At 38.7% G+C, this 57,671-nt stretch carries 44 protein-coding genes (2 of these 44 cut by a window edge); 12 read left to right on the top strand and 32 right to left on the bottom strand.

Annotation, left to right across the window (positions count from 1 at the left end; translation table 11 throughout):
* From HQN86_RS10620 to HQN86_RS10660, 9 genes are all read left to right on the top strand, one after another.
* A protein-coding gene (locus HQN86_RS10620; RefSeq protein ID WP_172660951.1) for an alpha-isopropylmalate synthase regulatory domain-containing protein crosses the window boundary here: on the top strand, window positions 1–744 show its 3' end. 774 nt of this gene lie to the left of the window's left edge; only the last 744 of its 1,518 coding nucleotides appear in the window; its start codon lies beyond the left edge, outside the window; the stop codon is at window positions 742–744.
* Window positions 745–814: 70 nt separating this feature from the next.
* Window positions 815–1,873: a 3-isopropylmalate dehydrogenase gene (gene leuB, locus HQN86_RS10625; protein ID WP_172660952.1), complete on the top strand. Its 1,059-nt coding sequence runs from the start codon at window positions 815–817 to the stop codon at window positions 1,871–1,873.
* A 159-nt stretch (window positions 1,874–2,032) separates the two neighbouring features.
* Window positions 2,033–3,280 carry a threonine ammonia-lyase IlvA gene (ilvA, locus tag HQN86_RS10630; RefSeq protein WP_172660953.1) on the top strand — a complete coding sequence of 416 codons (1,248 nt, stop codon included), beginning with the start codon at window positions 2,033–2,035 and terminating at the stop codon, window positions 3,278–3,280.
* 104 nt (window positions 3,281–3,384) lie between these two features.
* Window positions 3,385–3,852 (top strand): hypothetical protein, encoded by a 468-nt coding sequence (locus HQN86_RS10635; RefSeq protein ID WP_172660954.1) that lies wholly within the window; start codon window positions 3,385–3,387, stop codon window positions 3,850–3,852.
* The gene (locus HQN86_RS10640; RefSeq protein WP_172660955.1) at window positions 3,853–4,986 is read left to right on the top strand and encodes a hypothetical protein; all 1,134 of its coding nucleotides are present in this window, start codon (window positions 3,853–3,855) and stop codon (window positions 4,984–4,986) included. It begins immediately after the preceding gene.
* Window positions 4,987–5,053: 67 nt separating this feature from the next.
* A complete protein-coding gene (locus HQN86_RS10645) occupies window positions 5,054–5,470 on the top strand; it encodes a hypothetical protein (RefSeq protein ID WP_172660956.1) in 417 nt (138 codons plus the stop codon).
* Window positions 5,471–5,903: 433 nt separating this feature from the next.
* Window positions 5,904–7,247 carry a hypothetical protein gene (locus HQN86_RS10650; protein WP_172660957.1) on the top strand — a complete coding sequence of 448 codons (1,344 nt, stop codon included), beginning with the start codon at window positions 5,904–5,906 and terminating at the stop codon, window positions 7,245–7,247.
* 159 nt (window positions 7,248–7,406) lie between these two features.
* Window positions 7,407–7,775 carry a hypothetical protein gene (locus HQN86_RS10655; protein WP_172660958.1) on the top strand — a complete coding sequence of 123 codons (369 nt, stop codon included), beginning with the start codon at window positions 7,407–7,409 and terminating at the stop codon, window positions 7,773–7,775.
* 69 nt (window positions 7,776–7,844) lie between these two features.
* Window positions 7,845–8,984 carry a 6-bladed beta-propeller gene (locus HQN86_RS10660; RefSeq protein ID WP_172660959.1) on the top strand — a complete coding sequence of 380 codons (1,140 nt, stop codon included), beginning with the start codon at window positions 7,845–7,847 and terminating at the stop codon, window positions 8,982–8,984.
* Between the two features lie 27 nt (window positions 8,985–9,011).
* Here HQN86_RS10660 and HQN86_RS10665 read toward each other — a convergent pair whose 3' ends face one another.
* Both HQN86_RS10665 and HQN86_RS10670 read right to left on the bottom strand, forming a co-directional pair.
* Window positions 9,012–9,650, bottom strand: coding sequence for a DUF6266 family protein (locus HQN86_RS10665; RefSeq protein WP_317171695.1), 639 nt, complete (start codon window positions 9,648–9,650; stop codon window positions 9,012–9,014).
* 144 nt (window positions 9,651–9,794) lie between these two features.
* Window positions 9,795–10,949, bottom strand: a complete 1,155-nt coding sequence (locus HQN86_RS10670) for an S-methyl thiohydantoin desulfurase domain-containing protein (protein WP_172660961.1) — start codon at window positions 10,947–10,949, stop codon at window positions 9,795–9,797.
* A 78-nt stretch (window positions 10,950–11,027) separates the two neighbouring features.
* Here HQN86_RS10670 and HQN86_RS10675 point away from each other — a divergent pair, with 78 nt between their 5' ends.
* A complete protein-coding gene (locus HQN86_RS10675; RefSeq protein ID WP_172660962.1) occupies window positions 11,028–11,687 on the top strand; it encodes a hypothetical protein in 660 nt (219 codons plus the stop codon).
* Between the two features lie 5 nt (window positions 11,688–11,692).
* On the opposite strand, the gene HQN86_RS10680 is transcribed toward HQN86_RS10675, so the two are convergent.
* From HQN86_RS10680 to hemA, 17 genes are all read right to left on the bottom strand, one after another.
* Complete coding sequence (locus HQN86_RS10680) at window positions 11,693–14,584, bottom strand: hypothetical protein (protein WP_172660963.1); 2,892 nt, start codon at window positions 14,582–14,584, stop codon at window positions 11,693–11,695.
* A 20-nt stretch (window positions 14,585–14,604) separates the two neighbouring features.
* Window positions 14,605–14,874 carry a hypothetical protein gene (locus tag HQN86_RS10685; RefSeq protein WP_172660964.1) on the bottom strand — a complete coding sequence of 90 codons (270 nt, stop codon included), beginning with the start codon at window positions 14,872–14,874 and terminating at the stop codon, window positions 14,605–14,607.
* A 17-nt stretch (window positions 14,875–14,891) separates the two neighbouring features.
* The gene (locus tag HQN86_RS10690; RefSeq protein WP_172660965.1) at window positions 14,892–15,422 is read right to left on the bottom strand and encodes a hypothetical protein; all 531 of its coding nucleotides are present in this window, start codon (window positions 15,420–15,422) and stop codon (window positions 14,892–14,894) included.
* Between the two features lie 263 nt (window positions 15,423–15,685).
* Window positions 15,686–18,526, bottom strand: a complete 2,841-nt coding sequence (locus HQN86_RS10695; protein ID WP_172660966.1) for a response regulator — start codon at window positions 18,524–18,526, stop codon at window positions 15,686–15,688.
* 80 nt (window positions 18,527–18,606) lie between these two features.
* On the bottom strand, window positions 18,607–19,605 hold the full coding sequence (locus HQN86_RS10700) for an ABC transporter ATP-binding protein (protein ID WP_172660967.1): 999 nt from the start codon (window positions 19,603–19,605) through the stop codon (window positions 18,607–18,609).
* Window positions 19,606–19,698: 93 nt separating this feature from the next.
* Window positions 19,699–20,508, bottom strand: coding sequence for an outer membrane beta-barrel protein (locus HQN86_RS10705; RefSeq protein WP_172660968.1), 810 nt, complete (start codon window positions 20,506–20,508; stop codon window positions 19,699–19,701).
* Between the two features lie 30 nt (window positions 20,509–20,538).
* Window positions 20,539–21,246: a hypothetical protein gene (locus HQN86_RS10710; RefSeq protein ID WP_172660969.1), complete on the bottom strand. Its 708-nt coding sequence runs from the start codon at window positions 21,244–21,246 to the stop codon at window positions 20,539–20,541.
* Entirely contained in the window at window positions 21,236–21,802 is a 567-nt protein-coding gene (locus HQN86_RS10715) for an RNA polymerase sigma factor (protein WP_048903905.1), read from the bottom strand. Before HQN86_RS10715 ends, HQN86_RS10710 begins: the two co-directional genes overlap by 11 nt.
* A gap of 75 nt (window positions 21,803–21,877) precedes the next feature.
* A complete protein-coding gene (hemJ, locus tag HQN86_RS10720; RefSeq protein ID WP_172660970.1) occupies window positions 21,878–22,426 on the bottom strand; it encodes a protoporphyrinogen oxidase HemJ in 549 nt (182 codons plus the stop codon).
* A gap of 7 nt (window positions 22,427–22,433) precedes the next feature.
* Complete coding sequence (gene hemE, locus HQN86_RS10725; RefSeq protein ID WP_172660971.1) at window positions 22,434–23,456, bottom strand: uroporphyrinogen decarboxylase; 1,023 nt, start codon at window positions 23,454–23,456, stop codon at window positions 22,434–22,436.
* A 15-nt stretch (window positions 23,457–23,471) separates the two neighbouring features.
* A complete protein-coding gene (locus HQN86_RS10730) occupies window positions 23,472–23,987 on the bottom strand; it encodes a hypothetical protein (RefSeq protein WP_172660972.1) in 516 nt (171 codons plus the stop codon).
* Window positions 23,987–24,691 (bottom strand): response regulator transcription factor, encoded by a 705-nt coding sequence (locus tag HQN86_RS10735; protein ID WP_048903901.1) that lies wholly within the window; start codon window positions 24,689–24,691, stop codon window positions 23,987–23,989. The genes HQN86_RS10730 and HQN86_RS10735 overlap by 1 nt, the downstream gene beginning before the upstream one ends.
* Window positions 24,692–24,693: 2 nt before the next feature.
* The gene (locus HQN86_RS10740; protein ID WP_048903900.1) at window positions 24,694–25,560 is read right to left on the bottom strand and encodes a sensor histidine kinase; all 867 of its coding nucleotides are present in this window, start codon (window positions 25,558–25,560) and stop codon (window positions 24,694–24,696) included.
* 37 nt (window positions 25,561–25,597) lie between these two features.
* Complete coding sequence (gene hemL, locus HQN86_RS10745) at window positions 25,598–26,971, bottom strand: glutamate-1-semialdehyde 2,1-aminomutase (protein ID WP_172660973.1); 1,374 nt, start codon at window positions 26,969–26,971, stop codon at window positions 25,598–25,600.
* A 1-nt stretch (window position 26,972) separates the two neighbouring features.
* Window positions 26,973–27,941: a porphobilinogen synthase gene (gene hemB / locus HQN86_RS10750; RefSeq protein ID WP_172660974.1), complete on the bottom strand. Its 969-nt coding sequence runs from the start codon at window positions 27,939–27,941 to the stop codon at window positions 26,973–26,975.
* 22 nt (window positions 27,942–27,963) lie between these two features.
* The gene (hemC, locus tag HQN86_RS10755; protein WP_172660975.1) at window positions 27,964–29,544 is read right to left on the bottom strand and encodes a hydroxymethylbilane synthase; all 1,581 of its coding nucleotides are present in this window, start codon (window positions 29,542–29,544) and stop codon (window positions 27,964–27,966) included.
* Between the two features lie 24 nt (window positions 29,545–29,568).
* Complete coding sequence (gene hemA, locus HQN86_RS10760; protein WP_172660976.1) at window positions 29,569–30,795, bottom strand: glutamyl-tRNA reductase; 1,227 nt, start codon at window positions 30,793–30,795, stop codon at window positions 29,569–29,571.
* A gap of 160 nt (window positions 30,796–30,955) precedes the next feature.
* Between hemA and HQN86_RS10765 the strand changes: the two genes are divergently transcribed.
* Complete coding sequence (locus tag HQN86_RS10765) at window positions 30,956–31,789, top strand: alpha/beta hydrolase family protein (RefSeq protein ID WP_246269541.1); 834 nt, start codon at window positions 30,956–30,958, stop codon at window positions 31,787–31,789.
* 58 nt (window positions 31,790–31,847) lie between these two features.
* Here the strand turns inward: HQN86_RS10765 and HQN86_RS10770 are convergent, their stop codons facing one another.
* From HQN86_RS10770 to HQN86_RS10830, 13 genes are all read right to left on the bottom strand, one after another.
* Window positions 31,848–32,363 carry a DUF2911 domain-containing protein gene (locus HQN86_RS10770; protein WP_172660977.1) on the bottom strand — a complete coding sequence of 172 codons (516 nt, stop codon included), beginning with the start codon at window positions 32,361–32,363 and terminating at the stop codon, window positions 31,848–31,850.
* 166 nt (window positions 32,364–32,529) lie between these two features.
* Entirely contained in the window at window positions 32,530–33,441 is a 912-nt protein-coding gene (locus HQN86_RS10775; protein ID WP_172660978.1) for a hypothetical protein, read from the bottom strand.
* A gap of 28 nt (window positions 33,442–33,469) precedes the next feature.
* Window positions 33,470–35,062 (bottom strand): RagB/SusD family nutrient uptake outer membrane protein, encoded by a 1,593-nt coding sequence (locus HQN86_RS10780; RefSeq protein WP_172660979.1) that lies wholly within the window; start codon window positions 35,060–35,062, stop codon window positions 33,470–33,472.
* An 18-nt stretch (window positions 35,063–35,080) separates the two neighbouring features.
* The gene (locus tag HQN86_RS10785; protein WP_172660980.1) at window positions 35,081–38,182 is read right to left on the bottom strand and encodes a SusC/RagA family TonB-linked outer membrane protein; all 3,102 of its coding nucleotides are present in this window, start codon (window positions 38,180–38,182) and stop codon (window positions 35,081–35,083) included.
* Between the two features lie 56 nt (window positions 38,183–38,238).
* Window positions 38,239–41,046: a glycoside hydrolase family 31 protein gene (locus HQN86_RS10790; protein ID WP_246269543.1), complete on the bottom strand. Its 2,808-nt coding sequence runs from the start codon at window positions 41,044–41,046 to the stop codon at window positions 38,239–38,241.
* A 166-nt stretch (window positions 41,047–41,212) separates the two neighbouring features.
* A complete protein-coding gene (locus HQN86_RS10795) occupies window positions 41,213–45,346 on the bottom strand; it encodes a hybrid sensor histidine kinase/response regulator transcription factor (protein ID WP_172660982.1) in 4,134 nt (1,377 codons plus the stop codon).
* Window positions 45,346–46,803: a gluconokinase gene (locus HQN86_RS10800; protein ID WP_172660983.1), complete on the bottom strand. Its 1,458-nt coding sequence runs from the start codon at window positions 46,801–46,803 to the stop codon at window positions 45,346–45,348. Before HQN86_RS10800 ends, HQN86_RS10795 begins: the two co-directional genes overlap by 1 nt.
* Window positions 46,804–46,843: 40 nt before the next feature.
* Complete coding sequence (locus tag HQN86_RS10805; protein ID WP_172660984.1) at window positions 46,844–48,208, bottom strand: putative oxidoreductase C-terminal domain-containing protein; 1,365 nt, start codon at window positions 48,206–48,208, stop codon at window positions 46,844–46,846.
* 3 nt (window positions 48,209–48,211) lie between these two features.
* Window positions 48,212–49,648: a Gfo/Idh/MocA family protein gene (locus HQN86_RS10810; protein ID WP_246269546.1), complete on the bottom strand. Its 1,437-nt coding sequence runs from the start codon at window positions 49,646–49,648 to the stop codon at window positions 48,212–48,214.
* Window positions 49,649–49,678: 30 nt separating this feature from the next.
* Window positions 49,679–50,545, bottom strand: a complete 867-nt coding sequence (locus HQN86_RS10815; RefSeq protein ID WP_172660985.1) for a ThuA domain-containing protein — start codon at window positions 50,543–50,545, stop codon at window positions 49,679–49,681.
* Window positions 50,545–51,813 carry a DUF6807 domain-containing protein gene (locus HQN86_RS10820; protein WP_216854375.1) on the bottom strand — a complete coding sequence of 423 codons (1,269 nt, stop codon included), beginning with the start codon at window positions 51,811–51,813 and terminating at the stop codon, window positions 50,545–50,547. Before HQN86_RS10820 ends, HQN86_RS10815 begins: the two co-directional genes overlap by 1 nt.
* 58 nt (window positions 51,814–51,871) lie before the next feature.
* A complete protein-coding gene (locus HQN86_RS10825; RefSeq protein ID WP_172660986.1) occupies window positions 51,872–53,686 on the bottom strand; it encodes a RagB/SusD family nutrient uptake outer membrane protein in 1,815 nt (604 codons plus the stop codon).
* Window positions 53,687–53,706: 20 nt separating this feature from the next.
* Entirely contained in the window at window positions 53,707–56,895 is a 3,189-nt protein-coding gene (locus HQN86_RS10830; protein ID WP_172660987.1) for a SusC/RagA family TonB-linked outer membrane protein, read from the bottom strand.
* 446 nt (window positions 56,896–57,341) lie between these two features.
* Between HQN86_RS10830 and HQN86_RS10835 the strand changes: the two genes are divergently transcribed.
* Window positions 57,342–57,671, top strand: partial view of a LacI family DNA-binding transcriptional regulator gene (locus HQN86_RS10835; protein WP_172660988.1) — the 5' portion only. The gene runs 699 nt beyond the window's last position; only the first 330 of its 1,029 coding nucleotides appear in the window; it begins with the start codon at window positions 57,342–57,344; the stop codon falls past the right edge of the window.

The raw sequence follows: 57,671 nt of genomic DNA on the forward strand, positions 1-57,671 counted from the left end.
GAAGTACAACTTAGAGAATCTTCGATTTATAAAGTTAGCAAGCTGGTTGAAACATTTTCGGGTGTTAGGATCCCTTCAAACAAACCGATTGTTGGCGATAATGTATTTACCCAAACAGCCGGAATTCATGCTGATGGGGACAATAAAAATAACCTGTACTTTAACGATCTCCTACCTGAACGTTTCGGCAGAAAACGCAGTTATGCATTAGGAAAAACTTCCGGCAAAGCCAATATTGAAAAAAACCTGCAAGAATTAGGCTTAAAACTAAACGATGCCGACCTGAAGAAAGTTACTCAAAGAGTTATTGAATTAGGCGACAAAAAAGAAACCGTAACCAAAGAAGATCTTCCTTACATCATTTCGGACGTGTTGGACAGCAGCCTTTATGAAGAAAAGGTTATTGTAGAATCGTATGTATTGATGAATGCAATGGGCTTACGTCCATCTGCTACTATCTCTGTAGTAATTGAAGGGGAAAAGTTCGAAGAGAATGCGCAAGGCGATGGTCAGTTTGATGCGTTTATGAATGCATTAACAAGGGTTTATGCAAAAAAAGAAAGGAGCTTACCAAAGCTGATTGATTATGCTGTAAGGATAGCGCCCGGAAGTAATTCTGACGCTTTATGTGAAACAATTATTACCTGGGAAACCGAACAGAAAGTATTTATAACCAGAGGCCTTGATTCAGATCAGACAGTGTGTGCGATTAAAGCTACCCAGAAAATGTTGAACATTATTTAAAGGTAAATTAGCATCACAAATAAAAACTGGTTATAATTAAAGAAATATTAAAAAACACAACTAAAAATATATGAAACTTAATATCGCTCTTTTAGCGGGAGACGGAATTGGACCTGAGGTTATTGATCAGGCAGTTAAAGTATCAAATGCTGTAGCACAAAAATTTAATCACGAAATTGTATGGACTTCTGCCCTAACCGGCGCTGCTGCAATTGATGCTGTTGGCGAACCTTATCCAGATGCAACACACGATATCTGCATGGCAGCTGATGCTGTTTTGTTTGGTGCTATTGGTCATCCACGTTACGACAACGATCCGAAAGCTACCGTTCGTCCGGAACAAGGACTTCTAAAAATGCGTAAAAAACTGGGCTTATTTGCAAATGTACGCCCAACATTTACTTTCCCATCTTTAATCGATAACTCTCCATTAAAAAGAGAGCGTATAGAAGGTACAGATCTTATTATCCTTCGTGAGTTAACAGGTGGTATTTATTTTGGCGAAAGAGGTAGAAAAGACGATGGCAACACAGCTTTCGATACTTGTACCTATACCAGAGTAGAGGTTCAGCGCCTTGCTAAATTAGGCTTTGAAATGGCGATGGCCCGTGGTAAAAGACTTTGCTGCGTAGATAAAGCAAACGTATTGGAAACATCACGTTTGTGGAGAGAAACCGTACAGGACATGGAAAAAGATTTCCCTGAGGTTACAGTAAGCTACGAATTTGTTGATGCAGTTGCGATGCGTTTGGTGCAATGGCCAAATTCATATGATGTATTGATCACAGAAAACCTATTTGGTGATATTTTAACTGACGAAGCATCTGTAATTTCTGGCTCTATGGGCCTTATGCCATCTGCTTCAATTGGTGTTCATACGTCTTTATTTGAGCCAATTCACGGTTCTTACCCTCAGGCTGCCGGTAAAGACATTGCCAATCCTTTGGCAACCGTATTGTCTGCCGCAATGATGTTTGAAGATGCTTTCGGATTAAAAGAAGAAGCAGAATTGATCAGATCAGTAGTAAACAAATCTCTTGCAGAAGGAATTGTAACTGAAGACCTATCTGGAAAAAATAAAGCATACAAAACCAGCGAAGTTGGTGATTGGTTGGCTAAAAATATATAACAGCTAACCACTTTTTCCTTATCAATTAATTAAAACACTCGTCATCCTGAATTTATTTCAGGGTCCCGCAAATCGCATTCGCAACTTCTAAAGGGGGATCCTGAAATAAATTCAGGATGACGAGCGTTAAATGCTATAGCCCCTTATATATTTCAGAACATGACAGAGAATCCTGTTAAATTAGACTCAAAGGCTGCGTCACAGCGGTTAGCAGATGTTGTAAAACATACCCCACTCATTTACAATTCAAAGTTATCTGAAAAATACGACTGCGAAATATATCTGAAACGTGAGGACCTCCAAATCGTGCGATCGTACAAATTACGCGGTGCTTACAATATGATCAGTCAGCTAACGCCAGAAGAATTGAGCAGAGGGGTTGTTTGCGCAAGTGCTGGTAATCATGCTCAGGGGGTTGCTTTCTCTTGCGATAAGCTGGGTACAAAAGGTGTAATTTTTATGCCTGAAATTACGCCTAGACAAAAAGTAAAACAAACAGAAATGTTTGGGAACGGCAGCGTAGAGCTTGTTTTAGTTGGAGATACTTTTGATGATTGTCTTATGGAGGCGCTGGCCTATACTAAGGAGCACAACATGACTTTTATTCCACCGTTTGATAATTACAGCATTATTGAAGGTCAGGGTACTGTTGGTGTAGAGATATTCGAAGATCTGCCGGGCGTTGAGGTGGTAATTATGCCAATCGGCGGTGGTGGTCTTGCTGCAGGTGTAGGAAGCTATTTAAAAAACGAAAATCCAAATATACAGTTGATAGGTGTTGAGCCTGAAGGCGCCCCGTCTATGTTAAAAGCATTTGAGCATGGTGGCCCCATAACATTACCTGAAATAAACCGTTTTGTTGATGGAGCGTCGGTAAAGCGTGTAGGTAACTTAACTTACGACCTTTGCACAAAGGTGCTAGACAATATGTTACTGGTTGCAGAAGGAAAGATTTGCACCACCATATTAAAACTTTATAATGAGGATGCTATTGTTGTAGAACCAGCAGGAGCATTATCTGTTGCTATTCTGGATGCTTGCAAGGATAAAATAAAAGGAAAAACTGTAGTTTGCGTGGTGAGCGGTGGCAATAACGACATCGAGCGCATGCAGGAAATTAAAGAGAAATCTTTACTTTATGAAGGGCTTAAACATTACTTCATTGTCCGTTTTCCGCAAAGGCCAGGAGCACTTAAGCTTTTTGTGAACAATGTGCTTGGTCCGCATGATGACATTACCCGCTTTGAATTCATTAAAAAAACCAATAAGGAAAATGGCCCTGCTTTGGTTGGTATTGAGCTTACAGATCGCACAGATTATGATGCTTTGGTGCAAAGAATGAAGGAATTTAAGTTTGAAATTATAGAGCTTAACAACGACAAAACACTATTTGAATATTTGGTTTAATCTGATTGCCTTCAGCTAGGAAGTTTTTTTAGTATTTCACACAGCTTAACAATATCTTGTAGAGGTCAAATCAAAAGCATATTTTTGCTCAAAATATCTAATTAATGAAAAAAAATAACGCTCCTACCTCATTATCATTAATGAGGCTTTTCGTTACGTCTATTTTCGCCTTAACAATTTATAGTTCTTGCGAAAAAGGTGAAACACAGTTGGAAAACTCAAAAGAAAACCCGGCGATAACTGAGATTAAAGGTAATTGGTCATTATCTAAGACGAAAACAATTGTCACTAACCAGAATGGTTTGATTCTCTCTCAGGATAGCCTAAATACGACCAAAGGCTATAATGATTACCTTAGTTTTAACACAAATGGATTTAAATTAGGTGATATTACTGTCGGATATGATATAATTAGAGAAAACCAACAAAGCTTTATAACATACCGTCTTTACGAGGTACCTTATAAGCTCAAGTTATCAAAAATTGACGAAAAACTTATTTCGTTGGAAGGTATCGATTCTACATCTGTAAACAAAGTAACTACCGTACTGTATTTCAAAAAAGATAATTAAATGAATGCTCTTAATAAATTAATACTAATCTGCTTTTTCTTAATTGCGGCTAGTAATCTTCATGGTCAAACAACTACCATAGATTTTTCAACCACTCCATATAAAAATAATGGCAATGGGGGTTGGGACCCAAACTATTTTGCTAATGGAGGCTGCCCTCTTTATTATAGATTCGGACCTAACCCACTTCCTTTAAATGGTCACAATATAAGAACAGTAGGATATATGTGGCTTAATCAGGTAGCTATTTCAACTCCTGCGGCCTTAAATATATATGCCACAGGTGGCAGTAATTCCAATATATCAATTGAATACCCATTCAAGGCTAATAAAACCTATGATATTGAAATAAATGGTCTATTGGATCATCAAAGTAGTGTAGGCGCAGGCTATCCACCAGAAAAGTATGTAAATGCAGTTTTTTGGCTAAAATTAGATAATAATCCTGCAATTAGTAGCAATGCTCCAAGTAAATGTGAGCCATCACTTACTCCAGTTGAAAAGATTGTAGATAGATACTCCAAATTAATAGCAGATGGAGATAGAGCTATTAGTTATAGAAAATATAAAGTTAGGTTTGCTACTCTCGAGGCCAAAAATGCTCTAAAAATAACTTACGATCCCTCTCCTGCTGATCCAAATATAGCATTTGATGAAATTTTTAGACTTCAGAATGTCAAAATCACAGAAATGCCATTTGAAGAGTTATACAACGAAATCAAACCTTTTTATAGAAATACTAAACCAGAAACATTGGGACAAAATACTAGGAATAATCCCCTTTACAAAATACCTTATACACCCCCACCTCTTCCACCGAATCCAGAACGTCATCATGTTCATTTTACTGTCGACCCAAGCAAATGGACATCAAATAATAACGGTTTAAGTTATTCCGTATCTGCGAGTGATCTAATCCCTAATTTAAATATCATTAGATTTAATGATCTGGTTATAGAGGGTGATTATCGCAATATCCCGCGCCCAACTCGAACCTTAATTGGGATCCCAGCCTTTTATCAAAATAATAATATAACTTATTCATATGCAAATGGTGACATTATAATAAACTCTACTAACAGTGTTCACACGGCTCCATCAGTTAATATTGATTTCTATGTTACTTATTTTTAGTTAGCTACTTATCTTTTTATTTTATGGCAATAAATTTGCTTGACTAATCTCAAAACACACAAATCACATGAAAAAGCTATTATTTTTAATCCTATGTACCACCACGCTAGGCTTGGTGTCGTGCAAAAAAGACACCATTATAAATGAAACGCCGAACAGGACTTTCATTTATACGATCCAGCCAAATGATTGGAAGTTGAGTAGTGACGGGTTCAACTATACTGCGACCTTAAATGTGGATGAGATTGACAATATTACACTGGACGATGAAGGCGTTTTAGTATACTTAACCCACCCTATAAACTCGAAAGGGTATATACAAGTTCCTTTTACATATGACGTAAATGCTTATAGTTATGAACTTTATAATGGAGGTATTAGAATAGATATACAGAGCTCAGATGATCAGAACACTAATCCCATTAAACCAACGTCAGCAATGACTGCAAAAATTGTTGTTATCCCTTCTAATTTCCAACCGTAAACACAGTCGGAATAGCTTCAGGATAAAGATTAAAAATCAATTATATTCTAAAAACCAGCACTTGATAAGCGCTGGTTTTTTCGTATCAAAAAAGTTACCATTCACATATACTAGCGCCTTAATTAAGTTCAAACTATATTATCTATATTAGAGATAACAACCAAATAATAAACGACTTCTAGAACTTTAGAAGATATTTAATGGCCTAAATCATCCCGATATGCCTAAATATTACTTTAAAAGACTTGAGTACCTGAACGCGCTCATACCAAACAGAATCATTGGTCCATTTAGGGGATCAACTGAAAATTCTAATGCCATTAGGCGACACCCGCCTACGCCCCAAGAAATTTTAAGAACTCATCCCATGCCGTAATATTTTAACGACTCTCACCGTCATGGAATTCATTTAATCTAGCCATCCCCTATTAAAATGAACACAAACGTTAACGCTTCCACCACTACAAGTAAGATTGCGATGCTAAAAGGTTTTATTGACAATAATAAAACCCTGACAACAATCTTATTCTTAATTTCTATAAGCTTATTGCTTTATTTCCCTGTGCTTTCGCATAAATTCCAAATGCGTTGGGATGATCAATGGGTAGTGGTTAATGCCTACACAGAAGATGGCTTAACACGAAGCAATTTATGGGCAATACTGACCGAGTTTTACAATGGTCAATACGCTCCGGCAAATCAGCTGTCTTACACATTACTTTATTCTGCATTTGGATATAATCCCTTCTGGTTCCATCTCCTAGGAGTTATTATACATATAAGTAATGTAATTCTGGTTTATCTTTTTATCAAAAAGCTTCTAAACCTTTCCAAAGGCTTTAAAACAGAATCTGTAACCCGGATCGCATTTCTTACGGCCATAATCATGGCAGTACATCCATTTCTTGTGGAATCTGTCGCCTGGTTATCCGCCTCTAAAATTCTCATTTATAGTTTCTTCTATTTAATTGCTATTCACATTTACCTAAGCTACCTCCTTTCTAAAAAGATAGGCCATTATTTATTGGTCATTTTATTTTTCATTTTGTCATTTGCCGGAAAGGAACAGGCAGTTACTCTTCCGGTTTGTCTTTTATTAATAGATTATGCGGTAAAAAGAGATTTCAGAAGCAAATGGCTATGGTTTGAGAAGCTACCTTTATTTATTATTGCTTTCATTTTTGGATATATTACCTTACTTTCCCAAAGTGCAGACAAGGCCGGTTTGCTCTCCGAGGCGCCACGCTACCCATTTTACCAGAACATCATATTTGCCAGCTATTCTGTTACCGAATACCTTGTAAAATGTCTAATCCCCGTTAAATTAAGCTACTTATATGTGTTTCCAAATGCCATAGGCAGAGAAGTTCCCATGCGTTTCTGGATGTACCCGGCAATGCTATTAATTATATGTGTTTCGTTTTGGGGCTTCTGGAAAAAGCATTGGGTCTTTTTTGGAATCAGTTTTTTCATTGTCCATCTCGGGGTTTGTCTGCATGTCATCCCGATTTCCAGATTCGCGATAGTTGCCGACAGGTACGTATACATAGCCTCAATAGGGATCTTTTTCCTTATGGCCTACTTCGTGGATAAGGCCCTAAGCAATTTAAAATACAAAAACTTAACAATTATGCTCACTTTCTTGTATGTACTCTCCATAGGCATTTATGCCCATCAACATAGTAAGATCTGGCATGACAGTGACAAGCTAAAACAAGAGCTGAAAGAGTTGCTTAAAAAAAGAAATGACTTCCAGAAACACAAGGCTAACAAATGAAACTAACTTTTATTAACATAGATTTCGTCATCCTTATTCCACCTTTAATCAGGGTCGAATTATTTCTGTTGCAACATTGGTGACCCCGTTGCGGGGTCTTATAAATGCAATCGAATCATTAAAAATTAACCTAATTATAATTTGTTAAAATTAAAAAACATGAAAAAAACACTTAAAATAGTAGGAGTTCTGGCTGTTGTGATCACATTGGTTTGTAATCTCCAATATGCATTCTTTGATTATGACGTAACAAACAACTCAGGAGCAGCGAATGCTGCATGGACCGATGCGAACGGTACTATGTATTGCGGAACCACAGGCAATACAAGTTACAGAACGGGTACATGGGTTTGGCAAAATGACAATTACTACAAAGTTGTTGAAGGCTGGTATGGTTACGACTATGGTTATTATGAATTTTTCCCAAACAATTCGGGAACTCAATGCGGTATAGGATACAATCCTTACAGACCTCATAATAACTATCATGATGTTACCAATATCGTACCTAGCTGGCCTGAATACTAAATTTAAAATCCGCCACCTTAAACAGGTGGCGGATTATTCAATATTTACTCAAAATCAAATATCTCATCAATGAAGTACTATCTACTTTTCCCTTTATTAATTCTACTTATTTCATGCTCACAGGAGAAAAAGAAAGAGAAATTCGATTTCCCTGTAACGAAGATTAAGATCAACCCTGCAGAGAACAAAAAAGCCTTCATTGAGGATATTGCTGATAGTGTTTATTATGTAACCCTAGAAGCCGAAAAGGACTTTTCTATTAAACATATTTCAAACTTTTTTGTAACAGATAGTCTTATCATTATCGCCGACCGATCGCAAAGTACTATTTTTCTTTTCGATCAAAATGGTAAGCCTAAAATCAAGATAAATCACCTGGGTGATAAACCTGACGAATATGCGAATTTAACAGACATATTTTATGATGAATACAGCCATCGGATAGAACTTTTAGATCTGAGCTTAAACAAAATTTTTAGGTATGATCTTGATGGAAAACCGGCAGGTGTTCTGGATATTGTAGGCTCCAGGTACTTCGGTTTAACATTTGCAAAAACCAAAGATGTCTATGTAAGTGAGATTCTTAACAATAATAAGGATTTAAGAAGGCTTAGGCTTTATAAGGAAGGAGATGGAATGCTTACCTACCATTCTCAGGAACTTTTCTTCCCTCGCCTAATTAAAGAGCTGGATCTGGGTTTTCCCCATCAGTTTGATATCTACAAGGATTCCGTTTACTATTACCCGCTACTTGACGATAAAATCTATACCGTTGGCATTGATCAGGTAAAACCCGTATATCAAATCGAGGTTCCCGAAGAAAATAAAATAGGATTCGATATTAATTCTGCTAAACCGGCAAAAGATCATTTTGACTACTGGAAAAAAATGGAATCAGCTAAAATAATGTACGACAATAACTCGCTTTTTGTTACCGATAAATGGGTCTCTTTCAGATATAATTTTGGCTCAAGAACTGATCCTAGAAATGCCTTTTTTTCGAAGAAGGCAGGTAAAACACTTCAATTTGTTGAATTAAATAGTAAAAAGGATCCCAACTTCCGTTCAGGTAATAAAATTGCAGGCAAACTTGGTGACTACTTTATAACAATGGTGCCTTTTGAAAATGCAACAAAATCTCAGACAAAATCAGGTGAAGATAAGGACATTGTCTTTAAACTGATGTATTTTAGATTGAAGGAGTTATAACATCAAAATGTATTACTGAATCGCACACTAAAGAACGGTAACCTTTCCAAGATATTGACTGTTACTTCTATTTTTCCGATCTTCTGATACAAAAGCCAGGTAAACATGAACCTCCCGGCCGGAAAAATTCTTTGTCAGTGTAAATTTCCCTTTCTTAAATAACCTCTTAGTGGCCGAAGTATCAAATTCAGCCACTCCATTTTCTATGTCGTACACTAAAAACATTGCCCTGTCATCATAAACATACCTGCCTCCATCCCAGCTAAAAGTTAAAGTATTAGTGCTTTCTGAAACTGCGCCTGCTGTTATAGCCGGATCAAGTTTACCAAAACTTACTAAAGCTAATGCGGGCTCAATCACAAAGCTTGGGTATTCACCCCTAACTGCATTTTTAGATATGTAAGACTTGGCCGCAACAAAACCTTCAAATTTAGGGGCATAATCCTTAAAGCCAACCCTTAAAAAATCGGTAAGCGGCTGCAACCAAAACTGAACATCTGCAAACTTCTTTCTACTTGCCAATTCGGCTGGGGATGGGGGTCTTTCTGTTCTTTTTTTGCCTACATCCCGCATTACATACTGGCCCCTCAGTTCGTAACCTACAACAATTCCAACTTTTCCGTTAAAAGGACCTAAAATTCCATTTCTATACGTTCCCCTGTCAATAGTTTTATTTTAGTTAAATATTAAATATACAAAACTTCAGTATAAAGTAAAGATTTACAAAGGATTACAAAAGAATCAAATAAGGAAACCTCCCTATCAACCCCCTATTTGATCCTTATTAGATCCGTATATTTTTTATATAATTTATTTTACTAAAATTGGATTGGGAATTAATCTGGTCAGTAAATCTGCTAGTCCCTCTTCTGCTGGTAGCTGATAATTTAAACTGCCAAAATAAGCGAATTCTTGTAGTTGCTCTTTAAAAAGAAGTAAACGGTCTGGTTCTTTTAAAACCTCCGGGGCATCAATAGCCAGTACAAACACTTCATCTCCTTGTTTGATTTCGGCATTAGTTATTGCAGAGCCATCTGTTTTGAGATATGTTATGCTTATGGGGGCAGTTAATAATGCTCCTTGCTGATTAGAATTGTATAATATAAGATTTTCATTTTGTGCCAGTACACTGATTGTTCCTCCTGTTAGCACATCGGCGATTGCAGCAAGCGAATAGTCAAAGGCCCCTTCTTGTTTATTTTGTATACTTTGCACCTTGCCATGTCCTACTAGACAAGCTTTCTTTTCATTTACAAAATGAGAACATGCAGAATCAATCTGAAGCCCTTTCATTAGGCAATCCATCAGTTCTCCACAAGCCATAGCATAACTTAATGAATTCTTGATACTATGATTTAATAATTGATCTATTCTTGATGGCCATAGGGCTAAACTTCCGGAATTTCCAAATAGTGCAGATCCGGTTACAGGGCGAAGCATACTATCCATGTCAGCTACCTGATCAATTTGGAGCAAAAGAAAATCTCCCTTGTCATTTGCTATTACGGCGGGTGAGGGCGGTAATTTACCAAATGTTGCAAGAGATAAAACAGGGACTGCACGACCGGCGCCATCAATATCCAAAACTGGTACGCCGTAACGTGCGGCTACCACAAACGGCACTATACTATTCTCCGGGCCGGTTTCGATTGGCACAACAAAAGTTAGGTTAGTTCCTATGGTGCGTTGCAATTGCAGTGACAACTCGTTAAAAGCTGTAGCAATTGCCTCATGTTGTTTCTCCTCCTGAGCGGCATTGGCTCCTATGTCGGCAATTATACAGCCCATGGCAGAGGAATCAAAAAGATGGTCTTGAGCACTCAATAGCTGTACTACTCCCGAAGGTGCTGTTTCCACAATATAACTGGCTAAAGCGTAAGCCGCAGCCTTGTTCCCTCCACCTCCGCTGCCTAATAATGCTGCTCCTTCAATCAGGTAATAAAGTTTCTCAATGCCTATTTCCATAAAATGAATTTTTAACAAATTATATATTTTTTTTTACTACATGTGATGCTTTTTTTACACATTTGAATAAAGCTAATCATGGATTTATTTGTAGACAACAATTGGTACCTGCATTTCCAGGAAATAAAGGACGACTTTCAAACAGGTGACATATTACTAGTTCATGGACGTTATGACTTCAGCTTTGTTATTGAGGCTGTTCAATGGTCTCCATTTTCTCACGTTGGAATGATTGTAAGAGCCGAAGACATTGGACTTGCAGGCAAAGCTCCTGATCTGCTCCTTTGGGAAGCAAATTCGCTAACTAATTTACCAGATGTCATTACCGGACAGGCAAAACCAGGACCTATGCTAGTTGATTTAGAACAGCGTCTTAGTGCAACTGCCAAAGACTTTGAAGATGTGAAATTTGCATTTAAACCGTTATACCTCCCAAAAGAAACAGCAATCGGAACTATTTTACAGCAGTTAATGCCAATTGTGAGTCAAGCTGGTTTTCCATCTGATGAAGAAATGGCTAATCGCTTTGTTGAAGGCCGTTATTACAATAAAACGGCCCCAACGGATGCTTTTTTCTGCAGCGAACTCCTGGCCCATACATTCATGGAAATGGGCTTACTCGGAACCAAATATCCAATGAATGCTTATGCACCTAAAGACTTTTCCGATGACGGAATAGTACGTTTACACAAACGTGCTTATTTTGGCAACGAACGTTTCTTTAACATGCAATTATAAATGTTCTATATAGCGCCCGACAGGTAATTTGAAGGATAATAGCCAAAACCAATTTTATTGTGATCATTCAAATTCTTCAACGTTGTTTTTGGATTAATAACTGCATAAATCGAGGTGTACCCATCCACCAGTAAGCTTTCTAAAAAAGATGTTTTTACTGTAAAAATACATTGTCCTGCTCCGCGGGCGGGCAAACCATTTATGGTTTGAATATCCCCAATCTGAGTACCGTTCTTATGCGGATCTTTATTATACAAAGCCAGCTCGATTTTTGTGGTAGGTTTTAACGTGTCATTATGTACAGTAACTAATATAGTTGTTGAATCATTATCACTTTGAACAAATTCAATATCACGGGTAAAGAGTTTATACCCATCCGTTATCCAGGGCAAATGAAAACATGGATTAGATTCATTATATTTTTGTGTAAACCATGTGCTGCCCTTAGGTATAAAAACGGCATAATCAACCTTTAAATAATTCCCTGTTTTACACCAGTATACATAAGGTTTAACCGTATAATACATAGTTTCATTTAAGCCTGCAGGAGTAATAGACATATCAATATTTGTTGATTCTGTAAAATTGATAGCGTAATTAGAAGACTCACTATTACTATAAGTGTTGTCATAATTGTGATTGATACCTAAACTGAATCCACACAAAAAATCTGAAGACACATTTGCGGATTGCTGATTACTGATGTGAGTTGATTGATTTACTGATTTTTGTTCTGATTGGTTATTCGAATTAGACCAATTCGCACTTATAGAAGTAGGTTGACTGTCCACAGAGATAACTGCATTACAAAAGCTACCTTTCATAGCATCATAATCTTTAGGGTCTGCAGAAGGATAAGATAGAATATTACCTATTAAATGTGCCGGCTTATATAATGATGACAGGTCTTTTCCTGATAATGTTTTAATATTGCCACTTGATTGGGGGAAAACAACTAATATATGGCCTTTATGTACCCCATCTTTATAAACCGGATATTCCCATGTATTGAATATATTTACATTCAGGAGTATAACATCCTCTTTATCTGAGCTTACATTAAGAGAGGTGGTTATATCAGCAATTTTATCTGTCGATTTACTAAAATCCTTGCCATGAGTTTTATTAATCGAACTGGTAAAGGAGAATAAACTTGATATTCCTAAAGAACTGCCAAGACTGTCAGATGTACTATAAGAACGGTGAGTACTAAGCCCCATTGAGGTTGAATTCCCTTTGGTATCGCTAAATGAAACTTGACCGACACAATTAAATTCTTCGGTGTTTTGAAACTCTGAGGGTATGGGTGGGAAATTAATGATAGCAATAATCGAATTTACATCTTCAATTGTACTTTGTTTCGGGCTCCCTACACATATATTGGTTCCATTAAAATCGCCATGTGTGAGTTTAATTTTTAAATTTCCTAAATTTTTATTGCTGTCGTAAGCAATATTACCAGAAAACAATCCGGGTATTGCTGCTGGTTTTTCTTTATATCTGATGGCAAAATTAAGTTCCGGATCTACTTTTATTACACCCAAACTTACCCTTGCATAACCATTTTGTGGCATTAAAGATTTTTCGGCCCCCAATGCGGCAATAACAATACCTGCACCAATGTAATTATTATCGAGTCCCGGTGAACAATGATTTTCTAAATCTGCAATTGCCAACTCAAAATCAAAAGAAATAAAGTTGAATGAATTATCACCATACATTCGGCCTGTTGAAGCAGGACTTAACTTTAACGTATTCTCGAACCTATATACTTGCAAAACAAGATGCCCCTCTATCAATTCATTAGCAACCCTCCCAACTACCAGTTCTTCTACACCATCATCATTTATATCGCCTACTGCTGTTCTGATAAGGCCACCTTTTACTGCCAAATCTTTAGCTGCATCTACCATTTTTAAATCAAATTGGTTATTAGTTTTTTCAGTATTTGATTTATGACATTCCCACATCTGCAGCTGGGCTTTATCTGTTTCTTTTATTGCCCAACTCAAAGCCAACCCATCTCTAACAGTATTAGCAAGAAAAGCTCCTGATTTAACATTTAGTGTATAAGGAGAATAACCTTCATCTGTGGCTCCCACTATTGCTGAGCTTATAAGCTTACTCTTCTGATTAGCAATACAATATACGCTTACAAAAAGATTATTACCGTTACTGTCTTTTTTACCTTCATAAAAAATTGCTATTTCGTTATTTCTTTGCCCGGTAAAAGCACCAATCGCAATATCTGCTTTTTTACTTTCACTGGTCTCCGGTCCTTCAAATAAGAATGGCTCTCTTTTCGTATCATCAGCAATATTGTCGCAGGTCCATATTTTTACCTTGCTACTTTTATCAACCCATGCTATTATAGGTTTTTTTATTTCGCCTTCATCTGTATAACTACCCCATATAGTAGTCTGATCTCCTATTTCAGCTTCAATTATAAATCTGGACAACACGGCGTAGTTCGAAGTTTTCGCTCCTTCCTCATATTTTATGACTTCCAACCACAACTCATTCTTATCATTTAAATACGCTACTATAATTTCATCCTTTTTATTACCATCAATATCGGCACTAATTGTAACCATTTGCTTAAAATTACTTACTCCCTCAATTGATAATGAAGTTTCATCAGAGATGGCCACTCCTGATCCGTTAGTTTTATCTGTATAAGGCTGTGCAGTAAACGACATCAGTTCCAGGTTGTTATTTACTCCCTGGAATGATGCCATTATGCTGTCTAATTTCACCACGGTATAATTGCCATTTAAAGGATCTGAAATTTGGTCCGACCCACTGTTGGCTATTTTTCCTGGCGGGCGATCAATATACCTGTGTTTACTTATTAAGCCTGGTTTGTGTCTGAGCACAAAGTTATTTACTTTTTCCATTTCGATTGAAATTAGAGGGACTATACCCACGATATGTTTATCGTTTCCGGCCCCTGGTTAATTATATGTACACTGGTGGTTCCATGTGGAATTGGCTGCCCCCCATTTCCAAAAATTTTATGGTTATTGGTTATCTGAAAGGTAACACTGCCGCCGCCACCGCCTGGTTTCATGAAAGAGACATGTACTTGAGTGCTTCTATTTTCCGTATGTGTTCCAGGAGCTACGGTTATTGTATGAGGTCCGTCAATCGTATGATTGTTATGAGCTGATAATGTTATTAGTGGCATAATTTTAAGGTTTAATTTTATTTAATATTATTGTTAACTCTATTTATAAAACTTTGAAATACCTGCGATGATTGATTATCATCTACCAAAGCTGTACCTACATTAATTGCTTCCTGATCGTCCTTACAAAAAGCCCTTATTTGTACTAGTTTCAGTTCGTATATCTGATATTTGCCATCATCTCCATCTTCGATATTATCACTAATTGAATGTGAATCATGGTCTATTAGTTTCCACTTATCCATGCCCGAATGCCAGAATATATAATATGGTAAAGACGATGGATGAATATCTGAGTTAGACCAACCGAGTTGAAAGTTGAGATAAAACATACCGGTATCATTGCTGCCGGAGGCAGTAACTTTACACGATAACGAGGTACTATCCAGATTATACCATACCTCTGCCTTATCATCTCCTGGCTCCTTGCCAAATCCCTGATTAAATTCAAAGTAAAACTGCTGAGCAGATTTTGCATTTACATTATCAGGAGGCCCCCAGGCATTCATTTGGTAACCAGGTCCTCCCTGAGTTTTTCTAACATTCATTGGAGTGCCATTGTAAATTCTTAGCATTGCACCTTATCCCATAATTTTAAAGATTAAATTGTTAATTAATCAAGCTTCTGTTTAACAGCTCTCATGCTATTTCAAAAGCTCATTTGCTGTATATCAAAGTTGTGGAGAAGATGAAAAAATGGCTATCAGATAACGGACAATGACTCGAATATATCAGACAATTTTTACATGCGGAGCCCTCACGGCCTTAATATTCGGACATTTTCTCTCAAAAAACGGACAGGCAGTAAAACTTAATAATTTATCGCGCGCGTTTGTTTAATAAATTCTGAAGGTGTAATCCGGTATTGCTCTTTAAAACACTGGCCAAAATATGACACGCTTTCAAAGCCCGACATGTAGGCTGCTTCGGAAACAGAGAAACCTGTAGTTAGAAAAGCAGCAGCTTTTTTTAAACGATAATTCCGAATCAATTCGCTGGAAGCCATTTTTGTGAGGCTATTTAATTTGCGATTTAATGTTCTTGAACTCATGGCTAATTTATCGGCCAGATCGGAAATGGAAAAATCAGGATGATCCAGAAATTGATCCAGGATGTCATACAGCTTAATCAAAAAAGGATGGGTAGCCTCATCTGCCTTAAAATCATTCGTAGCGAATACATGTTTATGGTAGTATTCCTGAAGTGTGCGCTGATATTTGATCTGATTGTCGACCCTAAATTTCAGTTCGGACAGCAGGAAAGGTTTGGTTAAATAATCATTGGCTCCCATGTCCAGACCTTTCAACCTGCTATCTATAGTTGATTTTGCCGAAAGTAAGATAATTCCGATATGACTTGTCAATGCGGAATTACGTATTAGCCCTGCTATTTCATAACCATCTTTTCCCGGTAACATAATATCTGATATCACTATATCCGGCAAATCCTGCTGAATGATGTTCCAGGCCTGTTCACCATTATTACAGGTATTTACCTCATAATACTCCCTAAAAAAATTTGCAATATATTCTGCAAGGCCAGAATGATCATCGATAACCAATATTGCGGGAAGGTTAGTTGACAGGTCATCTTCAGAAGTTGTTGGTAAAGTATCTGCTTCTGTATTACCTGATACGTTTGACAACTCTACCTCTTCAATCAATTGAACCGGAAGTGTAACTGTAAATGAAGAACCAATTGTCTGTTTACTTTCGACTTCAATCGTACCGTTGAGTAAGGTAACCAACTCTTTAGTATAGGCTAATCCAAGTCCGGTTCCATTTGGATTGAGGAAGGAAGTACCTGATGCTTGATAAAAAGGTTTAAATAAATCAACTAATGTTTCATCAGACATACCTATGCCGTTATCTGACAGATTCAATTGAAAGTAGTTCTTATGATCAAATTGCTTAAAACTTATTTTTAACGTTACAATGCCCCCCTCCTGAGTAAATTTAATTGCATTTGACAAAAGGTTATTCAGTATTTTCTCGAGCTTATCTCCATCAAACAAGCAATAACTGTCCGGTATATCCTCTTCAATAAATTTCAGCGTGATATGTTTACCGTCGGCAAGTGGCTGAAATGAAAATAATATCTCATGGCTAAACTCTTTGATATTACCTACCATTTCCGTTTTGGTCAGTTTACCGGCCTGAGATTTTGATAGATCCATCATTTGGTTAATAAGCCTAAGTAAATGGCTTGCATTTCTGTAAACAGTGTTCAATAAATTCTTCTCTTTGCCATTGGTACTAAGTCTGAGGAGATATTCAGTAGGAGCGGTTATAAGTGATAATGGGGTCTTAAATTCATGGGTAATGTTGGAAAAAAACTTTGACTTTAAGGATTCAATTTCAATCCGTTCCTCTGCTTCACGACGACCAAGTACCATTTGTTCATAAGCGATATTGGATTTAGCAAGTTCTGTCGCCAAGCGCTCTGAGTGGGTAAGTGCCCCTGTAAAACGAAGTGCAAGAACGATTGCCTGGAGTAAAAGCAAAACCAAAAAAGCAAATGGTAGCAGGAAGCCGGTATTAATGAGCTTAGCCTCATATAAAGAATCATTAATCAGGCCGATAAAACAGGCTAAAATGCCAATTAATAGCAGGGTATTATTCAGAGGATGATCTCGTAGGTGTTTGGTAAGAAAGTAAACTGTAAAGCAACCCATCCACGCCGCCATGATAATCACAACGATTAACAGATTGCCATATACTTGGTTTGGGCTAAGCCATACCAAACAGGTATATGCAAATCCAATAATCAGGAATATGCGTTTCATAAAGAGTGGGAAGCGTACAAGTTCTGTAGAGTTTAAAAAGTAAACAAAGCCCAGTAAACAGACCGGAAAAAGAGTATACAAAATCTTGAGCCCGAGTGAATAGCTAAATCCTGGTAAAAAATAAAACAGGAGTGGTGTCATCGAAAAGCAGGCTCTCAATGCTAGTGCCAGGCATAATATGGCAAAAAAAAGTGCAGCCTTTTCTTTTCGGCGCATTGCAAATATAGCAAGATGGTAAATCCCCATAATAAGTAAACTTCCCACCAAAAATGCATCTGCAATAAAAGATTTATCACTGATCTCTGTTATCTTCTCTGGGCTGCCGATAGTTATTGACGACCACATTCCGCCAGATGAAAAATGGTAATTGGATAACTGAAGCAGCAAAAAGGCTTTATCTGATTTTGCAGTAAAATACACAAGTTTTGAAACGCTTTTGGGAATCATATTGGAACTGGTGTCCACTTCCCCCATCGTTGCTACAAGTTTTCCATCTACAAACAGCTTATATGCTGAGGGTAATGGGGGTAGCAAAAGTGCCCAGTTTTCACCAGCTTTTGGTAGCAATATGGTAAGGCCATAAGTTGCGTAACCAAAACTCTTGTTAAAAAAATTTGCATCGGAATTAAATGGTGTCCAATTTCCCGGAACTGTTGTGTATTTTTCTGCAGTTTTCAATTCCGCCTCACTCGCAAGCTTCTTCCAGGCAAAAAGCCACTCACCTGATAATTTTATCGGAGGATCCTTTTCCGGACGGTAGGATTTTAAATTAACAACGCCGTTTACACATAATGGTGAAGTTTGAGCACTTACTGAGTTTATAAGAAGAATAAAAGCAAGAAACAATAGGCCGCTAATTAACTTCATATAAAAATTTATAAGTTATTATCTAAACTTCATAAAATTAGAAAAATTAACAACAAGGAAAGAAACAAAATTATAGGGTTCTAGATGCCGAATTCTAAAAAATGACCAATGTTCGCTTGAACATGGTCATTTTTTTTATGTTCTCCCCTATTCAATTGAATTGCTCGTATTTTAACTCCGTTTCTCTCCAAAAGCAGCTCTTCATAGAAACCTTTATAATAAACATCCTTCACCTCAAAGCGCCTGCTGTTCCATGAGCTTTTTAGCTCAACCCATTCCGGATAAAAAACTACGTGTTCTTTTGTTGCATCAATCCCAAGTTTCAAGGCATCATCTGCATTTAAAACTACGGCATTACCCAATATTTGGGCAGTATATATGTGATCCGGATGATGATAAATGTGTGACGGTTTTCCTGTTTGTAAAAGCTGACCATCTTTCAGAATCAATAGTTCATCTGACAAAAACAATCCATCTGCAGGGTCATGAGAAACCATGATAACGGTAACTCCCGTATCAGCAGCAATTCGTTTGATATCAGCACGCAACTGGTTTTTCAATAATGCGTCTACCTGACTGAATGGTTCATCCAGCAATAAAACTGAGGTATCGCTTACCAATGCTTTCGCTATTGCAACACGTTGCTGTTCTCCCCCACTCAGTTCAGTAATTTTCTTTTCTTTAAGATGCATGATGTGCAAATGCGCCATCATGGCCATCGTTTTATCGTGCTTGGATTGCACGTTTGTGTTCGACAGCATGGAAGCAATATTATCATACACCTTGGCGTAGATATTAAGGGAGAAATCCTGGGTAACCATTTTCATTTGCTTGTGACCTGGTATCAGTTGCTCATCGGGGCCGAGAATTCTTTTCCCTTCAAAAAGCACTTCACCACTATCTACCTTTAGTAAGCCATAGATACATTTCAGCAATGTCGATTTCCCGCTACCGCTTTCTCCAATAATGGCTACAATATTTCCCTTTTTAATATCAAAGCTAATATTTTTAACTCCAGAAGCCTGTTCAGTCTGATATTGCTTGGTCAGGTTTTTTACGCTAATGATCTGTTCTTCCACAATTCAAAGATAATATAAAAGTGTTGGTCAGTAAACAAAAAAATCCCGCAGTATATACCGCGGGATTGGTTTTATTTGTGTGTGTTGTGTGTTTTAATTTAAGCCAAGCGTAACGCCGAATGCCATATTTTTTAATCCCTTTTGAGCTGCGCTTGCAAACATGTCACTAGCAGAGTATTTAGCAAATACACCGAAAGCGCCATAACCTAACCTAACTGTACCGCCATAACGGAAGGATTGAAAGTTGTAATCATCACTAACTTTTACTTTTCCTCTTTCGTTACTGATTTGTTTTACTTTTCCATTTAAAAGGAACCCGACTTCTGGCCCGAATACAAAGTAAAATCGGTTGCCATGATCGTTTTCTTTAGTGCGTAATTCAAAATTGAAAGGAATGTGTACATAGCTGCTAGAGAAACGATTTTTAGAGAAATGAATATCTTCCTGAACATAAGTAAGCTCACTTGCATTTTTCTGCATGGTGATATCTTTGTTCAACCTGATGTGCGTCCAGTCGAAACCACCTGCCAGATAGATCTTAAAGTTTGAATTGAAACGATAGCCAAACTGGATGATATCGAAAGAGAATGTGCTTGTTTTACCACCTCTGTAATCCAGGAAGTCATTTTCAGGAGATAAGGTAAAGCTTCCATTATCTATTAATCTTGAAAACCCAAGGTCCACTCTGGTTATGGTTATTCCGCCAATAAAGCGGCCCTTAGACATATTGGTTTTCCCAGTAGAGTCCTTTTTGCCGATGGTGATACCAACGCCAAGGTCCATATCGAACTTTTTCATTTTACGTTCTTTGGTTACGGTAGTATCTTGTTGTGCACTGGCAGTTTGAGCTATAGCACCGGTAAGTCCGCTTACGATAAGTGCTGTTAATAATAGACGTTTCATTGTATGTATTGGTTTGTGTGTTTCCTAATTCTATTTATCTGACTTTTTATTAAACTTTATGAAACCTATGTTAATGGACACTAAAGATGAATTATCGTCATTGGTATCAAACTGTATAAATTTCTTTTCTCTCTTATCTACTTTGTTAACTACAAAATTCACCAGATCTCCTACATTCCTAATCCCCTTATTCTCTTGATGTTCAGGCTCAAGAGCAGCGTCTGTATATTCTGAAGGGTCTGCTTTTGCGATCATCACTTCTTCTTTGGGAGCTTCTTCTTTTGGTTCAACTTTAGCTAACGTGCTAACAACTTCCGGTTGCTTAATAACAGGACGATCGCTTGTTGCTTTTGGTTGCAAAGCGGCCAATTCTTTTTCTCTGTTGCTTAATTTTATGCGTGGTGCAATAATTAGCGGGGTACTTTCAACCTTGTCTGCAACCGCTGAGCTTACATGTACCGGAGTTTTAACAACAGTAACTGCCGGAACCGGAGAAACATCGTTGCTTGCCACCTCGGGTGCCTGCAACCTGATCTTTTCTGTTTTTTGCATCGGCATCAATAAACCTATAGTTACCGCAATTACAGCAACTGCTGCTGCCATCCAGTAAACCGGTAAACTACGTTTAGGTTTGGGCGACAGTTGCTCCGAAATACCGTTCCACAGGTCTGCTGAAGGTTGTATTTCCGCCTCCTCAAACTTATCTCTCAACAACTGATCAAACGCTTTATCCTGCATGTGTTGCATAATTTATGCCCTCCATTTTTATAATTTCTTCTTTTAATATCGCCCTTGCTCTAGACAATTGCGATTTGCTTGCTCCTTCAGAAATGCCCAATGTTTCAGCAATTTCTTTATGAGAATATCCTTCTATAATGTACATGTTAAACACCACTCTATAGCCATCGGCTAACTTTTGAATCACTTTTAATAAATCCTGCATTCCCAATCTGCTAAAATCAAAGCCTGTTGATGGCTGATCATAAGCATCCTCAATTGGAACAACATTCATAGTCCTTAAATTTTTACGGTAACTTTCAATTGCTGTATTTACCATAACTTTTCTAATCCATCCTTCAAAAGCCCCATCTCCCCTGTATTCATTTATTTTCTGAAAAATTTTAATATAACCCATTTGCAATACGTCTTCTGCCTCCATCTTATCTTTTGCATAACGCATACAAACTACAAGCATCTTGGGCGCAGTTTGCCTGTACAGGGCCTCCTGCATCTTCCGGTTGCCTGCTTTGCATCCTTCTAATAATTCATTTATACTATATTGCGTCAATTTCATTTGTGTGTTTGGTATATAGTAGATGAAGCAACTATAGAAAAGGTTGCACGCGGTAATAAAAAAAATTAAAGGGGGTTAGCAATCGTGCTTTTTGCGGTAATGTTTGTACCATTTTACGGCAAGCATAATTACTACGGAAAATATGACGAGCCCAACGAGGCCATAAATCCAGTTCACGGCGCTTTTTAGCACGACTGTGAACACAATAGCTACAAGTAGGATTGTTGCTACCTCGTTCCACAACCTAAGGTTAAACGAGCTTATTTTGCATGTGCCTTGTTTCAGCTGCTTCATTATATTCTGGCAAATAAAATGATAAACCAGCAGGGCTGCTACAAAGCCAAGTTTTACATGAAACCAGGGCGTTTGCAATAAACCGGGGTGTATGCAAACCATTCCTGCACCTGCAAGTACAGTGAGTACCATTGCAGGTGTAGTAATGATATTCCAAAGCTTGGCTTCTATCCTTTCGTATTCCTTTTGCAGGATATTACGCTCGATTTCGGGCCTGTCTTCGGCTTCAGTATGATAAATAAACAGACGAACACTATAAAACAATCCTGCCATCCAGCTTACAACAAAGATGATGTGAACAGACAGAATGTAATAATAGTACTTCTCCATTTTTAGATTAGTATTTAAAGTCTTTGATTACTTCAATCGCATATTTTACGTTGTCGAACGGAATATCAGGCATAATACCGTGGCCAAGATTAAAGATAAATCCATTCTCTCCACGCATACGCTCAAACAAGCGAAGAATCTCTCTCTTAATAATGGGTTTATCTGCATATAGTATATGCGGATCCAGGTTACCCTGAACTGCAATACCAGCTGGCAAACTTTTTTTGATATTTAACAAATCCGCGTTCCAGTCTACCGAAACTACATCTGGTTTGGCCTCAGCCATAATAGGCGCAAATACAGAACTTCCTTTACAAAATGAAATTACGGGAATGTCTTTTCTGTTTAAGTTCGCAATGATCTCCTGAATATAACGATGAGAGAATTCATGGTAATCGTTCCAGGACAACGCCTGTGCCCAGCTATCAAAAATCTGGATGGCATTCACACCTGCAGCAATTTGAAGGTTCAAATAATCGGCAGTAACTTTTGCTATTTTAGCCAATAGTTTGTGTGCAACCTCTGGTTGATTGTGAATCAATAGCTTGGTTGTTTTAAAATCTTTTGATGAACCACCCTCAACAAGGTAGCTCATAACAGTAAAAGGAGCACCGGCAAAACCAATTAAAGGAATGCTTCCGTTTAAACGTTGTTGTATAACTTTAATAGCATCTGCTACGTATTGCAAACGGTCTAAAACATCAACCTCAAGTGCATCTACATCTTTTAATGTACGTACTGGGTTGGCAAACTTTGGTCCAACACCCTGGGTAAAGCTTAAATCTCCGCCCATTGCCTCGCCTGTTACCAAAATATCCGAGAATAAAATAGCAGCATCGATACCCAGTAAATTAACCGGTAACATAGTTACATCAGCAGCAATTTCAGGTGTTTTGCACATTTCAAGGAAGGAGTACTTATTTTTGATCTCCCAGTATTCAGGCATAAAACGGCCAGCCTGACGCATCATCCAAACTGGTGGGCGTTCTGTTTGCTTTGAAAATGCTGCATCTAAAAATAACGTGTTCATGTAAATCTATTTTGTTTATAAGTTGTTCGCTTCTATCTCAATCTTGTTAATTATATCTTTTGCTTTTGGGGTGCTGGCCAATTCTTTTGCTTTCGCAATATAGGCCCTGCTCCGCTCACCATCTTTCTTTCTAAGCGCAAGATTGGCAAGATGGATCAATACAAAAGCTTTATCATTTTTTCCACCCAACGGGAAACGACTTGCGATCTGAAAATGATGTTCTGCAACATCATATTCTTCTTTCTTCAGGGCAATATTAGCACGCATAAACTCGTAATACCCCCTTCGGTTTCTTGCAAGTCTATCCGGATTTGGCACTTCAGCCAATATGCGTTCTGCTTTTTCATATTCGCCATTCTTAAAATATTTGGAGGCAAGAAGCACAGAACTGTGTTTAAAATGACTCCAAAGTACAAAGGCAAAGAAAAGGCCTGCCAATGCGGCAAGCTGATACTGATCATAAAAAAGGCATGCTAAAGCGGCAATCATAAAAATTGCCATCAGTGCATACCTGCCTTTGGTATTGTACATTAATGAATATCAGTAAATTTATAACCTACCCCTCTGATAGAGTGAAAATAAACCGGGTTTTTCTGATCTGGCTCAAAATACTTACGGAAGGTTAATATAAAGTTATCGATAGTACGTGTTGATGGATAAACATCGTAATTCCAAACTGTTTCTAAAATCTGCTCACGCGATACTGCTTCGTTTTTACGCTCAATCAGTAATTTTAATAGCATGGTTTCTTTTTTTGTTAAAGGAACAATAAGGCCATCATCCTGTTTTAATTCAAAAGAGTTAAAATAGATGGTCTTATCTCCAATTTTATAAGAGTTAAGTTCTTTCAGATCATCAGCTTTCATGCTGCGTTTAACCAAAATACCTACTCTTAAGATCAGCTCTTCCAAATTAAATGGTTTAACCAAATAATCGTCAGCACCTTTTTTCAGACCCATAACACGGTCTTCGCTTGTATTTTTGGCCGTTAGGAAAAGGATAGGAACTTCAGTGTTTTCTAAACGAATTGTTTCACAAACCTGGAAACCATCCATTTCAGGAAGCATCACGTCTAAAATAATCAGGTTAAAACGCTCTTCTTTAAAAACCTTTAAAGCAGTTTTACCGTCTTTTACCGCATGAACTTTATAACCTTCAAGTTCAAGGTTTAATTTTATTGCATCTAATAAGTGGTCTTCATCCTCAACCAGTAATATTCTTAATTTCTGTGGCATAATCAACTAAATGTTATTTCAAAAATTGCACCCTGTGGTGCGTTATCTTTAACGCTGATATCAGCGTCATGGCTTTGTAGAACTTCTTTAACAATAAACAGGCCTAAACCTGTTCCTTTTGATTTTCTGACATTTTCGTCACCTACACGATAGAATTTATCAAAAATAAGCATCTTTTCAGCGTCAGGGATACCTGGCCCTTTGTCAGTTACCCTTAAAAAAGGATGCCCATCTTTATTTGTCAATTCCACACCAACCTCTGCACAAGGTCCAGAATATTTAACTGCATTTTCAACCAGGTTAGTTACCACAGACGACAGCGCAAACTGATCGCCCACTACCTTAACCCCGGGCTGTATTTTTGGATTTATCAGCTGTTCACAACCACACGAATGGATCTGCAACCTATCAGTGATTCTTGAAACCATTTCCGAAAGATCAAATTCTTCTTTAGGGAACGAATAAGACCTGTTTTCGATCTTGGTAGCCAACAACATGTTTTCAACCAAATCATCTAAACGTTCAATATCCTTTAATGAATTATTCAGTAAAGAAGTTTGTCTGGCTTTATCCAGGTCACGTTTAACGATGGTTTGTATAGATAATTTTATAGCCGCCAAAGGCGATTTTAACTCATGTGTAACCGAGAGTAAAAAGTTCTGCTGCTGCTCTCTTAGCCTGTCTTCTTTTTTAATAGATTGATGCAAAAAATACGCTCCAATACACAATAAGAACAGGAATACAGATCCCTCGCCCATTACCATAGCCATCCTGGACGGTTGTAATTTAACTACAAGCGTGCCCCAGGAAATTAATTGCACTAAAGAGTACAACAGCAGGAAATAAAATATAACGATTGATTTCTTCAAGACAGTTAGTAGTTTATATTATAAATATACCCAAAATTTACTTATTCCTGAAAACAACATCAAGGCTATCAAATATAGCTCTCTTTGCTTTTTCAAGCTCTATTTTAGTATGCGCAGCAGAAACAAAACCTACCTCATAGCCCGACGGGCCAAGGTAAATACCCCTGTTTAACAACTCTCTGTGCATTACTTTAAATTTCTCCATGCTTGCCGGATCAATATCCTCGGCACATTGAATTTTATCTTTGTCCGTAAAAGCCAGCCAGAAAATAGACCCTACATGGAATACTTTTAATTTGTAGTTTCTTGCAGTTGCAAAACGCTGTATGCTCTCGGCAAACTCAGAAGCTTTATTGTTTAAATCTTTATAAAAACCAGAACGTAGTAGCTCCGTCAACTGGGCAATACCTGCAGCCATGGCTACCGGATTTCCAGATAAGGTTCCTGCCTGATAAACACCCCCATCAGGAGAAATATGAGACATGATTTCGGCCGAAGCGCCATACATTCCTACAGGCAAACCACCACCGATAATTTTACCATAGGTAACTATGTCAGGCTTTATGCCATAATGTCCTGCAGCACCTTCAAATCCCAATCTGAATCCGGTGATTACTTCATCAAATATTAAGAGTGCTTTGTTCTCTTTACAGATATGCTGTAAAAACTGAATATATTCTGCATCCTGCATCAGCAATCCGTTGTTAGCAGGAATTCCCTCAATAATGACGGCGGCTACTTCATCTTTAAATTGTTCGAATGCTTTTTTCAAAGCTTCGGTATCATTCAAAGGGATTACGATGGTTTCCTGAGCAAATGATTTTGGAACGCCGGCAGAAGAAGTTTCGCCAAAGGTAACCAGACCTGAACCTGCTTTTACCAATAGTGAATCGCTGTGTCCATGATAGCAGCCTTCAAATTTGATGATCTTATCACGACCTGTATAGCCACGCGCCAATCTGATGGCCGACATTACTGCCTCGGTACCAGAACTGGTAAAACGTATCTTTTCTACAAGTTTATTGTTTTTAATAATCAGTTCTGCAAGCTCGTTTTCTAATGCAGTAGGTGCGCCAAAGCTCATCCCGTTTTGCATTACTTCTGTAACCTTTTCACGAACTTTAGCATTGTTATGGCCAAGAATTAATGGACCCCAGCTACCGCAAAAATCTATAAATTGATTTCCATCAGCATCCCATACAAAGCATCCATCGCCCTTTTGAATAAACAATGGTGTTCCGTAAACCGATTTAAAAGCCCTAACCGGAGAATTTACGCCTCCAGGAAAATAGTTTTTAGCCTTCTCGTACAGCTCTGCCGATTTCTCTCTGGAAATATCCGGTTTACCTCCTGTATTTACAGGCATATCACCTTCATTTCCCGAAAACATTTTTTTTAAAGATTCTAACATATTACATCCAATTCTTTTCTACTATATCTCTTATATGGTAAGTTGTTATAATGCTTGCCCCTGCGCGTGCAAATGCATGCATGGTCTCCATCACTACTTTTTGTTCATCTATCCAGCCTTTTTCTGCAGCTGCTTTTACCATAGAGTACTCTCCTGATACATTATAGCAGGCTATTGGCAAATCTGTGTGCTGTTTTAAGTTATGCATTACATCAAGGTAAGCCAAAGCGGGCTTAACCATTAATACATCTGCCCCCTCACTTTCATCAAGCAATGCTTCTCTTAAAGCTTCATTGCCATTTCTAAAATCCATTTGATAAGCTTTTCTATCTCCCTTACTTGGCGCGCAATCAGCAGCCTCTCTAAAAGGCCCGTAATATGCTGAAGCAAATTTTGTAGCATGCGACATGATTGCCGTATTTACAAAACCTGCACTATCAAGTACACTTCGCATTGCACCAACCCTGCCATCCATCATATCTGAAGGGGCAAGCATATCAGCACCTGCCTGTGCATGGGTAAGTCCCATTTTGGCAATTACTTCAACGGTTGCATCATTTTGTACATAGTCATTTTCTAGTATGCCGCAATGTCCATGTGTAGTATAAGAACAAACACAAACATCCGTAACTATGTATAAATCGTCGCCAAAGTTTTTCTTAAGCAAACGAACTGCCGAAGGTACTAAAGAATGATCATGATATGCTGAATGGGCATCCTCACTTTTTTCATCTCCTACACCAAACAACATGATTTTGTTTACACCTAATTTAAGTCCCTTTTCAACATCTTTAACCAATGTGTCTTCAGAGTAATGGTTGATTCCCGGCATTGCGTCTAAAGCATGAACAACATTTTTACCCGGTACAATAAAGTACGGATAAATGAACATATCTTTCGACAACCTTGTTTCGGCTACCATTTCCCTAACTACAGGGTTTTTCCTCAATCTACGTGGACGGTGTAACATATCAACCTCTATTTAACTTCCTTTATTTTATTTCTATTCCAAACACAGCCTCAGCCAATCCGATCTCATCCGGCGAGTAAGGTAAGGTATATTTTATACCCATCTCATCAAATTTTTTCGCTGTTGAATTACCAATAGCAATAATCTGTTGTCCGGGATCTAATAAGTTCTCCACAAAATAGGCATCAACGTTAGATGGGCTGGTAAAAATCAGCACATCAGCGTAAGTCTGATCTATATCATCTTCAAATACAGTCTCGTAAATAGGTAAGTCTATTACTTTTGTATCTGCTGTTAAAGCTTTTTGAATGGTCAATAAAGAATCTTGTGCTCGTGGAAACAATACCGTTTTTCCGGCAACTTCTTTAGCAAAAAGTTCAGCTACTTCCTCAATATCACCACCTTCTCCTTCGTAATCAGCCAGATAACCAGCTCTTCTTAACGAATCTTCAGAACCTTTGCCAGCAACGCCAAATTTAACGTGCTTAGGCAGTACAGGTTTTAGATTAAAGAAATAATCTACCGCATTTCTGCTGCTAAAAAAGATCCAGTCTACATGTCTGAAATGATATTGATCCAATACCGTTACAATAGGGAAAGTACGGATCAGCGATCTCGCGTCAATTTCTATATTGTGCTTTGCTAAAGCTTTTCTAAAATAGTTATGCTCCCCAACTTCTCTTGAAATAAATACTCTTGATGGGAATTTCCTATCCGCGGCAAATCTGCTCACAATCTTTTCAGCTAAACCATCAAGGTTTTCTACTCTATAAAATAAGCGATCAGGAAAATCTTCATCAGTTTCTGCTTTAGAAGTCCAAACCTCATATAAACCATCTTCTTTTTTGCAGTAACAGCCTAATGGCATGTGACAGCCACCTTCAAACAGGTTTAATACTTTTCGTTCAATTGCAATTTCCTCTGCAGTTTCCGGATCGTGTATTTTTTGAAGTAGTTCAAATAGTTCGGTATCGTTTTCTCTGATCTGAATAGCCAAAGCGCCTTGCGCAGGAGCTGGAACCAGTTCTGTAGTATCAACTACTTCTACATGGAACTCCGAAAGGTCAATTTTTAAACGGTTCACACCGGCTTTAGCCAGCAGAATCGCGTCGTAATCTTCATCTCTTAATTTTTGTATCCTGGTAGGTACGTTCCCTCTTAAATCTTCAATATTTAAATCAGGGCGTAATGCCAATATCTGCGCTTTACGTCTGTTAGACGATGTACCCACCATTGCACCTGTTTTAAGCGATAATTTTTGGGTAATGTCTACGCAGTCTTTTAAAATTAAAAGAAGCTCTGCCGGATCTTCGCGTTCAGTAACCGCTGCAATTGTCAGTCCTGCGGGGTGTACTGTAGGTAAATCTTTATGAGAGTGTACTGCTATATCGATGGTTCCACCTAAAAGTTCTTCTTCAAGCTCTTTAGTAAAGAACCCTTTGCCTTCCAGTTTATCTAATCTTAAGTTTAGAATCTTGTCGCCCTGCGTTTTGATGATTTTCAAATCTGCCTCAACGCCAATTCCTGCAAGTTTATCTTTAATGAAGTTGGCTTGCCATAAAGCCAGGTCGCTGCCTCTTGTACCGATAGTAAGTCTTTTCACGTTGATGCTAATTTTTTGGCAAATTTAGCTATTCTTTACCAATATCTCTTTTGCCATTACCATTGGTACGCTGATGTATTTTTTTTCCATATAATCCATCACGCGTTCCAGTACCAATCTGGAGTTTTCATCCAGGTTATTGATCTCTTCGGCAAAGATACCATTGATAGCAGTATGCTTAATTTCCTTGATTTTCTGAGGAACGCCACTCATGGCTATCTCAATTTCACGCTGGCGTAATACCAATTCAAAATCTTTGATGTTCTCTTCGATGATGTGTTCTGCGTTAACCAGTTCATCATAGCGTTCTTGTATATTTTTGCGGGCAACTTCTTTTAAAGATTCTACCTCTATGAAATGTATCGGGAAGTTTTTCACTACTTCAGGAGCAGTGTCGTTAGGGATGGCAAGATCTACAATTACCTTTTTACCAGTATCACCATTTAATAATTTCTTATAGATCGCTTCAGTAATAATAGGTTCTGTAGCGCCTGTACAGGTAATAATTACATCAAATCCCTGATCGTAATTTTCTAGTTCTGAAAGTGGATATGCAGTGCCATTTAAATCTTTGGCCAGCGCTTTTGCATGTTCTAAAGTCCTGTTGAATACAGAAAAGTTAGAGTATTTATGTTTTTTAAGATATTGAGCGATGTTTTTGTTGGTCTCTCCTGCTCCGATGATGAGCAATTTTACATTGCCACACATTTTTAGGTCACGAAGTTTACGATAGGCAAGAGAAACAATGGAGACGGGGTTCTTGGAGATGTTGGTATGTGTGTAAACTTCTTTAGCTGTTTTTACCACACGGTTCATGATCATCCGCATATAATCGCCTGTAAATCCTGCAACCCTGCAAGCTTCATAAGCCTTCCGGATCTGGGCAAGAATTTCCTTCTCTCCTACTACCAGACTTTCTAAGGAACAGGATGTACGAAGCAGGTGATTAAACGCCTCGGCCTCTTCATAAACAGAAACATTTTCTATGAACTTATCCATGTATTGATCAGGTAGTCCCATATCTAACACAGTAAGAAAACGACTGATAAAATCTCTGTCAACTTTTTCTGAGGATGTGAATACGAATTCAACACGATTGCACGTTCCTACATAGAATATTTCTTTAACTCCTAACTCAGATTGAATGTTTCTCAATCTGTCGTCCAGCGTCTGCTCACATATCACCAATTTACCTAAAGATTTGAGGTCAATCTGTTTATGCGTAAAAGCAATGATCTTTAAATATTCCAAAATCTATTATCCTGTTTATTTTTAGCGAAACAAAAGTAATAAGACGCCCTTGTTCCACTGTCATTATGCTGTAATTAAGAGTTATTTAGAAAGATTTTAAATAAATAGATTCATTTAAACATCCCGATATAAAAATTGTTATATTGGCTAAACACCATAAATGCAGACATATATGATACAAAAGGAGCAATTTACAATAAAAGGAGCGGATGAAAAAAACATATTTGGCGACACGACATATGACGATAAGAACACAAACATTGGTACCATAATATTTGTTCACGGCTTTAAAGGCTTCAAAGATTGGGGTGCTCACAACCTAATTGCCCAATGGTTTGCTAAAAATGGCTACCGGTATGTGAAGTTTAACCTTAGTCATGGCGGCGTAACAGCGCAAAATTTTAATGATGTAACCGACATGGAAGCCTTTGCTGATAACACATTTAGCAAGGAACTTTTTGATGTTGACCAGGTGGTTAACTATGTTTCAACAACCTACCCATCTTCCCCTATTTACCTTATCGGACATAGTCGGGGTGGCGGGCTATCCATTATAAAAGCGGCTAATGATGAAAGGATTGATAAACTGATTACCTGGTCGTCTATTTCAGATTTCTCGAGCCTTTGGAAAAAAGAGCAGGAAGAAGAATGGACTAAAACAGGAAAAATCTATGTAGAAAATGCACGGACTAAAGAAAAAATGCCACTAAACAGCACTTTATTAGCAGACTTTAATGAGCACAAAGAAGAGCTGAACATCGTTAAAGCTGCAAGAAAGATAGACATCCCATGGTTAATTCTGCATGGCGATGATGATGTAAACGTAAAGTTTAGTGTTGCACAAGAGCTGGCACAAAACCAGCTTAGAGCAAGAATACTAAAGATTGAGGGAGCTAATCATGTTTATGGCGCATCGCATCCGTATACATCGGCAAGCTTGCCTGAGCATTTGCAGCAAGTGGTTGAAAAGACACTGCGGTTTATTAGTACATAAAAACAGCGGGGATCAACCATATGGACGATCCCCGCTGTAACATAAATTATTTTACTTACTATTTAACAGTAAACGGCACTACAACATTACCCCATAAAAGGCTAACTTTTCCTGATTTTTCAATCTTAAAAGTCATTTTTTCAGTTGCAGAAGCAGCTTTACCAGGTTTTACCGCTACACGAAGTGCGTCATCTGCCTCAGTGTAATCAGTACCCCATTGTTTCCAGGTTTTGTTAAAGATAATTGTCCATTCTTTTTCTCCTGGGATTGTATACAAACCATATTTACCTGCAGCAAGGGCTTTACCTTCTACCTTTACATCTTTGCTTGTTTCAAATACAGTTGCTTCATTTGCTCCGGTACGCCATACCTTTCCATAAGGAGCAATATCGGCGCCTATTTTACGGCCTTTAACCGAAGGCTGACTGTAGTCAATGGTTACCGCAGCTCCAGATGCAAGCGTTTCTTTTGCTACAGCTGGTGGGCTAACTCTTTTGGACTTGTCATCCTGAGCAGAGCTGGTCAGCGTGGTAAACAAACCAGCAATTAATGTTAATACAAATAACTTTTTCATAAAATTGAGTTTTTACCTCCAAGATAAGAAAAATATGTTTAATAAATGCCCAGACTTCACCTGAATCAAAATGAAGCCCGAGCGGATTTAATTAAAGGATATAATAAAAAAGCCATTCATCCTTTTCAACATTTGATTGCACCAAACCAAATGACTTTACTTTCGCTTATTGTGAAGAAGCAAAGTTCTTTGATATAAAGTTGAAAGAGAGCATAGCCATCCCTTCGCCATCAACATCCTTATCCCTGATTACCCCAAGTTGAAGTGTATTTTCATCAAGAGATAAAATCTTATAGGTTGTCCAGTTACTTATTCCTGTAATTCCATTCTTTGCAGGTTTGTATCCTCTAAGAATTGACCCTCCATTAATGGTCAATATTTTCGAATTCACATTTAAAAAATAAGTGCCGTTTTGTGTAATTCCATTTTCCATCGGTTTCACTGCTTTAAAAGAAGCAGTTCCTTTCAATCCAAACGTCATTACCCCATAATCACCTTTGGCCATCATATTCGGATAAATGTCGGCAAGTCCCGGCCCCCAATTCCAGCAATCACCACCATAGCATCCTGTGGTATTGGAACCCCATGGACCGCCGTCTTTAAGCCAACCAATATTTACTCCATAAAATGCAAAAGGTCCTGCATAATAAACACCTTCCGTATCCAACACCCATTCTTTCTCATTACCCACACCACCAGAAAGCGCTATCCAAAGAGGGTCGTTCACGTAGTTCAAATTATCTTGTGTTACTTTTACGACTACAGAATCCATCTTCACTTCTAATCCTCCGCTGAGTACAGAAAATTTAATCACATAATCTCCCTTAAAGGCAAATTTAACTGTGTCTATCATCCTTCTGGAGGTTCCTGTTCCATAATCCCACATGGATATAGTTCCGGGCGTAGCGTTTTTAAGAATTACGGTATTTCCACCGGCATCTGCCTGTAAATCCTGGGTCACCGTGTACTGAATTTCTGATTTATCGAGCGTCCTGTCAATACTGTGCTCATTTTTTTTGCACGCACTGAACAGCAACGGCATCATCAGCATTGCAAAGATTTTTATATATAGTTTCATTTTTTTAATGATTAAAATAGATGATCTGTTACCAGCCTGCATTTTGTTTTAACGTTCCATTAGAAAGACCGATCTGGGTATATGGTATTTGCTGCAAACCTTTTGTAGCAATGATATTTGCGGCAGATATTTTTTTCTCTGCACTTACACCACCATTTAATACCGTTGAAGTTTCGGCAATTTCCTGCGCCGCTTTATCTATTCCCTGACGCAGTAAGTCATAATAGCGTATTCCTTCAAAAGCAAATTCCAGTCTGCGCTCTCTAATGATGTTAGCCTGGCTTATTGCTAGTGGCGTAAATGCCCCCTTATATGCACGTTGCCTAACAGCATCAAAATAGGTTTGCGCATTTCCACTTCCCAGCTCTGCCGCCATCAACAATACGTCAGCATAACGGATAGATACATAATCCTGGAACTGGCCAATCTGGAAGCTGGTATTACCATGTGATTCTGGCAGAGGCTTGCCGTCTAAACCGATCATTGGGCTATATTTCTTCACATAGTAACCAGTATATTCTCTTTGGCCTTTTTGATTGGTGAAGGGCAAATTTTCGTCTACAATTGAAATGATAGAGCCTGCTCTTCTCGTATCGGTAGGCAAGTATGCATTCCACAGTTTAGGGTTTACTGTTTCAGCACCCCATCCGTTTCCATACGGGTAAAGTGCCTGCTCACGAATACCTGTCATTACCATCCAGTGGTTACCGTCGGTATTTCCTTCATAATCACTTGTATAAGTATATTTTATTGCAAAAATGGTTTCTTTATTATCCTCACCTGCATATGATGTTAATGATGCAGCAGGCCATAGGTTTGCAAAATTTTCAATTAAACCGTATCCACCTTTAGTAATTACATCCTCAAGATATGCAAGGGCTTCTGGTTTAGATACAAGACCAACTAAATCTGCCTTTGCATAGTAACCCGTATAGAACAAGAATACACGACCTATCAGCGCTTCAGCAGCATACCTGGTAACCCTACCATGATTGGCAACAGCCTGAGCCGGGTAAGCAACTTCCGGTAAATTTGCTGCAGCGAATTTTAGATCGTCAGCAATTACCTTGTAAACTTCATCCGGATTACTCTGTGGTAAATTCTCGGTAGATGGAGCTGTTAACAGTGGAATATTACCCCAAAGTCTAACCATATCAAATAGCAGGTAGGCACGCAGAAAGCGGGCCTCAGATTCGTATGTTTTTCTCAACTGAGTATCGTTACCCCATTCTATCTGATCCAATTTACCCAGAAGGGTGTTGCAACGAAACAGCGCTTTATAATACAAAACCCAGTTTCCATTATATAAATTTTGGTCTGATGGTGAACGCGACTTATCAAATTCATCAATCATCTGGTAACCAAAACCATCGGAATTTCCGGTTGCGCCAAAAGTATTATCAGACATTACTTCGGCTGCAACCGGCAAGGCAATACCCTCAGACCACACAATTTGTAGTCCGTCATAACAACCAACAAGTGCAGTAAATGCATCCTTTGGTGTTTTGTAAAAATTTTGATCTGTTACTGCTGTCACTTGCTCAGTATCCAGAAAACCTTTTTTGCATGCACCTAACGATAAAAGGCTTAGTGCAACAGCATATATTTTTATAGCTTTCATATTTTTATGATCTTGTAGTTAAAACTTAAGATTGGCTCCTATCATGAATGTTCTTGGTCTTGGATAATAACCTAAGTCTATACCCGACGCGAATCCTCGAGTACCATAACCTATTTCCGGATCCATTCCATCGTATTTTGTAAAGGTGTAAACGTTTAATGCAGCAGCATATAACCTTACCTGTTTCAGGTAGCTCTTTTTAAATACCTTACCAAGATCATAACCAACAGTGATGTTACTGATCCGTAAGAAATCACCTTTTTGAATATACAGATCAGAGAAATTACTCCAATTCCGGTTGTCTTCTGTTAAACGGGGAATGGTATTCGATGAACCCTCTCCGTGCCATCTATCGAGTATTCGGGTGGTATAATTACCGAACTGACTAGACGGATTTCTGTAAGATTGAACAATGTCATTTCCGGCAACCCCAGAAGCCACAACAGAAAAATCGAAACCTTTGTAATCACCCGAAAGTGTGATACCAAATGTATAATTCGGGTTCGGATTACCAATCATGCCTCTATCCAGATTATCTATCATACCATCTCCGTTAACATCTACATACTTAACATCTCCAGGAGCAGCAGTTGGTTGTATTACCTTACCATTGGCAGATCTGTAATTTTGAACCTCGGCTTCATTCTGAAAAATACCTGCTGTTTTTAACCCCCAGAAATAACCAATTGGGAATCCGGTTTGAGCACGATAGAACTCAAGTGCATTGTTGAACAGTTCATTCTCTCCACCATGAATAATTTCATCGGAAGTAGGAATATTTGTAACTTTATTTTTATTGTAAGCACCATTAACCCCAACAGAATAATTAAATTCACCCACCTTGTTTCTATAAGTAAGTGCCAGTTCGAGACCTGTATTCTTCACATTACCACCATTAATAAAAGGAGGAAGGGCTCCAGCTGTGGCAAGAATTGGTACGTCTATTAACCAATCTTTGGTAGTTTTATTATACCAGTCGAAGTTCAACGCAAATTTGCCTTGCAAAAAATTAGCATCAAATCCGATATTAGTCTGTTCTGAGGTTTCCCATTTCACCGCGGGATTGCTGATTCGTTCCTGGTAGCCGCCTGGAGTAAGCACACCCTCATCAGGGCCAAAAATATAGTTTGTATTATTTAGCTTAATTGGTGCCAGATATTGAAAAGCAGCTATGTTCTGACTTCCTACCTGCCCCCAGCTGGCACGTACCTTAAGAAAGTCCAACCAGTCCTTTTGTCCCTGCATAAAACTTTCGTTTGTTACGACCCAGCCTGCGGAAACAGAAGGGAAATACCCCCAGCGGTTTGCCGGGCCAAAACGTGAAGAACCATCAGCTCTGAAAGTGGCATTTAACAGGTATTTTTCTTTGTAGTTATAATTTAACCTGCCAAAATAAGATAGCCTGCGATCCGGCTCGTTAGGTCCACCCCCAATAGTAATACCTGCTACGGTTTTACCGGTTGCGTTACTTAGCCAGGCATAATCAAAACCATCAGCAAACAAATTGGTATTGGTTCCAAAAATATTAGAACCATCTGCACGATATGCAGAACTACCCACCATGGCTTCAAAAGTATGGTCATTATTTAAGGTAAATTTATAGCTCAATAAATTATCCCAGATCAGAGATTTACCTTTATTCATCGACTGGCTGGCTTTGTTAACAAGGTTATAAGTGTAAACCGAAAGGCTGTAGACAGGGGTATAAGAACGACTTTCGCCTGCACTGTAATCCATACCTAAGCTGGTTCTGAATTTTAGATTTTTAATCGGTTCAATTACCATATAAATATCACCCAGTATACGCTGAGTATTATTTTTGTTCTGGCTGTTATATACCATAGATGCATAAGGATTTGCCTCAGCATTGTTCCATGTAGACTTACTGTTGTCGAAGAAGTTTCCATCCTCATCATACATCTTCAAAAATGGGCTGGCACTAAATGCTCCACGAAGCGTGTTATTATACTGATTACCAACACTTATACCATTATTTTTAATATCTGTATAGGTTAAGTGCTGACCGATTTTGATGATATCTTTATAAAAATTATGCTCAGAATTGATTTTAAAGCTGTAGCGTTGGTAATTAGACAAGCCTTTGCCCCCTACTATACCTTCCTGCCCGGTATAAGATAAACCCAAGGAATAAACTGAGGCTTCAGATGCACCGGATGCACCAAGTGCATAATTTTGTGTAAGCGCATTGTCTACAAACATCTCGTCCATCCAGTTTGTACCTTTGCCAAAAGCTTTTATCTCATCATTAGTGAACAGTGGTTGTTTCCCCCCGTTTACAGCAGCTTCGCTCATCATAGCTGCGTATTGCGAAGCATCAAGCAACTCTAATTTTTTTGCAACATTTTGTACACCTGCGTAAGCATCAAAAGTGATTTGTCCTGTCTGCCCGCGTTTACCTTGTCTTGTGGTTACCAACACAACACCATTAGCCGCCTGCGAGCCATAAATAGCCGCAGATGCAGCATCTTTTAAAACATCGATCGATTCTATATCTGATGAGTTTAAATAGGTGATATCGCCGGTAAGCACTCCATCCACAACATATAGCGGCGATGCATTGCCAATGGTACCTAAGCCTCTTATGGTTACTTTGATGTTTTCGCCAGGCTGACCAGAAGTAGATGTAATCTGTACGCCGGGAGTTTGCCCCTGTAAACCCTGCAAGGCGTTAGTGGTACTTTGCTTTTGCAGCGTTTCTCCTTTAATCTGAACTGTGGCGCCGGTTACCAGTTTCTTTTGCTGAACGCCATACCCCACTACCACTACTTCGTTGAGGCCCTGGTTATCTTCAGCTAAACTAATGTTGATGGTGTTTCCTTGTCCAACTGTTACTTCTTTGGCTACAAAACCAATAGAGCTAACCTGTAGTACATCCCCGGTTTGGGCATTAATGGTGTATGCACCATCATTATCGGTCCCTGTTCCGCCAGTTTTTCCTTTTACTTTTACCACTGCACCCGGTATGGCGAGCCCATCCGCTGCAGTTACTTTTCCACTGATCTGACGCTGCTGTGCAAATAAAGATTCGCTAAAAACAAGCAGTGAAAGAAACATCAGCAGAAAAATATGTTCTCTTTTAATCATAGAATTCTTTTTCATGCCGTTCATAAAGATTTAGTAAATAATTGATTCATTTTATATTGGTTTAATTTTAGTTAGAGCTTTATTGTAGTAGCCTTACCATTGTAAGTAATACTATGATTCGCCTTTTGGTTAAAGTCTAATGCCTTGGCTGATTTAGGGGTAATCACCACGATCTTAAATGTTCTATTTTCCAGCATTCCCTTAAAACTTCCTTTGCGATCACCTACTGTAAGCGTTTTGGTTTTTTCGTCGTAATTGAAATCTACCGTAGCAAAAGCACCTTTCTCATAGTTGTAATTGGTACCCTCATCCTCATAAAGAGAGAATGAAGCATTTTTTCCGGTATACACAAAGAGTGTTATCGGATCAGCAGGTTTCTCTGAGGTGTATTGTAATTCCGGGCCTGTAGGAACAATAGATCCTTCTTTTACATACACAGGCGTCTTTTCATATGGCGCATCAGCTTTAATGGTTTGTCCACCCTTAAAGTACTTGCCCGTATATAAATCATACCATCCTTGTCCTGAAGGCAGATACACATCTCTGTTCCTGTCTTTGTACTTATAAACAGGATTAATTAATAGCGAAGGGCCAAAAAGGAATGCATCCGACAAATTAGAAGCTTTAAGGTCCTGAGGAAAGTCCATCATTAAACCGCGCATCATGGTATAATCGTGATGATAAGTGTTGCCGGCAATTGAATAGATATAAGGCATCAGTCTATATCGCAACTTATTGTAGTACAGCATGCTTTTATAAGCAGGGTGACCCTCTGGCGCAATGTTATAGATCTCTCTGAAAGGAAACTGTCCGTGTACCCTAAACAAAGGAACAAAAGCGCCAAACTGATACCATCTGGCATTTAGTTCTCTCCACTCTTCCAGGTCTTCTTTATTAGGTTTCTCATACCGTTTTTCAACAGAAAAACCACCAATATCCATGGTCCAGTAAGGCATACCCGAAAGCGAAAAGTTTACCCCTGCACCGATCTGGGTTTTCATGTCTTCCCATCTCGAAGCGATATCTCCGCTCCAGGCCGCAGCAGCATATCTTTGCAGGCCTGCATATGCCGACCGTGTTAAAATAAACACCCTGTTCTCGTTGTTTACTTTACGCTGTCCTTCGTAAACACCTTTGGCATTAACCAATGGAAATGCATTGAAATAAGTTGTAGACGATCCTTCATAAGTTGGATTCATCAGGTCTTTTCTAATCTCCACCGGTAAATTCGAATGCATATCCGGTTCTGTAGCATCCATCCACCAGGCATCTATACCTTTGCTATACAACCTTTTGTTCATCAGCTCCCAAAATGCAATTCTCGCTTTAGGATTAAAAGCATCGTAAAATGTATTCGAATATCCTTTGCCTATCCAGTCTACACGGCCATCCGCTATGTTTCTTTTATAAAGGAAATTTTCTTGGTTTAATTTATCATAGATATCGAAACCCTTATTAAACTTAGGCCAAACAGAGATCATCAGGTTCACATTTTGTTTGTGAAGAGATTTGATCATCCCATCAGGGTCAGCAAAACGCTCAGGGTCAAACTGCTGACTACCCCATTCCGGCTGCTTCCAGTACGACCAGTCCAATACAATATTATCAAGTGGAATTTTTCTGTCGCGAAATTCTTTTACCGTTGATAAAATCTCATCCTGTGTTTTATAGCGTTCTCTGCTTTGCCAAAAGCCCATAGCCCATTTTGGCATTAATACCGCTTTTCCGGTTACTGTGCGGTACCCGCTAATTACCTGATCGGCATTTGCACCCCCAATAAAATAATAGTTAATTGAGGCACCAGATTCGGAACTAAGCGCAAAGGTATTTTTTAATGATTCTGGCAAAGGAGGCAAACAGGTTATACCCAGATATGACTCTCCTCCATCTGGTATCCATTCTATTTTGATTTTGGTTTTCTTATCTTTTTTTAATTCCAGATCTAGTATTGCCGAGCCTGAATTCCAGGCCTGACGCCAAAAATCGGCAACAAGCTTATCATCAAACCAAACTTTAATATAACCTGCATATTTTAACTGAAGCTGATACAGTCCTTCAAGTTCGCTTCCCACGGCTCCCTCATAATGCACCACGGCATCCTGCATTTTTATGCTTGAAGGAAATTTATGCTGATCTGTTAACCAGTTTATAGATAATTCAGATATAGGTTGCTTAAGCAATACCTTGCCGGGTTCAGTTTTTGAAGTATAGGAAGCGGTAAGCCATCCTTCATCCCCTTCTTTAGAAAATAATTTCAATGCAGTTAAAGGCTGGTAATCTCTTATGTCGCCAGCGCGTGTAATTGAATAATTATCCCAAAGCAGGCCATAACCTTTATTAGAAACAAAAAAGGGAACACCTATTTCTGTATTGTACTGCACAAGATCTACCCTGCGTCCGCTATAATTTACCAGCCCTTGCTGGTGCTGCCCCAAACCGTAATATGCTTCATTTTCCTGCGCATCGAATAGCTGAGAAACCTGATAGGATGGCTCTCCATTAAATACTTTAGGGATAAGCGAAAGCCCTTCGGTTTTTGTTTGGGCCAGTAACACCTTACCGTTGGCATCACGATAAGTGATTAAACCTGTTTTAGTAGATACTTCAACTTTTAACGATGAAGTACTTAAGGTTACCTGGTCGGCTGAGTTGGTTGTTGTAAATTTAACAGCAGCATCTGAAAGCTTAACAGCCATTAAACTTTTGTCGTCAGGAAACTTGTCTGTCGCAATTGCAGTTACATGAATGATCTGATCGGATACTGGCTGAAGTTTTATTTTTTTAATTCCTGAGGCAGAATGTTGAATGGGAATTTCAATTCCTGAGGTTGTTTGCACATCATCTTTTACTTGCCCGTTTACATTTATATATAGTAACATACTACCTATAAATATTACGGCGCTCACCCTAATTTTTCGCATAGAAATAAATACTGTTTATACTTGGTTTATTTATTTCTAAAGGTATATGCAAGCAAAAAAAGGCAGGGCATTCAAATGATAACAATTAGGTATTCATATGTTAACAAATCTGCTAAAATGAGCATTAAACAGACTCTTGATCGGGTTTTGTTAAGGCATACGCTGATGGCAGCATATTGAATTCCTGCTTAAAATATTTACTGAAATGTTTAGGGTTACTGAAGCCAACTTCATAGGCTACCTCGGCAATGGTCATTTGCGATTTCAGCAACAAGGGTTTAGATTTTAGCAACCTGTAAGAGCGTATGTATTCTACAGGTGATTTACCTGTTAGCGGAAGTACTTTTTTATATAAACCTACCCTGCTCATATTCATGTCTGCACTTAACTGGTCGACAGTATAAGCGGAGTCTGACAAATGTTTTTCTATATGAATAGACAACTGTCTGATGAACTTATCGTCAACAGATTCAATTTCTGTTTCCAGTGGTTTAAACTCTACCTGCTTTTGGTAGGTCTTTTTTGAAAGCGCCTGCTGCTGCAGTAAGTTCCTTATTTTAGACAAAAGGATCTCAAAGTTAAAAGGCTTGGTCATATAATCACTTGCACCGGTTTCAAGGCCCATCAATTGTTCGTCTTCGGTAGTTAGCGCAGTAAGTAATATCACAGGCAAATGGGCCGTACGCTTATCCGCTTTAATTTTCCGACAAAGATCAATACCGTTCATTTCAGGCATACTCACATCACTAACAATCAAATCAGGATGTATCGAAAGTATTTTTTGCCAACCTTCTTTACCATTGGCTGCCTCGGCTATCTGGTAGTATTCTTTTAAATTATCCTTTAAATAAAACCTAAAATCCTCATTATCTTCTACCAGCATGAGCACCGGCTTTTTACTTTTCCATACAAACTTGGGATCGCTTACCGAATTTTCATCTACCCCAGCGGTAATGAGCAGGTCGAGCTTAGGTTCCGGATCGGAAGTTTCCATATCCGTTTTAGGAAAAACAAGGTAAACTGTAAATTCAGTGCCTTCATTCACAATACTGTCAACCGTAATATGCCCACCATGCAACCTTACAAATTCCCGGGTAATCGACAAGCCTATACCACTACCCTGGTTAACAATCGAATCGGGAACGTCATTTTGAAAAAACCTTTCGAATATCCTTGCCTTGTTATCTTCTGGAATACCAATACCCGTATCAGAAACTTTAAGAATTAACTGGGTTTGTTTTTGTTCATTAATGGTAGTGAGCAAACTTACTTTCACTTTACCACCCTGTGGTGTAAATTTAAATGCATTCGAAAGCAGATTAAACAGTATCCTTTCAATTTTATCATGATCAAAAAAGGTAATCAGGCTCTTTCTATCGGTTTGAAAACTAAAACTGATGTTCTTTCTGTCGGCTATATCACTAAAGGAAAACGACAGCTCCTGAATAAAAGAAATGATATCTCCTGTTTTAGGATGCAGTTTTAATTCGTGCACTTCCATTCTTCTAAAATCCAGCAATTGATTTACCAGATTCAGCAAGCGGCGCCCGTTCCGCTGAATCATCTGAAGTTGCGGTCTCTCTGAATCCTGAGCTTGTTTAATCAGTTTCTCAAGTGGCGTAATGATCAGCGACAAGGGCGTTCTGAATTCGTGACTTACATTGGTAAGAAATTTTATCTTAAGCAGATCCAGTTCATGCATCCGTTTCGCTTGTTGTCGTTCCTGTTCTATTAAAAACTCCTTCTTTATCCGTTGAATGCCACGATGCCGGATAAAAAACAGCGTACCGCCAATTAGCAATACGTAAATAATATAGGCTAGCGTTGTTCTCCAAAATGGAGGCATAATGGTAATATTAAGGCTGGTCTCATTGTTCACCCAATTTCCCGAAGCATCAGTAGAAACCACTTTAAAAGTATATTCACCCGGATCAATATTGGTATAGGTTGCCAATCGGTTATCCCCCTGAAGTTCCTGCCAGTGCTGATCAAATCCTTCCAGCCTATACCGGTATTTTATTTTTTGAGGATTAAAAAAGTTCAGTGCTGCAAACTCAAGTGCAAATCCATTCTGGCTATGGTTCAGCTTTAAATCTTTTGTAAAAATGATAGACTTCTTTAATAAAACCCTTCCATTTACCTGGTCATCAATGCCAATACTCCTGTTAGAAATCTGCAGATCGGTAAAAACGATAACAGGCCTGGTATTGTCATTTCTGATATCGCCCGGTTTAAAAAGATTAAAGCCATTTGCCCCTCCAAATAAAAGTTCTCCCGATTTGGTTTTATAGCCTGCATTGGCATTAAACGCATTGCCCTGCAAACCATCATGTTCATCATACTTACGAAAGGTATAAGAGAATTTGTCTGTGCTTATCTTCTTAACAATGATCTCAAACAAACCATTCGCCGTGCTTATCCAAAGATTTTTGTCATTATCTTCAACCACTTTTAATGTAGTCATTTCAGTGAGGCCATCTTTACTGTCGAAATTCTGGAACTGCCCTGATTCAGGATTTAGCCTACTTAAACCATCACGTGTAGATATCCATATAAAACCATAGCTATCCTCCATCATGCCATAAACAACATTATTAGTCAACGATTTTTTATTGCCTGGTTTATTCTTGTAATGAACAAATCTGCCATCCGGTTTCATTTCATCAACGCCTTCAGAGGTACCTATCCATATATTGCCTTTTCTATCCTCTATTAAACAGGATAGCGAATTTGAAATTATACCATTCTTTTCTCCTACCTTTTTGTGAAGAAAAATGCGTTTGTTTCTATCGAATTTATCCAGCCCACCACCTAAGGTAGCAATCCATAAATTTCCTCTCCGGTCTTCAAGAATGTCCCACACCCGGTCATCAGTCAAGCTATTTGTATCTTGGCTATTGTGTTTATAATTGACGAACTTTGTACCATCAAAGCAGCTTAACCCGCCAAAATAAGTACCTACCCATAGCTTTTTATCGCGATCTATAAACAGGCTTACAATGATGTCGTTACTTAAACTGTTTGGGTTGCCGGGCTCATGCACATACCTTTTAAACTGACCTGTTTTTCTATTAAAATAAAATAGTCCGCCTCCATTCGTACCAATCCAGATGTTGCCCAGTCCGTCTTCTGCAAAACGGTTTACATCATCATAGGTCAGCCCTCGGGGATTTGCATTCTGGTGTTTATAGAGCGGGAATTTGAGGATCTTTTCATGATAAAAGCTAACGCCCCTTTTAAATGTTCCTACCCATATTATGCCCGAATGGTCTTTATACAAGGTTAAAATGGCATTTTGACCAATACTTTTAACGTCGTCCTCTTTATTAACAAGATACCTGACACTAAAATTTCTTTTATCCAGCAGGTTCACACCGCCATGATCGGTTCCTATCCAAATCAATCCTTTATCGTCCTGAATGATACTGCTAATCAAGTTGTTATTCAAACCATTTGGTGCCTTGTCTATGAATCTGGTTTTCCCGGTTTTGGTTTCATAAAAATCTACTCCTCTCTGGCTATTCAGGGTATATATCCATAGATCGGACGCATTATCAACAAACAATTTAAAGTTTTGAAAAGCCAAAGAGTCATCATGCTTAAACACAGAGATACGCTTTTGCACTTTACCGGTAGAGCTATTGAGCAGTTCTACGGTCTTATCCGTATGAATAATCCAAATGTCTCCATTAGGCCCTTTCTGTAATGCAGAAATTGGAGAACCAGCCAGTGATGCAGCATTCCCGGTATTCAGTTTTAGATGAATACTTTTTTTGCTCAGTGTATCATATTTAAAGACGCCTTCGTCACCCGCGTTGAACCAAAAACCGCCTTTACTATCTTTTACTATATCTATGATCTTTTTAGCAATAATGTTTAACTCCTTCAGGTAAGGTTTCACATCCCTTATAAAACTTTGGGTTTCCGCATCATAGATATTTGCGCCATTCTTGGTTTCCAGATAGAGCTTGTTATCTGGCAGTTCAAAAATATTGACGATAAAATCGTCACTTATTGATTTAGTATCTCGTGGATCGTGCTTAAAAATTTTTATCTGCTGACCATCAAAACGGTTTAATCCGGAAAGGGTACCAATCCATATAAAGCCCTTGCTGTCTTTAAAAATTGTATTTACCTGGTTATGAGAAAGCCCATCGGAGAGATTTATACTCGAAAACTGAATCTGGTCTTGCTGCGCTAGCCCAACAAATGAAATCAGGAAGAAGATTAATGTAATTATGGTTTTCCTTGCAAACATTAAAGATTCATTTTATAAAATTCATGCATGGTATTCTTTAAATCAGAATAAAGCGTTTTAAAGATCCTAAAATTCCTCAAATAAACCTCACCATTATTAGTGTTTGGCTTAACCATTTTTGGCATTTTATTTACCAAATCGGAATAATCATGAATCAAACCAAGGGCTTTCATTGCCAACAGTGCAGCACCAACTGCCGAAGCATCTTCTGCTTGTGTAATCACCAGGTCTTTTCCGGTAATATCAGCCATTATCTGCATCCAGATATCCGATTTTACAATGCCTCCGCTAATATTGATCTGTTTAATGGGCTCAGCATTTTCCTGCAAGGCATCAAGCACATCGTACATCGCATAGCATATACCTTCCAATACAGCTCTCGAAAAATGGGCTTTTCCATGTTCCAGCTTTACACCAAAGAATACGCCACAGCTTTCGCTATCCCATATCGGTGCCCGATCTCCGGTTAGATAAGGTAAAAACAGCAACCCATTACTTCCAGCCCTTATGCCCGCAATTTCTTCAAAAAGCTGTTCATAATCGGTTTCTCCCAATTCATGTTTAATGTTATTTTTTATCCACCATTGTAAGGCAATGCCGCCATTATTTATCGGGCCGCCGCAAATAAAAGTATCCTTATCAAGGATATAACTAAATGTCATCGCCTTTTCATTCGGCAAAGGCTTATCGCTGGCTATTCTTACCGCACCACTTGTACCTATGGTCATCACAGCAATACCGGGTTTAATCCCTCCACTCCCCAGATTGGCCATACAGCCATCACTTGCACCAATTACAACAGCAATACCAGACTCAAGAAACTTAGTATAATTAGTTTGTACAGGTTCAGAAAGCATTTTACTGTCTATCCCTGTGATATTAAGGGAATCTGTATGCCAGTCTAGCAGATCTATGTTAAACAAACCAGTACAAGAAGCGATTGAGTAATCTATCTTAAACTCTTTGAAAAGCTTGTACCAGATGTATTCTTTTATGGAAATGAATTTATGTGTTTGGCTAAACAAATCCGGATCATTCTCCTTTAACCAAATGATTTTGCATAAAGGCGACATGGCATGCAGCGGTGTGCCTGTTGCTTTATAAATGGACAAGCCAGTTTCAGAGCTTCTTAATCCTTTAGCAATTTCAGAACTTCTGTTATCGGCCCAGGTTATCATTGGTGCCAGCGCCTTACCATTTTCGTCAACCGGTATCAGGCTGTGCATGGCACTGCTTAGGGATATTGCTTTTGGCACATTGCCAATTTCAGCAATCAATCCATCCATGCTTTTCTTAAAAGCATTCCAGATTTCTTCCGGATTCTGTTCATGATAACCGGGCTGTGGCGAGGTAAAAGAGTAATGCTGCTGAAAAGCACCAAATGATTTGCATTTGGCATCTACAGCAACCGCTTTTACACTCCCCGTACCGATATCTATTCCTAAAACATAATCCATAATTGCAATTTAACGTTGCAAGATAGAAAATGAATTATAACTATTTCTTTCTGGCAAGATCCAATGCTGCAGTAATTGTGTAATATTTTGCAATCATATTGGGTACTTCCCATGCAGGCAGATCCTTATTTTTAAGGTAACTCAAAAACTTTTCAGTTACCCTGGCAAAATGTGCCTCGTGCCCTTCTTTGTATTTATCGGGAATATTAACCCACCATCCGGTTTTGGTTTTTGTAAGCGAAATACCTGGAAACTTGCCCTGTAAATTTTTAAGCTGCTCATTTAAAGTTGCTTCAAAAGCGGCATCTTTTGGATTCACAGGATCAATATATAGTTCAGGTTTAAATTTCTGCTCTGCTCCCTGTTTTATAATCAGGTTGGCCTTTGTGCCACGCATAATGGAATAATGTGTATCGCCAGTACCTTCGGGTGCTTTATAATTCCATTTTACAGAAACTTTAGCATGCACACCACGGAGTTTATAATTGATCTCTCCGTTTGAAAACACCTTTAGCACACTATCGTTAACCACATCTTTTTTAAGATAATCTGGAAACGCAGTCGACTTGGTGATGGTATTAAACTGGCTTAAAGTTAAATCTGTACTTGATCTTTTAGCCGACACCAATTGAACATCGGTTTTATAATCGAGCGTCTGATCAGGAAAACATTCCCATTGCACCAGGTCAACCAAATGCGTAGTTACATCAACAATCCCCTCTCCTTCCTGGGCTACATCCATAAACCATGCAGGTCTTACCAAAACACTTCCTGAAACATACTTATAAAAATAATGAACACTTTCTTTGGTAACAGCAGGGTTATCAGGCGTGCCTTTTTCAAGCATACCGAAAACTTCGGGTATCATTGAGAACTCTCTTTGCAGCATGGTAGTGATCTCATAACGCTCCGTCATGATATCATACAACAACAGCTGCTTTTCTGCTGCCGTTTTAAATGCACCTTTCAAAACCTCAAAACTAGCTCCATCAATGGCCATTGGCTTATCAGCCAGCACATTCAATCCGGCTTCAACCGATCTTTTTATGTAGTTTGTTTTCTTCTGGTTATTTCCCGCCAATACCACTACATTCCCTTTCTTTTCGGCAATCATTTTATCCAGGTAATCATCGCCCAGATAAACTTTTTCATCCCATGTGGTTGGATTGTCCGGACGCTTATTGTAGGCTTCAATTTTTGATAAATGCAACTCCACATCGGTTCCCTTAGGCGCATACACATGCACGGTAGAATCTACCCCGCGATACATTGATTTTTGCACTAGCGCAGCATGAAAATGTCCGGGATCAAGGGTGATCAGCTTTACAGCATTATCTTCCTGTTTCTTAGGCTGACTGCATCCTGCCAGCACAATTAATGGGATCATTATTAGTTTGCTTTTCATAGTTTAACTCTTTTTATCGAGAATATAGTTGGTACCATAAGGATAACGCTGTGGTCTCGATAATAATTTATTGGCTTCTGCATTATCTTTAAAAACTTCTTTCTTCGGATCCCAATATAGCTTTTTTGGAGATCTCATTGCAGCATGAGCTACTAAACATGCACTGCAAGAGCGATGTGCTACTTCAGCAGGGCTAATTGTTGGCTTTCCGCTTTCAATACAATCCAGCCAGTTGCCGTGTTGTTCAGGACTTTCGTACAGATGAATTTCATTGGCCTCTATTTTAGAGGTAAGAATAGCCGGATCGCTTGCATAAAATGCTTTATTATCTTTACCACCCGACCCAGGGTCTGTACTCGTAACCCCTACGTTTCCTCTTGATACAAAGATCCAACCGTTACTGCCTTCAAACCTTACCCCATTAGGATTTTTACTATTCATCACCATGTTTACACCATTTGCATACTTGGCATGAACCTCATAATCGCCATGTACATTCCACAAACCATTTTTAGGAAATTCGGCACGCGCCTCAATTTCAATAGGACCAGTATGCTCAGTATTCATTCCCCAGTGGGCAATATCAATGTGATGTACGCCCCACCCGGTAATCATCCCGGCACCAAACTGTTCTAATCTTAACCATCCACCCCTCGATTCCGGATCTGTTTGTGAATGTACGCGATCCTGGGTATAGTAAATGTAAGGTGTTGAGCCAAGCCACATATCATAATTGAAATTTGCAGGAATTGGCATCTCTGTAGCAACCCCACCCGCAGGATCTGAAGGCAAACCAACCTGTACACTTTGAAGTTTTCCTATCCTTCCATTTCTTACCAGTTCACATGCTCTTTTAAATTGAGGCCAGGGGTTAACTGAACGCTGCTGACTACCTAACTGAAAAGTAACTCCAGATTTTCTGACCATATCACTCATCATCCTACCCTCTTCAATAGTTAACGAAGTTGGTTTTTGAAGATAAATGTGTTTGCCTGCAAGCGCTGCTTCAATTGCTGGCTGGGCATGCCAATGATCAGGGGTACTGATCATCACCGCATCAATATCTTTATTGGCCAGCAGGTCATGATAATCATCATAAGTTTTAATATCTATATAATTGGAATTACCTGTTTTTTTGGTATACCAGCCCTCTACCAGCTGTTTTCCACTTTTCAGTCTGTTACCGTCTAAATCTGCAATGGCCACAATACGGGCTTTATCATATTTAAAAGTTTCGGCAAGGTCATGTGTGCGGGCAATTCGGCCGCAGCCGATCTGGCCTATATTAATTTTATTGCTGGGTGCGTTTTTACTAAACACAGAAGCAGGAACTATAGTAGGAAAGCCAGTCATGGCAACAGAAGTAACAACAGCACTCTTAACAGCCGTTTTCATGAAATCTCTTCTGCTATATGGAAGTTTTTCATTTTCGCTCATCATATCATCTAGGTTTATTAGGTTAATATTTGGTTAGTAGCGCAGCGGTGTATTTCGTGAATCTGCGTATGCTTTACTGTAATCTATTTTTTTATACTGGCCGGCAACATAGTTAATGCCCTGAAGGATGTGTTTGATAAAAACCGGGTCTTCATAGTTTTCTTTATCGTGTCCAAGAGCGGTAATCCAAACATTTCCTCCGTCAAATTGCTGGTACCATACTGCAGGATATAACTCCGAAAAAGGAGCAGAAAATGTTTTTATTTTCTCCGCATCTGCCGGATCAGATGAATTTAAAGAGGTAACATCATGTGCCATGATTACTTTAATGCCAGGATACAGTTCTTTGGCAAAATAACATTCATCTTTTCTTTCCCAAACTTTTGGCAAGCCTGCAACAGAGGGATGCGAAGGGTCAATTACTTTTACAGTAAACTTTTGGTTTCTTGCATGCCAGGCAAACGTGCCTCCCAGCATTTGCTTAAACCATTGCCAGTTTCGTTCTGTACCGGTTACAGAGTGTAAGCCAACAAATCCGCCTCCGGCTTCTATATATCTTCTAAAGGCTAACCTTTGTCCATCGGTATCAAACACATCATTATTAGTGCTTGGAAAAATCAGCAAGGTATACTGCTTTAAATTTGCCTCTGTAAAAACCGAAGGATCATCAGATACATCGGTGTCAAATCCATTCTCCTGGCCCAATTTCTGAATGCATTTTACCGCATTAGGAATATTGTCATGAACATACCCCTTCCCGTTTTTGGTGTACACCAGTACTTTTACTTTTTTCAGAAAGGTGTTTTTTTCAGCAGCCATTGCAAATGGGATGCACAATATCCATAAGGCAGAAAGCAGGATACTCGCTTTGAATTTAAATCTTAAAATTGATACGCTCATTAGTTTGAATTAAGTTGGTTTAATTTTATTTTAACTACGGGAGGACTGGCAAAATCACCCCAGGCGGCTTCGGCACGCTCCTTAGAAGTATGGCCATTGTATACCAGGAACCTGTATTTTAGGATATAGGTTTTCCCCTTTTCCAATAACCAGTCTTTATCTTTTGTTGGCGAGAAATTGGCATACACATCTCCCCTTCCGTTCATGTTTTCAGGCCATATTCTTAATGGTTCCGGATAATTATAATTGGTAGGATAAGACATCATTACCGCACCGGCATAGTCATCATCTATCTTTCCCTGCAAAATCACCCACCGCGCTTTTGTGCCATCCGCATCTTTTCTTGTTTTTCCTTCGGATGTCAAGGTTTCGCTATTTTCTTTATTCCATTTTTCGGTAGCCCGCCAACCCAAGCCGCCATAACGGTATTCTTTAAGTAATACCTGTTCATCAGTAGCGCAATTGAGCTGAATAGTGATATCAGCAATATAATAATCCTGACCTTTTTGAGGTTGGAAGATCCTTACCGACTGAAGCTCGTTGAGTGCTACCTTTTCAGTTCCGTCTTTTTTAAAAACCACATGATCGTGCAGTGTCTGATATTCTGCATATACCGGACCTGCGTTTACAGCAACAAAATCTACAAACCTTACCGTTCCTTTAAGGTCTTTAAGGTTCCAGAAGTCTACAGTATCACCTTCAAAAACCACATGAGTCCATGGGTTCCACAATCCATAATGATGGTAATGATCGGGAGCCTGTATCCGTGTTAATTCTTGTCCGTGCGGAGACCATAACGGATGTATGAAACCGCTTCTTTTAAAGGCCGTATCTATTCCCTTTGGTGGATAAACCGTTTTGTAATTGTAGCGGAGTAAGTTTTTATTCCCGTTACTTATTGTTAACTCCCCGTTTTCACGGATAGCCCTTATGTGATCTGCAGGCTTAAGCGGTTTTCCTTTTTCCAGGGCAAATATGCTTGTGGCCAAAGAAGGTTTTACCAGCCAATGCAAAACCCGTTTTCCGTTGTTTTCTATCTGATACGCTACAGGAGTTTGTTTGTTTCCTTTTACCTCTATTAACCTGATAACGCTATCAGGCAAAGCAGTTATTGCATCCAGATCTACCTGAACATGGATCTCTTTATCTGGCGTTCTTTTCTTCAGGTCTACCTCCAGGGTAGCAATTCTTTGGGCATACAAGGGTGTTAGCATTGCTGAAAAGGCAATAAAAGATATGCAGGTTAGCCTCAGGGAATTTAACATCATTATTTCTTTAATCGTATTTTAAAAATATGGTTTTTAGACAGTAAGTTCACTTTAGCCTTTATTCTATTTTATCAATCGGTGGTACATTACCTTCTGAGCCAGAATATCCTTTGTTTTGATTTATGTGACCGGATACATTTGCTCTGATCGCACTTTGAGGTACCGGCCACAATACATGATATGGGCTCATGGTATATTGATCTCCATGATTTGTTTTAACACCATTTTTATAGAACACATTTTTTTCTTTTACCCTATCATAAAAGAAATTGTTTTCCGAGAAATTGGTTAAAGAATATGCTTTACCATTATAGGCGGTTTTACCGGTAAGTGCAAAAATGTAAGCAATTCTGGTCAGCTCACATTTTCTTGGCTCTTCGTAATAAAGTTCACGGGCTCTTTCATCCAGTATAGTGCCGATGTTGATAGAAGCAGGTGTATAGGGTGCTGCGTTTGCACGTGCCCTAACCTTATTAATATCTGCAGCTGCACTGGCCAGATCGTCTTTCCAATAATAGGCCTCGGCGCGAAGCAAATAGGTTTCTGCTATCCGGAACACGTACCAGTCTGTATGACCACCTTGCATTGGCGCATTTTCAAAATCAGGTATAAATATCTTATACTGAGGCCATCCAAAATAACTCCTTATGGTATCAGTAACAATAAGTCCGCCTGCAGCATTTCGCAATTGTATCGGTTTATTGTAGTATGTAGGGTCGCTCTTCTTTAATGCGGGCTCATTATAAACAAGGTCTTCCATGTTCATCCAATTGCCTTTTATATGCCTTAAGTCATTAGGATCGTCCCAGATCGCTTGTGTGCTGTAAGATGTTCCGCGACAGCGGCCTATTCCTCTTCCATAAAGATTAGACTGTGTGATCTCCAGATTAATTCCATCGTTAGTACCTTTTTTTCCATTTGGCGTATTGATGTTTGAACCCCAGTTCGGTACTGCCTGACGCATAATTTTCATCCCCCCATCATAACCCCCATCCATCTGCCTGTCAATCACCATAAATATCCCTTCCCTGTTCTCACCCAACGACTTGTTCTCCGGTCTGTGAAGGTCCCATATCAGGTTTCTTGTTTCATCTGCTCTTGTAGCGCCGAACCGGTTGGTCATTAGTGCATACGGACTTCCATTTATTACCGCATTTGCAGAGGCTATGGCGTCGTCAAATTTTCCGAGCGCTAAATTCACCTTGGTAAGCAAATGATTTACCGCTCCTTTGGTTACCTCACCTTTATTCACATTATCAGTTACCCATTGTGCTGCAAATTCCAGGTCTGTTTTCATCTTCTGAAGAATGACCTCGCGCTTAGTGGTATAAAAATCTACCCTTGGTGTAGTTACCTCATTTAATAACAAAGGCACGTCTCCAAATTGATTTACCAAACGGTAATAACGGAATGCTCTGTGAAAATAGGCCGACCCCAGTATCGAGTTACGCTCCGCTTCATCTTTAAAATTGGCAGCATCAATACGGCTAATCACCGTATTTGCATATTTGATACCCTTATATCCCTCGTCCCAATAATATCCAATCCTGTTAAAGTCAACCGAATTTAGATTCGCATCAGGAGTAATCAACAGATTTAAATCCTGAGCAGGACCAGATTTATCTGTTGTACCATCAACTGCTATCTCAGAGAATATTTGCTCGGTAATCCACGGCGCACCATCACCAAAGTATTCATTCCGCAAATTTCTTGCACAAGCCACTAATGTAGCCCTCAAAACTGCAGGGTCTTTATAATCTTCATCTGTGTAAAAGGAAAGCGGCTCGGGTTCTAAAAAGCTTTTTTTACAGCCAATTCCGGTCAGTATAGTGATAACTAAACAGACAGGTAATATTTTATATAGATTTTTCATGATCATCGATTTGATTTATACTACAAGGTTACATTTAGACCTAATGTCACATACCGGGGCGTTGGGTTTTTATTCTGTGGATCCCAATAATCCCAGTCGGGTGCATAAATTGCTGCATTTTGAACAGTAGTAAAGATCCTTACACTATTCAACCTTCCTTTTTCAACCAGTTTCTTTGGCAAAGTGTATGCTAACGAGACATTATCTATTCTGATAAATGATGTTTTACGGTATACATTATAGTTTGCACTGCCATTGCTTGAGTACAATCTTGCATAATCATTGATTGGATTTTCTGCAGTCCAATAAGGCACTTTGTACGAATTCTGTCTATCCTGAAAACCGGAATTATTCTTAGCCTCATTAAAATCTGTCATGGCTCCCCAGTTGGAATACATAGAGAAAGAAAAATCAAACTGCTTAAAAAACGTAAATTCATTTCTCATTGAAGTGGTAAATTTAGGATTTCTGGACCCCAGGAATTGTTTATCTGCATCAGTGAATTTAAAATCACCATTTACATCCTGCAGTTTAAAATCTCCCGGTTTCACGCCGTATTTAGCGGCTTCCGCAGCTTCGTTTTGCTGCCACACACCTAAAACTTTTAAGTCCCAAATGGCATTTACATCCTTGCCTATAAACCAACCATTTCCAGGATCATTGTTTTCAACTTTACCTATTACCTTTCCTTCCTTGTCCAACTGATTTACCTCGCCGAATAAATGAACAATCTTGTTCCGGTTCAAAGAAAAGTTAACAGAGGTTTTCCAGCTGAAGTTCTCTCTTTTAAAATTGTTGCTGTTTAAGGCGATTTCTACACCTGTATTGGTCACATTACCAAGGTTGGATGCTATATTAAAGAAACCAGTTACACTTGGCAAGGCTCTTAACAAGAGTAAATTGCTTGTATTTTTCTTGTAAACCTCTACCGATCCGTCTATTATATTATTCAGGATTGAAAAGTCCAGACCTCCATTAAATGACGATGTAGATTCCCATTTAAGATCTCTGTTTATCATTCTATCTACATACAATTGCGCGATAGGAAAAACTGTCCCTGATGGAGAAACATATAGATATTTACCTGTATTAAGATTTGAAAGCGCTAAATACCCGTCAATATCCCTGTTCCCTACCGATCCATAAGACAGTCGAAGTTTTGCATAATTAAGCCAGCTTACAGACTTCATAAAACCTTCGTCGCTGAACACCCAACCCAGTGCTAATGAAGGGAAAGTTGCCCTCGGATTTCGCTGCCCGAAAGCAGAATACCCATCGCGACGAATGGTAGCTGTTAAAAGATATTTACTGTTAAGGGTGTAGTTTAACCTGGCCATTAATGCGTCGCCTGTAGTTACCAAATCGTTACTGCTCACAATGGGTTTAATTCCTGAACCTATGTTGTGATAGCTTAATTTATCATTCGGATCAAAGCCCTCATTTTCTATTCTCGAAGACGTTTGTTTTAATTTTTCTGCGTTCATCAAGAACGTAACATCGAATTGATGAATTTTATTAAACGTTTTATTCCATTTCAAAACGTTATCAATTTGCCAGTTAAAACGGGTAGTTTCTGTACGATCAGCATATCCTTTTCTGGCAACATAGTCTGGATGTAATGCAGAAAAGTGATTAAATTCCCTGGTCTGATCATAACTTGGCGTAACGTTTACGGAGTATGAAAAGCCAAATGGCAATTCGCCTTTTACATACATGGTCGAAAAGATGGTGTTATATTTCAGCATCCTTTCGCGGTACACATTATCCAGAAAAGGGTTACGGTTGTTACCTAAATCGTCATTTGGACTTGGTCGTAATGTAATTCCATCATCCTTGTATTTAGATCCCAAAGGTGAAGCATTTCTAATCTGGCCAAAGTCAATAGGAACAGCACTCTCATCGCGACTGGCATATTGAAAGTTAACACCTATTGTTGCGAATTTTGCAGCTTTACCTTCCAGATTAAGGCGTGCCCGGGCATTTTTATATTGATCACCAACAGTTAATCCTTCATTATTGGTATAGCCTAAAGAAAGGTAATAATTAACCTCCTCTTTTCTTCCGGAAATACCAAATGTATGATCCTGTCTAAATCCATTTCTGTAAATCAAATCTTCCCAATTGGTACTTTTACCTGCCTTATAATTTTCAATCTCTATCGGAAACATTTTCAACCTGGTTAACCAGGTATCTATCGGATCGGCAGTTATAGGCGTATTATCGTAAGCATACCATTGCGCAAGAGTTACGTTAGATGGAAGCGTACGCGGATCATTAAAACGCGATGGTTGTGTACCAATCGTACCCGCATTTATGCTTTTTAATACGTCTGTACGCCAGTTAACGAAGCCATTGGCATCATAAACATGCTCCGTAACCTCGCGTGAGGCCATCCCGATTGTGGTATTTAAAGTAATTACAGGCTTGTCTGACTTGCCTCGTTTTGTAGTAATAATAACCACACCACTTGCAGCCTTTGCTCCATAAACTGCCGCCGAGCTGGCATCTTTTAATACATCAATTGTTTCGATATCACTAGGATTAATATCACTTAACTGACCTGGATAAATTACCCCGTCAACAACAAGAAGGGGTGTTACACCAGCTATCAGCGAGGATTTTCCTCGCACCTGAAGGTCGGAGTTGTTTCCACCTTTGGGTGAGGCTGAAAAAGCGACATTTAATCCCGGAACATTTCCCCGAAGCAGATCTTGTACGCTATTTGGATGTTGATTTTCAAGCTGTACAGCCTTAACCTGTGATATGGCACCCGTTAAGTCCTTTTTTGATCGTGTACCGTAACCCACCACCACTAATTCATTTAAATCATTTGCGGCTTCTGCCAACACAACATTAACAGTTGTGCCCGTTACCGGAACTTCTTTAGAGATAAAGCCAAGTGAGCTAAAAACCAATATTCCGCCATTGTCTGGAATATCCTTAAGGACATAACGTCCCTCCGCGTTAGTTACAGTCCCATTTTTAGAACCTTTTAAACGAACACTCACACCTGCAACAGGGAGTTTCTTTTCGTCGGTAACTGTACCTGAAACCGTTTTGACGAGGACATTTTCATATTTGTTATTAAATCGATCGTCAAATTGCTGGTCAGGGGGAAGCTTTGTCCATTCATTTATTGTTGCGTAAGACCATAGCGGACAACATATTGCTACTGCAAAAATTGAGCGTAAGAATCCTGTAACGCACATTTTATTGCCGTTTTGTATATTTAGAAACATAATATGTATTATTTATTAGGAAATGAATAATTTTAATTACACTGCGTGTATTCTAAAATTCAGGAGGTATCCCGGTTAAGTTTAGGTTTCATATGGTTTAGTTTAAATTAGGTTAGTAAATTAAAGTTAGGAATAATATTTAAAAATGCAACCGATAGCATAAATGTTTTTAAATTTGTCTATTCATACCTGGAAGGGATTAAGGAATGAATAAAACCACAAAAAGCATTCAAAGATGATAAAAATGGACTTTTATACGGAAAAACACATCTTTCCAAGGCAACAAAGCAGACAAAACTATCAGCTGGGCAACTGCCTGGATCACATTTTTTCCGCAGAAAAAAGCAATAAATATGCATCCGGTTTCAATTTTAAATACAAAATCATTACATCAGGCTCCATAAAAATCTAAAGAAATGCACTCACAAAAAGACGTAACCATTTACGATATCGCCGAAAAGCTCAACCTCTCGCCTACAACTGTTAGTCGCGGGCTGAAGGATCATCCTGCCATAAGTAAAAAAACAAAGAAGAGAATTAACGACATTGCTGCAGAGCTGGGTTATCGCTTCAATACGTTTGCAAGCAACCTCAGAAGCAAACGCACCAATACCATAGGCGTAATCATTCCAAGAATGAACAGTAGTTTTATGTCGGCAGTACTGGCTGGAATGGAAAAAGTTGCAAATGAGGCCAGCTATAATTTAATCATCAGCCAATCACTTGAATCGGCAGAAAAAGAGGCG

Source organism: Pedobacter panaciterrae (genome assembly GCF_013204795.1).
GTDB classification, from domain to species: Bacteria; Bacteroidota; Bacteroidia; order Sphingobacteriales; family Sphingobacteriaceae; genus Pedobacter; species Pedobacter panaciterrae.

Excerpts from the sequence above, each read along its gene's own strand:
- leuB (WP_172660952.1), top strand. The coding sequence starts at position 815 with ATGAAACTTAATATCGCTCTTTTAGCGGGAGACGGAATTGGACCTGAG.
- ilvA (WP_172660953.1), top strand. The coding sequence starts at position 2,033 with ATGACAGAGAATCCTGTTAAATTAGACTCAAAGGCTGCGTCACAGCGG.
- HQN86_RS10635 (WP_172660954.1), top strand. The coding sequence starts at position 3,385 with ATGAAAAAAAATAACGCTCCTACCTCATTATCATTAATGAGGCTTTTC.
- HQN86_RS10640 (WP_172660955.1), top strand. The coding sequence starts at position 3,853 with ATGAATGCTCTTAATAAATTAATACTAATCTGCTTTTTCTTAATTGCG.
- HQN86_RS10645 (WP_172660956.1), top strand. The coding sequence starts at position 5,054 with ATGAAAAAGCTATTATTTTTAATCCTATGTACCACCACGCTAGGCTTG.
- HQN86_RS10650 (WP_172660957.1), top strand. The coding sequence starts at position 5,904 with ATGAACACAAACGTTAACGCTTCCACCACTACAAGTAAGATTGCGATG.
- HQN86_RS10655 (WP_172660958.1), top strand. The coding sequence starts at position 7,407 with ATGAAAAAAACACTTAAAATAGTAGGAGTTCTGGCTGTTGTGATCACA.
- HQN86_RS10660 (WP_172660959.1), top strand. The coding sequence starts at position 7,845 with ATGAAGTACTATCTACTTTTCCCTTTATTAATTCTACTTATTTCATGC.
- HQN86_RS10670 (WP_172660961.1), bottom strand. The coding sequence starts at position 10,949 with ATGGAAATAGGCATTGAGAAACTTTATTACCTGATTGAAGGAGCAGCA.
- HQN86_RS10675 (WP_172660962.1), top strand. The coding sequence starts at position 11,028 with ATGGATTTATTTGTAGACAACAATTGGTACCTGCATTTCCAGGAAATA.
- HQN86_RS10680 (WP_172660963.1), bottom strand. The coding sequence starts at position 14,584 with ATGGAAAAAGTAAATAACTTTGTGCTCAGACACAAACCAGGCTTAATA.
- HQN86_RS10685 (WP_172660964.1), bottom strand. The coding sequence starts at position 14,874 with ATGCCACTAATAACATTATCAGCTCATAACAATCATACGATTGACGGA.
- HQN86_RS10690 (WP_172660965.1), bottom strand. The coding sequence starts at position 15,422 with ATGAATGTTAGAAAAACTCAGGGAGGACCTGGTTACCAAATGAATGCC.
- HQN86_RS10695 (WP_172660966.1), bottom strand. The coding sequence starts at position 18,526 with ATGAAGTTAATTAGCGGCCTATTGTTTCTTGCTTTTATTCTTCTTATA.
- HQN86_RS10705 (WP_172660968.1), bottom strand. The coding sequence starts at position 20,508 with ATGAAACGTCTATTATTAACAGCACTTATCGTAAGCGGACTTACCGGT.
- HQN86_RS10710 (WP_172660969.1), bottom strand. The coding sequence starts at position 21,246 with ATGCAGGATAAAGCGTTTGATCAGTTGTTGAGAGATAAGTTTGAGGAG.
- HQN86_RS10715 (WP_048903905.1), bottom strand. The coding sequence starts at position 21,802 with ATGAAATTGACGCAATATAGTATAAATGAATTATTAGAAGGATGCAAA.
- hemJ (WP_172660970.1), bottom strand. The coding sequence starts at position 22,426 with ATGGAGAAGTACTATTATTACATTCTGTCTGTTCACATCATCTTTGTT.
- hemE (WP_172660971.1), bottom strand. The coding sequence starts at position 23,456 with ATGAACACGTTATTTTTAGATGCAGCATTTTCAAAGCAAACAGAACGC.
- HQN86_RS10730 (WP_172660972.1), bottom strand. The coding sequence starts at position 23,987 with ATGTACAATACCAAAGGCAGGTATGCACTGATGGCAATTTTTATGATT.
- HQN86_RS10735 (WP_048903901.1), bottom strand. The coding sequence starts at position 24,691 with ATGCCACAGAAATTAAGAATATTACTGGTTGAGGATGAAGACCACTTA.
- hemL (WP_172660973.1), bottom strand. The coding sequence starts at position 26,971 with ATGTTAGAATCTTTAAAAAAAATGTTTTCGGGAAATGAAGGTGATATG.
- hemB (WP_172660974.1), bottom strand. The coding sequence starts at position 27,941 with ATGTTACACCGTCCACGTAGATTGAGGAAAAACCCTGTAGTTAGGGAA.
- HQN86_RS10765 (WP_246269541.1), top strand. The coding sequence starts at position 30,956 with ATGCAGACATATATGATACAAAAGGAGCAATTTACAATAAAAGGAGCG.
- HQN86_RS10770 (WP_172660977.1), bottom strand. The coding sequence starts at position 32,363 with ATGAAAAAGTTATTTGTATTAACATTAATTGCTGGTTTGTTTACCACG.
- HQN86_RS10775 (WP_172660978.1), bottom strand. The coding sequence starts at position 33,441 with ATGAAACTATATATAAAAATCTTTGCAATGCTGATGATGCCGTTGCTG.
- HQN86_RS10780 (WP_172660979.1), bottom strand. The coding sequence starts at position 35,062 with ATGAAAGCTATAAAAATATATGCTGTTGCACTAAGCCTTTTATCGTTA.
- HQN86_RS10785 (WP_172660980.1), bottom strand. The coding sequence starts at position 38,182 with ATGAAAAAGAATTCTATGATTAAAAGAGAACATATTTTTCTGCTGATG.
- HQN86_RS10790 (WP_246269543.1), bottom strand. The coding sequence starts at position 41,046 with ATGTTACTATATATAAATGTAAACGGGCAAGTAAAAGATGATGTGCAA.
- HQN86_RS10795 (WP_172660982.1), bottom strand. The coding sequence starts at position 45,346 with ATGTTTGCAAGGAAAACCATAATTACATTAATCTTCTTCCTGATTTCA.
- HQN86_RS10800 (WP_172660983.1), bottom strand. The coding sequence starts at position 46,803 with ATGGATTATGTTTTAGGAATAGATATCGGTACGGGGAGTGTAAAAGCG.
- HQN86_RS10805 (WP_172660984.1), bottom strand. The coding sequence starts at position 48,208 with ATGAAAAGCAAACTAATAATGATCCCATTAATTGTGCTGGCAGGATGC.
- HQN86_RS10810 (WP_246269546.1), bottom strand. The coding sequence starts at position 49,648 with ATGATGAGCGAAAATGAAAAACTTCCATATAGCAGAAGAGATTTCATG.
- HQN86_RS10815 (WP_172660985.1), bottom strand. The coding sequence starts at position 50,545 with ATGAGCGTATCAATTTTAAGATTTAAATTCAAAGCGAGTATCCTGCTT.
- HQN86_RS10820 (WP_216854375.1), bottom strand. The coding sequence starts at position 51,813 with ATGATGTTAAATTCCCTGAGGCTAACCTGCATATCTTTTATTGCCTTT.
- HQN86_RS10825 (WP_172660986.1), bottom strand. The coding sequence starts at position 53,686 with ATGAAAAATCTATATAAAATATTACCTGTCTGTTTAGTTATCACTATA.
- HQN86_RS10830 (WP_172660987.1), bottom strand. The coding sequence starts at position 56,895 with ATGTGCGTTACAGGATTCTTACGCTCAATTTTTGCAGTAGCAATATGT.